52 protein-coding genes (1 of these 52 cut by a window edge) are annotated in these 56650 nt (G+C 69.7%); 31 read left to right on the plus strand and 21 right to left on the minus strand.

From position 1 onward, the window contains the following. On the minus strand, window positions 1–832 hold an 832-nt coding region (pgk, locus tag HFL01S_RS11715), incomplete at its 3' end, for a phosphoglycerate kinase (protein ID WP_066258599.1). Window positions 833–993: 161 nt separating this feature from the next. Here pgk and HFL01S_RS11720 point away from each other — a divergent pair. Further along, window positions 994–1308, plus strand: coding sequence for a PepSY domain-containing protein (locus HFL01S_RS11720; protein ID WP_066258602.1), 315 nt, complete (start codon window positions 994–996; stop codon window positions 1306–1308). Between the two features lie 7 nt (window positions 1309–1315). On the opposite strand, the gene HFL01S_RS11725 is transcribed toward HFL01S_RS11720, so the two are convergent. From HFL01S_RS11725 to HFL01S_RS11740, 4 genes are read right to left on the minus strand one after another with little or no spacing between them, the layout of a single operon-like run. Further along, the gene (locus tag HFL01S_RS11725; protein WP_066258604.1) at window positions 1316–1480 is read right to left on the minus strand and encodes a rubredoxin; all 165 of its coding nucleotides are present in this window, start codon (window positions 1478–1480) and stop codon (window positions 1316–1318) included. A 33-nt stretch (window positions 1481–1513) separates the two neighbouring features. After that, window positions 1514–2269: a cytochrome b/b6 domain-containing protein gene (locus HFL01S_RS11730; protein ID WP_066258606.1), complete on the minus strand. Its 756-nt coding sequence runs from the start codon at window positions 2267–2269 to the stop codon at window positions 1514–1516. Window positions 2270–2285: 16 nt separating this feature from the next. Next, window positions 2286–2804 (minus strand): diheme cytochrome c, encoded by a 519-nt coding sequence (locus HFL01S_RS11735; protein WP_066258608.1) that lies wholly within the window; start codon window positions 2802–2804, stop codon window positions 2286–2288. Between the two features lie 23 nt (window positions 2805–2827). Further along, on the minus strand, window positions 2828–3232 hold the full coding sequence (locus HFL01S_RS11740; RefSeq protein ID WP_066258610.1) for a DUF1924 domain-containing protein: 405 nt from the start codon (window positions 3230–3232) through the stop codon (window positions 2828–2830). A 111-nt stretch (window positions 3233–3343) separates the two neighbouring features. Here HFL01S_RS11740 and HFL01S_RS11745 point away from each other — a divergent pair, with 111 nt between their 5' ends. The 3 genes from HFL01S_RS11745 (at window position 3344) to HFL01S_RS11755 (ending at window position 5815) form a co-directional block, all read left to right on the plus strand. Further along, a complete protein-coding gene (locus tag HFL01S_RS11745) occupies window positions 3344–3697 on the plus strand; it encodes a PepSY domain-containing protein (RefSeq protein WP_066258611.1) in 354 nt (117 codons plus the stop codon). After that, a complete protein-coding gene (locus HFL01S_RS11750; protein ID WP_066258612.1) occupies window positions 3694–4356 on the plus strand; it encodes a response regulator transcription factor in 663 nt (220 codons plus the stop codon). Before HFL01S_RS11745 ends, HFL01S_RS11750 begins: the two co-directional genes overlap by 4 nt. A gap of 73 nt (window positions 4357–4429) precedes the next feature. Further along, window positions 4430–5815, plus strand: a complete 1386-nt coding sequence (locus HFL01S_RS11755) for a sensor histidine kinase (protein WP_066258613.1) — start codon at window positions 4430–4432, stop codon at window positions 5813–5815. Here the strand turns inward: HFL01S_RS11755 and HFL01S_RS11760 are convergent. The 3 genes from HFL01S_RS11760 to HFL01S_RS11770 all read right to left on the minus strand — a co-directional run bounded on the left by HFL01S_RS11760 (window position 5793) and on the right by HFL01S_RS11770 (window position 9706). Then, complete coding sequence (locus HFL01S_RS11760) at window positions 5793–7526, minus strand: phosphoethanolamine transferase (RefSeq protein WP_084383258.1); 1734 nt, start codon at window positions 7524–7526, stop codon at window positions 5793–5795. The two genes, HFL01S_RS11755 and HFL01S_RS11760, sit on opposite strands and share 23 nt — an antisense overlap. A 96-nt stretch (window positions 7527–7622) precedes the next feature. Further along, window positions 7623–8978 carry a sensor histidine kinase gene (locus HFL01S_RS11765; protein ID WP_066258614.1) on the minus strand — a complete coding sequence of 452 codons (1356 nt, stop codon included), beginning with the start codon at window positions 8976–8978 and terminating at the stop codon, window positions 7623–7625. Then, window positions 8975–9706 (minus strand): response regulator, encoded by a 732-nt coding sequence (locus HFL01S_RS11770; protein WP_066258827.1) that lies wholly within the window; start codon window positions 9704–9706, stop codon window positions 8975–8977. Before HFL01S_RS11770 ends, HFL01S_RS11765 begins: the two co-directional genes overlap by 4 nt. Window positions 9707–9804: 98 nt before the next feature. Between HFL01S_RS11770 and HFL01S_RS11775 the strand changes: the two genes are divergently transcribed. Further along, window positions 9805–10527: a phosphatase PAP2 family protein gene (locus tag HFL01S_RS11775; RefSeq protein ID WP_245644792.1), complete on the plus strand. Its 723-nt coding sequence runs from the start codon at window positions 9805–9807 to the stop codon at window positions 10525–10527. Here HFL01S_RS11775 and HFL01S_RS11780 read toward each other — a convergent pair. The 8 genes from HFL01S_RS11780 to def all read right to left on the minus strand — a co-directional run bounded on the left by HFL01S_RS11780 (window position 10506) and on the right by def (window position 17342). Beyond that, complete coding sequence (locus HFL01S_RS11780; protein WP_066258617.1) at window positions 10506–11516, minus strand: NAD-dependent epimerase/dehydratase family protein; 1011 nt, start codon at window positions 11514–11516, stop codon at window positions 10506–10508. The genes HFL01S_RS11775 and HFL01S_RS11780 overlap by 22 nt on opposite strands. Further along, window positions 11513–13234, minus strand: a complete 1722-nt coding sequence (locus HFL01S_RS11785; RefSeq protein WP_066258618.1) for an ArnT family glycosyltransferase — start codon at window positions 13232–13234, stop codon at window positions 11513–11515. The genes HFL01S_RS11780 and HFL01S_RS11785 overlap by 4 nt, the downstream gene beginning before the upstream one ends. Continuing rightward, window positions 13218–13901, minus strand: coding sequence for a TVP38/TMEM64 family protein (locus HFL01S_RS11790; protein WP_066258619.1), 684 nt, complete (start codon window positions 13899–13901; stop codon window positions 13218–13220). The genes HFL01S_RS11785 and HFL01S_RS11790 overlap by 17 nt, the downstream gene beginning before the upstream one ends. After that, window positions 13885–14676, minus strand: a complete 792-nt coding sequence (locus HFL01S_RS11795; RefSeq protein WP_218008624.1) for a glycosyltransferase family 2 protein — start codon at window positions 14674–14676, stop codon at window positions 13885–13887. Before HFL01S_RS11795 ends, HFL01S_RS11790 begins: the two co-directional genes overlap by 17 nt. A gap of 111 nt (window positions 14677–14787) precedes the next feature. After that, on the minus strand, window positions 14788–15123 hold the full coding sequence (locus HFL01S_RS11800; RefSeq protein ID WP_066258621.1) for an AzlD domain-containing protein: 336 nt from the start codon (window positions 15121–15123) through the stop codon (window positions 14788–14790). Then, window positions 15110–15847, minus strand: a complete 738-nt coding sequence (locus HFL01S_RS11805; protein ID WP_066258622.1) for an AzlC family ABC transporter permease — start codon at window positions 15845–15847, stop codon at window positions 15110–15112. Before HFL01S_RS11805 ends, HFL01S_RS11800 begins: the two co-directional genes overlap by 14 nt. Further along, window positions 15847–16815, minus strand: a complete 969-nt coding sequence (gene fmt, locus HFL01S_RS11810; protein ID WP_066258623.1) for a methionyl-tRNA formyltransferase — start codon at window positions 16813–16815, stop codon at window positions 15847–15849. The genes HFL01S_RS11805 and fmt overlap by 1 nt, the downstream gene beginning before the upstream one ends. Before the next feature lie 5 nt (window positions 16816–16820). Beyond that, on the minus strand, window positions 16821–17342 hold the full coding sequence (gene def, locus HFL01S_RS11815) for a peptide deformylase (RefSeq protein WP_066258625.1): 522 nt from the start codon (window positions 17340–17342) through the stop codon (window positions 16821–16823). Window positions 17343–17569: 227 nt separating this feature from the next. Between def and HFL01S_RS11820 the strand changes: the two genes are divergently transcribed. Continuing rightward, on the plus strand, window positions 17570–18907 hold the full coding sequence (locus HFL01S_RS11820; RefSeq protein ID WP_066258626.1) for a LysM peptidoglycan-binding domain-containing protein: 1338 nt from the start codon (window positions 17570–17572) through the stop codon (window positions 18905–18907). Window positions 18908–18916: 9 nt separating this feature from the next. After that, window positions 18917–20011, plus strand: coding sequence for a DNA-processing protein DprA (dprA, locus tag HFL01S_RS11825; RefSeq protein ID WP_066258627.1), 1095 nt, complete (start codon window positions 18917–18919; stop codon window positions 20009–20011). A gap of 1 nt (window position 20012) precedes the next feature. Here the strand turns inward: dprA and HFL01S_RS11830 are convergent, their stop codons facing one another. The 5 genes from HFL01S_RS11830 to HFL01S_RS11850 form a co-directional block, all read right to left on the minus strand. After that, window positions 20013–22424 (minus strand): DUF1631 family protein, encoded by a 2412-nt coding sequence (locus HFL01S_RS11830; protein WP_066258629.1) that lies wholly within the window; start codon window positions 22422–22424, stop codon window positions 20013–20015. Between the two features lie 92 nt (window positions 22425–22516). Next, window positions 22517–23473 carry a protein translocase subunit SecF gene (gene secF, locus HFL01S_RS11835; RefSeq protein ID WP_066258631.1) on the minus strand — a complete coding sequence of 319 codons (957 nt, stop codon included), beginning with the start codon at window positions 23471–23473 and terminating at the stop codon, window positions 22517–22519. Between the two features lie 14 nt (window positions 23474–23487). Beyond that, window positions 23488–25368 (minus strand): protein translocase subunit SecD, encoded by a 1881-nt coding sequence (secD, locus tag HFL01S_RS11840; RefSeq protein ID WP_066258633.1) that lies wholly within the window; start codon window positions 25366–25368, stop codon window positions 23488–23490. A gap of 24 nt (window positions 25369–25392) precedes the next feature. Then, complete coding sequence (gene yajC / locus HFL01S_RS11845; protein ID WP_066159282.1) at window positions 25393–25716, minus strand: preprotein translocase subunit YajC; 324 nt, start codon at window positions 25714–25716, stop codon at window positions 25393–25395. A 144-nt stretch (window positions 25717–25860) separates the two neighbouring features. Continuing rightward, on the minus strand, window positions 25861–29454 hold the full coding sequence (locus tag HFL01S_RS11850; RefSeq protein WP_066258635.1) for an indolepyruvate ferredoxin oxidoreductase family protein: 3594 nt from the start codon (window positions 29452–29454) through the stop codon (window positions 25861–25863). Window positions 29455–29634: 180 nt separating this feature from the next. Between HFL01S_RS11850 and HFL01S_RS11855 the strand changes: the two genes are divergently transcribed. The 24 genes from HFL01S_RS11855 to HFL01S_RS11970 all read left to right on the plus strand — a co-directional run. Beyond that, complete coding sequence (locus HFL01S_RS11855; protein WP_066258636.1) at window positions 29635–30144, plus strand: Lrp/AsnC family transcriptional regulator; 510 nt, start codon at window positions 29635–29637, stop codon at window positions 30142–30144. 200 nt (window positions 30145–30344) lie between these two features. Then, window positions 30345–30938, plus strand: a complete 594-nt coding sequence (locus HFL01S_RS11860; RefSeq protein ID WP_066258639.1) for a hypothetical protein — start codon at window positions 30345–30347, stop codon at window positions 30936–30938. A gap of 95 nt (window positions 30939–31033) precedes the next feature. Further along, window positions 31034–31666 (plus strand): hypothetical protein, encoded by a 633-nt coding sequence (locus HFL01S_RS11865; protein WP_157538852.1) that lies wholly within the window; start codon window positions 31034–31036, stop codon window positions 31664–31666. Continuing rightward, complete coding sequence (locus HFL01S_RS25400) at window positions 31663–32115, plus strand: hypothetical protein (protein ID WP_066258643.1); 453 nt, start codon at window positions 31663–31665, stop codon at window positions 32113–32115. The genes HFL01S_RS11865 and HFL01S_RS25400 overlap by 4 nt, the downstream gene beginning before the upstream one ends. A gap of 9 nt (window positions 32116–32124) precedes the next feature. After that, window positions 32125–32910 carry a COG1470 family protein gene (locus HFL01S_RS25405; protein ID WP_066258645.1) on the plus strand — a complete coding sequence of 262 codons (786 nt, stop codon included), beginning with the start codon at window positions 32125–32127 and terminating at the stop codon, window positions 32908–32910. Then, window positions 32907–34862, plus strand: a complete 1956-nt coding sequence (locus tag HFL01S_RS11880) for an SdrD B-like domain-containing protein (protein WP_066258647.1) — start codon at window positions 32907–32909, stop codon at window positions 34860–34862. The genes HFL01S_RS25405 and HFL01S_RS11880 overlap by 4 nt, the downstream gene beginning before the upstream one ends. 54 nt (window positions 34863–34916) lie before the next feature. Beyond that, the gene (locus HFL01S_RS11885) at window positions 34917–35396 is read left to right on the plus strand and encodes a hypothetical protein (RefSeq protein WP_066258651.1); all 480 of its coding nucleotides are present in this window, start codon (window positions 34917–34919) and stop codon (window positions 35394–35396) included. 262 nt (window positions 35397–35658) lie between these two features. After that, complete coding sequence (locus tag HFL01S_RS11890; RefSeq protein WP_066258653.1) at window positions 35659–36510, plus strand: polysaccharide biosynthesis/export family protein; 852 nt, start codon at window positions 35659–35661, stop codon at window positions 36508–36510. Window positions 36511–37059: 549 nt separating this feature from the next. Continuing rightward, a complete protein-coding gene (gene wbaP, locus HFL01S_RS11895; protein WP_369407731.1) occupies window positions 37060–38472 on the plus strand; it encodes an undecaprenyl-phosphate galactose phosphotransferase WbaP in 1413 nt (470 codons plus the stop codon). A gap of 64 nt (window positions 38473–38536) precedes the next feature. Continuing rightward, complete coding sequence (locus HFL01S_RS11900; RefSeq protein WP_066258658.1) at window positions 38537–40021, plus strand: mannose-1-phosphate guanylyltransferase/mannose-6-phosphate isomerase; 1485 nt, start codon at window positions 38537–38539, stop codon at window positions 40019–40021. Further along, a complete protein-coding gene (locus HFL01S_RS11905; RefSeq protein WP_066258660.1) occupies window positions 40018–41154 on the plus strand; it encodes a glycosyltransferase in 1137 nt (378 codons plus the stop codon). The genes HFL01S_RS11900 and HFL01S_RS11905 overlap by 4 nt, the downstream gene beginning before the upstream one ends. Before the next feature lie 3 nt (window positions 41155–41157). Next, window positions 41158–42576 (plus strand): hypothetical protein, encoded by a 1419-nt coding sequence (locus HFL01S_RS11910; RefSeq protein WP_066258662.1) that lies wholly within the window; start codon window positions 41158–41160, stop codon window positions 42574–42576. Next, complete coding sequence (locus tag HFL01S_RS11915) at window positions 42573–43838, plus strand: oligosaccharide flippase family protein (protein WP_066258664.1); 1266 nt, start codon at window positions 42573–42575, stop codon at window positions 43836–43838. The genes HFL01S_RS11910 and HFL01S_RS11915 overlap by 4 nt, the downstream gene beginning before the upstream one ends. Window positions 43839–43888: 50 nt before the next feature. Then, entirely contained in the window at window positions 43889–44803 is a 915-nt protein-coding gene (locus tag HFL01S_RS25085) for a glycosyltransferase family 2 protein (protein WP_066258665.1), read from the plus strand. A gap of 11 nt (window positions 44804–44814) precedes the next feature. Further along, window positions 44815–46065 (plus strand): glycosyltransferase family 4 protein, encoded by a 1251-nt coding sequence (locus HFL01S_RS11925; protein ID WP_066258830.1) that lies wholly within the window; start codon window positions 44815–44817, stop codon window positions 46063–46065. After that, window positions 46066–47310 (plus strand): polysaccharide pyruvyl transferase family protein, encoded by a 1245-nt coding sequence (locus tag HFL01S_RS11930; protein ID WP_066258668.1) that lies wholly within the window; start codon window positions 46066–46068, stop codon window positions 47308–47310. Continuing rightward, window positions 47285–47650: a VanZ family protein gene (locus HFL01S_RS11935; RefSeq protein ID WP_066258672.1), complete on the plus strand. Its 366-nt coding sequence runs from the start codon at window positions 47285–47287 to the stop codon at window positions 47648–47650. The genes HFL01S_RS11930 and HFL01S_RS11935 overlap by 26 nt, the downstream gene beginning before the upstream one ends. Next, window positions 47647–49242, plus strand: a complete 1596-nt coding sequence (locus tag HFL01S_RS11940) for a glycoside hydrolase family protein (protein ID WP_066258676.1) — start codon at window positions 47647–47649, stop codon at window positions 49240–49242. Before HFL01S_RS11935 ends, HFL01S_RS11940 begins: the two co-directional genes overlap by 4 nt. 5 nt (window positions 49243–49247) lie before the next feature. After that, window positions 49248–51578 (plus strand): GumC family protein, encoded by a 2331-nt coding sequence (locus HFL01S_RS11945; protein WP_066258680.1) that lies wholly within the window; start codon window positions 49248–49250, stop codon window positions 51576–51578. Between the two features lie 23 nt (window positions 51579–51601). After that, a complete protein-coding gene (locus HFL01S_RS11950; protein ID WP_066258682.1) occupies window positions 51602–52651 on the plus strand; it encodes a J domain-containing protein in 1050 nt (349 codons plus the stop codon). Beyond that, on the plus strand, window positions 52648–53799 hold the full coding sequence (locus HFL01S_RS11955) for an acyltransferase family protein (RefSeq protein WP_169802332.1): 1152 nt from the start codon (window positions 52648–52650) through the stop codon (window positions 53797–53799). The genes HFL01S_RS11950 and HFL01S_RS11955 overlap by 4 nt, the downstream gene beginning before the upstream one ends. Before the next feature lie 31 nt (window positions 53800–53830). After that, on the plus strand, window positions 53831–54817 hold the full coding sequence (gene galE, locus HFL01S_RS11960; RefSeq protein WP_066258685.1) for a UDP-glucose 4-epimerase GalE: 987 nt from the start codon (window positions 53831–53833) through the stop codon (window positions 54815–54817). A 4-nt stretch (window positions 54818–54821) separates the two neighbouring features. Beyond that, window positions 54822–56000 carry an aminotransferase class I/II-fold pyridoxal phosphate-dependent enzyme gene (locus tag HFL01S_RS11965; protein WP_066258686.1) on the plus strand — a complete coding sequence of 393 codons (1179 nt, stop codon included), beginning with the start codon at window positions 54822–54824 and terminating at the stop codon, window positions 55998–56000. Continuing rightward, window positions 55997–56650 carry the start of a GMC oxidoreductase gene (locus tag HFL01S_RS11970; RefSeq protein ID WP_066258687.1) on the plus strand. 1095 nt of this gene lie beyond the right edge of the window, so only the first 654 of its 1749 coding nucleotides appear in the window; its start codon is at window positions 55997–55999; its stop codon lies beyond the right edge, outside the window. The genes HFL01S_RS11965 and HFL01S_RS11970 overlap by 4 nt, the downstream gene beginning before the upstream one ends.

Here is a 56650-nt window from a genome sequence, read left to right on the forward strand (position 1 = left end):
CGTCCGCGGCGAAGGCCTTGGCGCAGACCACGTCCTCGGGGATCGGCACCTCGGCGCCACGGGCCTTCATGGCCGCGATCACGGCCGTGGCTTCGCCCAGCAGGTCGGGTTCGGCCAGGCTCTTGCCGATCTTCAGACCCGCGGCCAGCATGAAGGTGTTGGCGATGCCACCGCCGACGATCAGGCCGTCGACGTTTTTCGCGAGCGATTGCAGGATGGTCAGCTTGGTCGAGACCTTGGAGCCGGCGACGATGGCCACCAGCGGGCGCTTGGGCGCGGCCAGGGCCTTGCCAATCGCATCCATCTCAGCCGCCAGCAGCGGGCCGGCGCACGCAATCGGCGCGGTCTCGGCGATGCCGTAGGTCGTGCCTTCGGCGCGGTGCGCAGTGCCGAAGGCGTCGTGCACGAAGATGTCGCAGAGCTTGCCCAGCTTGGCGGCCAGCTCGGGCTTGTTCTTCTTCTCGCCCACGTTCAGACGGCAGTTCTCCAGCAGCACGACCTCACCAGGGGCGACCGAGAAGTCGCCGTCGACCCAGTCGGCCACCACGCGGATGCTGCGGTTCATCAGCTGGCCCATGCGCGCAGCCACGGGTGCCAGCGAGTCCTCGGGCTTGAACTCGCCTTCGGTGGGGCGGCCCAGGTGGGACGTGACCATGACGGCTGCACCGGCGTCCAGCGCCATCTGGATGGCGGGGATGGAGGCGCGGATGCGGGTGTCTTCGGTGATGTTGCCGGCGTCGTCCTGCGGCACGTTTAGGTCGGCGCGGATGAAGACGCGCTGGCCCTTGGCCTTGCCCTGGGCGCAGAGATCGGAAAAGCGGATGAATTGCATGATGAAGCCTCGGTCGGACAGCCGTGCTGCCGGATGCGGGAAGTCGCGGCGGGGCCGCGGGAAAAGGACCGGGGCAAATTGTAGGGAATGCGCCGCAAGCCTCTTTAAGCGGCAGACAAGCTTCGGGCCGGATCATGCCGGGCCGTTTCACAGGAACCCCCATGAAGTCCCACGCCCTCGTCGCCAGTGGCCTGCTGGCCCTCGCTTTCACCCAAGCCCAGGCCAGCTCGCCCACGGAAAAGGTGGTCTGCACCGACCAGCCGCGCGCCCAGTGGATGTCCGAGCAGCAGGCCCGTGCCCTGTTCAAGGCGCCCAGCTACCTGCTGGTCAAGTTCAAGGTGTCCAAGGGCCGATGCCACGAGTTCTATGCGGTCGAACACGATGGCACCGTGGTGGAGGCCTACCTGCACCCGGTGACCGGAGAAGTGATCCGCATGACGAGGGTGCCACCACAACCGGGTGCGAAAAAGCCCTGAGACGGGCTCACAGCTCCGCCATGACGAAGTCGGATTTGCCCACATTGCACTCGGGGCAGAGCCAGTCGGCCGGCACGTCGTCCCAGCGCGTGCCCGGCGCGATGCCGTGATCGGGGGCTCCAGCGGCTTCGTCGTAGACCCAGCCGCACACCACACACATCCAGACTTTCATGTCGGTCCTCGCTTTCTTGCGTTGCTGCGTTCGTCAGTCGTCATCGCCGTGGTCCTGGGTCGCCATCTGTCCCCACGCATTCGCCGGAATCAGACCTCTGGGCGACTGCTGCCATTCCCTGGCGCCGTAGGCCAGCACGGCCACCAGCATCAGGGCCGCCAGCCAGACCCGGTTGTGCGGCACCGGGTTCGGCCCGTGGCCTTCGAGGCGGCCGGTCAGCATGGGTGAGGCCATGTTCTTGCGCCGCAGCAGGCTCAAGGCCGCGATCAGCGCCAGGTGTGCCAGCACCACCATCAGCATGGTCTCGCCGAAGAACTCGTGCAGCTCGCCCAGCCAGTCTTCGCCGGGGAACACGCCCCATTCGTTGAAGGTGGCGTAGCCGGTCAGCGTCAGCGGCAGCACCAACACCATCAGGGCGACCACGGCCAGTGCCATCAGCAGGTTCTGCCCCTGGCGCCAGTTGATGGCCGACAGCGAGGCCGCCGCGCGCAGCGAGCGCAGCCAGGCGGGCGCGGCGGTCAGCTTGCGCCAGAGCAGACCCAGGCCGGCCTGGCGCGGACCGAAGAGGCCATAGAGCACCCGGAACACCAGCAGGCCCGCCATGGTGTAGCCCAGGGTGACGTGCAGCATGCGCCAGCGTTCGCCATCGGCCGTGAGGTAGGCGCCGAGAAAGCTCAGCGCGAACAGCCAGTGGAACATGCGCGTGGGCGCGTCGGTGATGCGCCGCACGGGGGCCGCGCTGTTCTGCGCCGCGCGGGCGCCGGGGTTCAGTGAGGTGGAGACGTTCATGGTGGGCTCCCGGTGTTCAGTCGTGCCAAAAGCGGCGCAGGCCCAGGCTCACGCCCGCCGGCAGCCGGATGTTGTCGTCGTCGAAGTCGCCGCGGTCGGCGCCGGTGTGGCAGGCGCCGCAGTTGGCGGGGCTCTTGATGGCCGCGTGCTTCCACACCGAGGGCGGGATGTCGTCGTGCTTGCGCGCGAACCAGGCCGAGCGGGTGAGACGGTCCTGCGGGGGCTCTTCGTTCACCCGCTTGTAGGTGCCGGCGTTGGCCTGCAGCCAGGTGGAGAGCTGCCGTACCGTGGCCTCGTCCAGCGAGGCGTCGGTGCCGTAGTGTTTGTCGAGGCCGGTCATGATGCGCTGCCACGAGCGCGCCGGCAGCAGACCGGGCGAATACGCGGTGTGGCAGGCCGCGCACTCGGCGGTGTAGGCCTGGGGCATGTCGCGCGGCATCATGCGGCCGCTGTCGGCGTGGGCGGCGCCCAGGGCGGCCAGGCCCAGCAGGGCGGCCAGACCAGGGCGGATCAGTCGGTGGGAGTGGGTGTACATGGCTTGTCCTTGGCGAGGGGGTGTCACTTCAGGCTGTTCAGGTAGGCCAGCACGTCGGCCTTCTCTGCGGCGCTGCATTCGCGCGTGAGCACGTCGTTGCAGTTGCGCTTGAACCACTTGTCGACCTTGGCGCTGTCGGTGAAGGCCTTGGCGTTGAAGGCCGGCGCCAGCGGCGCAATCACCTTGCCGGTGTTGGCGTGTTTGCCCTGCGCGGTGGGCGGCGTGCCGTGGCAGGACGCGCACGACCATTCGCCGCCGTGTTTGGCATTGAAGAAGGTCTGGCCCTTGGCCGCGTTGCCTGGGGCGCCGGCCTGGGCGCTCCAGTGCTGCAGCTGGGCGGCGGGCGTGGTCTCGGCGGCCAGGGCGGTGCCGACACACAGCAGCGACAACAGGGCGGCGGTAAGGATGGACAGCGGACGGATGTTCATGGGGGTCCTCGGTGGGTGGTGTTGTGTGGGGCGATGTTGTGTCCCGGCCCTTGAACCGACCCTGAACCCGGCGTTCATCGGGCGTTCAGTTCGGCGGCGCACAATCGGTCCATGGCCTCTTCGAACCACCGCTTTTCTCCGCTCTGCGCGACAGCGCTGGTGCTGGCCGCGACGCTGTCGGCGGGCGCCCAGGCGCGCGACCGCGGCGACCACGAACGGGCCCGCGAGGCCGTGGTGGCGGGCCAGATCCTGCCGCTGCGCACGGTGCTGGAGCGCCTGGAGCGCGAGCAGGCCGGCCAGGTGCTGGAGATCGAGCTGGAGCCCGAAGGCGGGCGCTGGATCTATGAGGTCAAGCTGCTGCAGCCGGGCGGCCAGCTGCTGAAGCTGGAGGTCGACGCCGGCACGGGCGAGGTGCTCGGGCGCCGCGTGCGTCCGCACGACCGGCGCACGGGAGACGCGCGGTGAGGCTGCTGCTGGTCGAAGACGAACCGACGCTGCGCACCCAGCTGCGCGAGGGCCTGACGGCCGCCGGTTATGTGGTGGACGAGGCCGACAACGGGCGCGACGCGCACTTCCTCGGCGACACCGAGACCTTCGACGCCGTCATCCTCGATCTGGGCCTGCCGGTGCTCGACGGGCTGACCGTGCTCAAGCGCTGGCGCGACGCGGGCCGGTCCATGCCGGTGCTGATCCTGACCGCGCGCGACCAGTGGAACGAGAAGGTGGCCGGCATCGACGCAGGCGCCGACGACTACCTGACCAAACCCTTCCACATGGAAGAGCTGCTGGCCCGCGTGCGCGCCCTGATCCGCCGCGCCAGCGGCCAGGCCTCGCCGGTGCTGCGCTGCGGCCCGCTGGCGCTGGACACGCGCAGCGGCCGCCTCACCTGCGACGGCCAGCCGGTCCCGCTCACCAGCCACGAGTACAAGGTGCTGGATTACCTGATGCACAGGCTGGGCGCGGTGGTCTCGCGCAGCGAACTGACCGAACACATCTACGCCCAGGACTTCGACCGCGACTCCAACACCATCGAGGTCTTCGTCGGCCGCCTGCGCAAGAAGCTGCCGCCTGAGCTGATCGAGACCGTGCGGGGCCTGGGCTACCGCATGGCGGCGCCCACATGAGCGCAGTGCCGGGCCGCTCCCAAGCAAGCTCGCACCGCAGCCCGCAGGGCGAAGGTGTTCCGATGAGGCTTTGATGCCCTGGCGCCGGGCGCTGTCACTTCGGGTGCGCTGGCTGGCGGCCACGCTGGCCGCGCTGGCCGTGGCGCTGGTGCTGGCCGGCGTGTTCCTGCACAGCCTGTTCCAGGACCACGTGCTGCGCCAGTTCCAGACCACGCTCACGCAGCAGCTGGACCAGCTCACCGCGCGGCTGGAGTTCGACGCCGCCGGCCAGGCCAGCATCGACCCGGCCCAGCTGTCCGACCCGCGCTGGCACCGCCCCTACTCGGGCCTGTACTGGCAGCTCGACGAAGTGGGCGCGCCCGCCGACGCGCAGGGCGCGCTGCGCTCGCGCTCGCTCTGGGACGACCGGCTGCGCCCCGAGCCCGACGTGCTGGCCGACGGCCAGTTGCACGTGCACCGGGGCACCGGCCCGCGCGATGCGCCGCTGCTGCTGGTGGAGCGCACGGTGTACCCGGCCGACGCGCCGCAGCGGCGCTGGCGGCTGGTGGTGGCGGGCGACCTGCAGGAGGCCACCGCCGCCTCGGACCGTTTCGCGCGCGTGCTGGCGCTCTCGCTGCTGGGCCTGGGTCTGCTGCTGGCGCTGGCGGCGCTGGCCCAGGTGGCCGTGGGCCTGGCGCCGCTGCGCGCGCTGCAGCGCGCACTGACCGCCCTGCGCGAAGGGCGCACGGCCCGGCTGCAGGGGCAGTTCCCGGCCGAGGTGCAGCCGCTGATCGACGACTTCAACCGCGTGCTGGACCGCAACGCCGAGGTGGTCGAGCGCGCCCGCACGCAGGCCGGCAACCTGGCCCATGCGCTCAAGACCCCGCTGGCGGTGCTGGACCAGGCCGCCAGCCGCGCCGACGGCCCGGACCCGGCGCCGCTGGCGGCCCTGGTGCGCGACCAGGTGGGCCTGGCCCGGCGCCACATCGACTGGCACCTGGCGCGCGCGCGTGTGGCGGCCTCGCAGCGCCTGCCCGGCCAGCGCACGCCGCTGGCGCCGGTGCTGGCCGGCCTGCTGCGCGTGATGGCCAAGGTGCACGCCGAGCGCGCACTGCGGCTGGACTGCACCGACATCCCGGCCGACTGGGCCTTTGCGGGTGAAGAGCAGGACCTGCAGGAGATGCTGGGCAACCTGCTGGACAACGCCTGCCTGTGGGCGCGCACGCGGGTGCGCGTCGAGGCCCGGCTGGACGGCGGGCAGCTGCAGGTGGTGGTGGAAGACGATGGCCCCGGCATCGCGCCGGAGCAGCGCCAGGCGGTGCTGGCGCGCGGTGTGCGGCTGGACGAGGCCACGCCCGGCAGCGGCCTGGGCCTGGCCATCGTGGCAGACCTGGTGGCGCTCTACGGCGGCACGCTGGCGCTGGAGGCCGGCAGCGCCGGCGGGTTGCTGGCGCGGATCAGCCTGCCCGCGGTCCGCTGACGGGTGCGGCGGCGGCCGGCAGCAGGCAGGGCTCGAACAGGTTCAGGCCCGGCCGACGCACCGCGGTCGAGACGTCCATCAACCCCAGCACCGAATGGAACAGGTGGTCGTGCGAGACCGCTTGCTCGGCGCGGTCGCGCAGGCAGTCGGTGCGCACGCCGCTGCGCTGCTGCATCCCCTCGGACAGCCAGGCCACCATGGGCACATGCGTCTGCTGCTCGGGCGCCAGCGCATAGGGCACACCGTGCAGGTAGAGGCCGTTCTCGCCCAGCGACTCGCCGTGATCGGAAACGTAGAACAGGCCGGTGTCGAAGCTGCCGGTGCTCGACTGGGCGCGCAGCCAGGACAGCGCGTGGTTGAGGAAACGGTCGGTGTAGGCGATGGAGTTGTCGTAGGCGTTGACCAGCTCGTCCTGCGAGCAGTCGGCCAGCGTGACGCTGCGGCACTCGGGCTTGAAGGGTTTGCGGTTGGCCGGCGAGCGCTTGTGGTACGCCGGTCCGTGGCTGCCCATCTGGTGCATCACCAGCACCACGCCGCGCGCGCGGCGCTGCGGGTCGAGCGCGGCGATGCGGGCGTCCAGCCCGTGCATCATGGCCTCGTCCAGACACTCGCCGCCTTCGCAGAGGCCGGGGATGGGGGCGTCCGCGATGCGCACCGTGGGCACGCGGTCGCACACGCCCTTGCAGCCGGCCTGGTTGTCGATCCACAGCACCGCCAGACCGGCGCGCTGCAGCACATCCAGCAGGTTCTCGCTGCGCGCGGTCTCGTCGCCACCTTCCTTGCGCGAGAGGGGCGAGAACATGCAGGGCACGGACACCTGGGTGCTGGTGCCGCAGGAACTGGCGCGGGGGAAGTTCACCAGACCACCGCGCGCGCGCCAGCCGGTCAATGACGGGTTGGTCGGGCGGCCGTAGCCGTTGAGGCTCCAGTTCTGCGCCCGCGCGGTCTCGCCCACCACCACCAGCAGCAGCGGCGGCCGGCTCTGCGCCGCATAGCTCGCCCCCAGCCGCGCATCCTCGCCCACCGGCAGCAGGGGCTGCGCCGCGTGCTGGCCACGCTCGGCCAGCAACGTGCCCGAAGCCGCCAGGGTGTTCATGGGGTTGATCATGTAGCGCAGGTCCTTGTGGCCGCGCATGAGCGAGGCCAGGCCCTGGTAGCCGGCCAGCAGGGCGACGGCGGCCACCGCCAGCGAGAGCGCCAGCAGACCGAGGTTGTGCCGCAGGCGCAGCAGCGCCACCTGCGGTGCGGGCGGCGCGCGCCAGATCCACCACAGCGCCGGGCCGGCGATGGCCAGCAGGGCCATCAGCAGCGGCAGGGACAGCAGGTCCCGCACCTCGTTGGCATTGGTCTGCGCCACGTTGGCCATCATGGTGCTGTCGATCACCACGCCGTACTGCCACATGAAGTGGCTGTTGAACGCGGTCGCCAGCACCAGCACCGAGGCCAGCGGACGGAACACGCGCGGCCAGTGGCACAGCGCCAGCAGGGCCAGGGTGCCGGCGACCAGCACCAGCCCCAGCGTGAGCATCAGCCCCAGGCGGTGGTCCGCGGTTTTGGTCAGGGCGGCCACGCGCTGCCACAGGGGCAGGTTGCCGGGCACGGCCAGCCACAGCGACAGCACCACCAGAAGGGTCAGTGGCCCGCGGGCGTCGCCGCGAATCAGCGACAGGCCGGGAACGCCCTGGCCGGAAACAGAAGAAGACAGCTGCATGGGAAACAGCGGGACCATCGCCCCGAATGTGGCACTGCCGGCAGTGTCTTTCGACGACGTTAAACGAACCTTATTGCGCGGCATCGCCCCGTCCCCTCAGGCCGGCCACCGCAGCGAGAAGCGCGTGGTCATCGGCGCCACCCCGTTGTCGCGCTCCAGCTGAGCGCCCAGCTCTTCGGCGATGCGCTCGACCAGGCGCAGGCCCAGCCCCAGGCCGGACGAGGCCTGCGCCGGAGGTGCGGTGACGCCGGTGCGCTGGCCATCGTCGCTCACCGACACGCCCTGGCCCCGGGCATCGCGCCACACCGACACCTCCACCTGGGTGCCCGGCGGCGTGTGGCGCAGTGCGTTCTCGATCAGGTTGCGCAGCGCCAGTTCCAGCAGCATGGGCTGGACCCGGACACGCACCTCGCCCTGCTCCTGCACCAGCGACATCTCGTGGTCGCTCTCGTAGGCCAGCTGGGCGTGGGCCGAGATCAGGTGGGCGGCCATCTCGCCCAGCGCGGTGTCCAGTACCGCATCGCCGGCCTGCGCCTGTTGCCCGGCGCGCTGGGCGCGCGCCAGGTCCAGCAGCTGGGTCAGGATGCGGCCGGCGCGCAGGGCCTCCTGCTCCAGCCGTGCCAGCCGCTGCGGCGAGGGGTCGGCCTGCGCGGCGCGGGCCTGCAGCGTGATCGCGGTCAGCGGCGTGCGCAGCTCGTGCGCCACGTCGGAGGCGAACTGGCGCTCGCGCTGGGCCTGCGCCTGCAGGCCGTCGACCATGGTGTTGATCGCCGTCACCGTGCTGGAGAACTCGTGGAAGCGGTGCTGCGTGTCCAGCCGCTGCCCGGCAAAACCGTCGAGCGCAGCCACCTCGTCGGACAGCTGGTCCAGCGGGCGCAGACCGCGGCGGATGGTCCACCACATCACCAGCGCCACCAGCGGCAGCAGGATCAGGGACGGCGAGGCCAGGTGCTCGGCGATGTCGCTGGCCAGCACATAGCGCTTCTTCAGGTCCAGCAGGGCGGCCACGCGGCGCTCGTGGCCCTCGCCGCGGTAGGTCTCGAAGTAGGCCCGCCAGTTGTGCGGTTCGCCGGCGGCGTCGCGGACCACCACCGTCACCAGCCCCTTCTCGGGCAGCGTCGACAGGTCCAGACCGGCGGCGAGCTGGTCGCTGTCCGTCACCAGGCGGCCGTTGTCCCAGACCAGGATCGCCACGTCCTGCGCGTACTCGTGCACGTCCTCGCGCGGCACGGGCAGGGGGGCCGACACTGGTCCCTGGTTCCAGGACGCCGAGCCCAGCCAGAGCTGCGCCACCGCGACCAGGTGGCCGTCGGTGAACTTGCGTGTCTCGCGCAGGCTGGTGCTCCAGCCCACCGCGACGATCACCACCCAGACCGCCAGCTGGGCCGCGAGGGTCCAGATCAGCAGGTGGCGCGACAGCGTGCGGCGCGTTGGGACCAGCGACAGCTTCACAGGCCTGCGGCGTTGTCAGCCGGTTTCGCCGCGGGCGGCTCCTGGGGTACGAAGTAGCCCACGCCGCGCACGGTCTTGATCAGCGATTCGCCCAGCTTGCGGCGCAGGTGGTGCACGTGGACCTCGATCGCATTGCTCTCCAGCCCTTCGCCGAAGCCGTACATCGCCGATTCCAGCCGCGCCTTGGACAGCACCTGCGGCTTGGCCTGCAGCAGGGTCAGCAGCAGCGCGAACTCCTTGCCACCCAGCGCCACCGGCAGGCCGGCGCGTTCGACCGAGCGTGTGGCCGGGTCGACCACGATGTCGCCGTATTCGATCACCGGCTTGCTGCGGCCGCTGGCGCGCCGCAGCATGGCGCGCAGGCGGGCCAGCAGTTCGTTGGGGTCGAAGGGCTTGACGATGTAGTCGTCGGCGCCCTCGTCCAGCCCGAAGATGCGGTCGCTCACGCCGTCGCGCGCGGTCATGATCAGCACCGGCAGGTCCCGCTGCGGCAGGGTGGACTGGCCCGGCCGGCGCTCGCTCTGGCGCCGCAGGCGGGTCAGCAGGTCCAGGCCGTCGCCGTCGGGCAGGCCCAGGTCCAGCAGCACCGCGTCGAAGGGTTCGACGCACAGGGCCGTCCACGCCGACTCCAGCGTGCCGCACACGTCCACCGCATAGCCGGCCTGCCGCAGCGACAGGCTCAGGCCGCTGGCAATACCGGGATCGTCTTCCACCACAAGTGCACGCATGTTCTTCAGGACGGCGCAGGGCCCATCGGTCAAAGAAACCGAATTATCCCGGCACCCCTTAAGGCCCTCTTAAAGTCCGACAACGAGCATGCGGCGCCATGTCTCCTGTCCGCCCTCCTGTTGTTTCCACCGCAAACGCCATCGCCCGCGCCTGGCTGGTGTTGCTGCTGCTGACGCTGGGCTGGGACGCCGCGGGCATGGACCTGCCGGTGATGAGCCAGATCGGGACCAGCGCCGGCTTTCCATGGCGCCACCACCCGCTGCTGGAAACCGTGCTGCACGACGGCGGGCGCCAGCTGGCCACGCTGGCCTATCTGATGCTGTGGGGCTGGGTGCTGTGGCCTGCGGCCAGCGGTCCTTCGCGGCGCGAGCGCGGGACCGTGCTGGTGCTGGTCACCCTGTCGATGCTGACGGTAAGCCTGCTCAAGCAGGCCAGCCGGGCCAGCTGCCCCTGGGAGTGGAGCGCCTTCGGCGGCACCGCCGTCTACACCTCGCACTGGAACCTGCTGACCGGCGACGGTGGCGCCGGCGGCTGTTTCCCAGGGGGGCACGCGTCGTCCGCCCTGTCGTTTCTCGCACTGTGCCTGCCCTGGCTGTGGTCGCCCGTGGCCGGGCGGCGGCGCGCCCCGGGCTGGCGCTGGCTGGCCGCCGTGCTGCTGGCCGGTGGCCTCGCGGGGGTGACGCAGACCCTGCGCGGCGCCCACCCACCCAGCCACACCCTCTGGACCCTGGTCATCTGCAGCGCAATCGCGCTGGCCGGGTGGCGGATGGCGCGGCCCTGGCTGCGCGCAGAGTCCGTTCAGCGCCCGGTCACGCTGTAGTAGTCGACGTACCAATCCACGAACCGCTGCACACCGAGCCGCAGCTCGGTGCCGGCGCGGACCCCGAACTGGCTCTCCAGCCGCGAGGTGTCGGCCCAGGTGTCGGGCACGTCGCCGGCCTGCATCGGCAGGAAGTTCTTGACCGCCTCGCGGCCGCAGGCTCGCTCCAGACAGGCGATGAATTCCATCAGCGGCACGGGACCGTTGTGGCCCACGTTCAGCACGCGGTGCGGCACCTGGCCCTCGCCGGCCTGCGGCGGCTGCGCGGCCACCGCAAGCACCGCATCCACCACGTCGTCGACGTAGGTGAAATCGCGCCGCAGGTTCCCGTGGTTGTAGACGTCGATGGGCCGGCCTTCGAAGATCGCGCGCACGAACTTGAAGATCGCCATGTCGGGCCGGCCCCAGGGTCCGTAGACGGTGAAGAAGCGCAGCGCCGAAGCCGGGATGCGGTAGAGGTGGCTGTAGCTGTGCGCCATCAGCTCGTTGGCCTTCTTGCTCGCAGCGTAGAGCGAGATCGGAGAGTCCGTGACCATGTCTTCGCGCAGCGGCATCTCGCGCGCGGCGCCGTAGATGGAGCTGGACGAGGCGTAGACCAGGTGCTTCACGCCGCTGTGGCGACAGCCTTCGAGCACGGTGAGCATGCCGGCCAGGTTGCTGTCCAGGTAGGCCATGGGCTGCTCGACCGAGTAGCGCACACCCGCCTGCGCCGCCAGGTGCAGCACGAGGTCGTAGCGGCCGCCGGCGAACAGGCGCGCCACGCCGTCGCGGTCGGCCAGGTCCATGCGGTGGAAACGGAACCCCGGCCGCGCCAGCAGGCGATCGAGCCGCGCCTGCTTGAGAGCCGGGTCGTAATAGGCGCTCATGTTGTCGACGCCGTCGACCTGCAGTCCGCGGTCCAGCAGGCGCTGGCTCAGGTGGTAACCGATGAAGCCCGCGGCACCAGTGACCAGCACACGCGAAGCAGGGGAAACGTCCAACAGGTTCATGGCAGCACACCCTCGGTCACGGGGCGGTAGACAAAACGGCGCGGGCGCAACGGCGGCTCACAGGTGGCGCGCATCGAGGCCGGTCCGTAGACCACCCATTCGCGGCGGTGCGCCTCGCCCAGGGAATCGGTCTTGGCCACATCGAAACAGGTCAGCTCGGCGTCGGTCGGGGCCAGCAGATGGCGGCCGGGTTGTTCCTTCATCCACTGCCAGGCGTTGCGCTCCTGCTCCGCCAGCGGCGCGAGGTAGCTGAAGTGGGTCAGCGGGCGGTGGCTGAACAGCAGGAACTGTTCCTTGAAATAGAGCAGGCCCAGCTCCGACGTCGGGGGCAGACGCTGCTCGATCTGCTCCATCATGGCCTGCGGCGTGCGGTACGGGTCGACCTTCGGCCAGACCAGCAGCGAGACGAACACCCAGATCACCAGACTGGTCGCGGCCAGCCGCTGCAGCAGGTCGCGACGGCGGATCAGAACCAGCAGTATCAGCAGCGCACAACCCATCGCCACCAGCGGCAGCGAAAGCGTGGTCACCGCATCCGCGTAGTCGGGCACCTTGCGCAGCAGCTTGTCCGGAGAGACCTTCAGCGCCACCCCCAGCCCCGCCAGCGCCACGGCGATCAGCAGCAGCAGGCCCTGGAAGAACCCGCTGGTGCGCGCGGCGGCCACGCTCCCACGCACCCGCACCCAGAGGGCCCCCACCACCAGCGCCAGCATGGGCAGCGCCGGAAACATGTAGACCTCGCGCTTGCCCGAGCTCAGCGAGAAGAACAGCAGCACCAGCCCCACCCAGGTCAGCAGCACGCGAGCAGGCCGGTCTTCTCGCAGCAGTGCCACCAGCGGCTTGAAGAACACCAGCAGCAGCAGCGGCAGCGGAAACCAGACCGTGGGAATCGCCTGGGTGAAGAAGTAGTGCCAGGGTTTGACGTGGTGCCAGGCATTGACGAAGCGCTCGCCGGTCTGGCGGAACAGCAGGTCGTTGCGGTAGGCGACCATGGTGTCGGTGCCGATGCTGTGCACCTGCCAGAGCATGGGACCGAGCCACAGCGCGATCACCGCGAGCATGACCGCCAGGCCCGAGGCCAGCTTCCAGCGCCAGACCCTCCCGCCCCCCGACTCCGGGTTTCTTACCCAGATCGCCAGGGGCAGCAGCATCAGCAGGGGCAGAAAGCCCACGCCCTTGCTCATGATGCCCAGCGCCATCGCGGCCCAGGCGGTGAAGTACCAGCCCCAGTGCGGGCCGCTGAAAAAGTGCCGCAGCAGGCCGTAGCAGCCCAGTGTGATCCAGAAGGTCACCACTGCATCGATCTGCGCCGCCTTGCCCTGCAGCAGGAACTGCGGCGTGCACACCAGCACCAGCAGCGCCGCCAGCGCCACCTCGCGGCCCCACAGCCGGCGGCCGATGTCGAGCACCAGCAGCAGCGTGCCGACCGAGGCCAGCGCGCTGGGCAGCAGAAACGAGAGCTTGAGGTTGCCCACGAGCGCGAACGCGAAGGCACTCAGCCACATGAACACCGGCGGCTTGTCCGGGTAGGGCTCGCCGCCGCGGGTGGGGAACAGCCACTGGCCGCTTTCGACCATCTCGCGCGCCACCTGGGCAAAGCGCGGCTCGTCCGCCGGCCAGGGGTAGCGCAGCCCGATGCCCAGCAACAGCACGATGGCGGTGGCGGCCAGCCAGAACAGCGTCTGGCGACGGATCAGGTCGTCAGTGTGCGGCGGCATGGGCGTGTTCTTTCTTGAAGCGCCGCAGGCGCTGCTTGAAGCCGTGGTGGTAGAGGTACAGGCCTAGGCCTGTGGAGATCACCAGCATCAACAGGCTCATCCACAGCTGCGAGCTGTCGTGCAGCGCGATGCCGGACCCGGCGTAGGCAAACAGCAGCATCTGCGGCAGGTAGCCCAGCAGGCTGCCGAAGAACACCGCCACCGGGCGCAGGTCCGACAGCGCCGCGGCGATGTTGGTGACCAGGTTGCTGCCGACCGGCAGCAGGCGGACCACGCAGACCCAGACCCAGGTGTCCTCGGCCAGCACGGCCTTGATCAGCTCGATCTTCTGCGCGTGCTTCTGCCGCACCCAGTCGAAACCGAGCCGGTGCACCGCGGCCATGGTGAGCATGGCGCCGAAGCCCGTGAGCAGGGTGCCGATCAGCCCACCCTGCCAGCCACCGAACAGGAAACCACAGGAAAACGCCAGCACCTGGCGCGGACCGCCCAGCGCGGTGTAGACCACAGAACCCAGGATGAAGACCGGCCAGGCAATGGTCCAGTGCTGCTGGAACAGCCGCTGCAGCAGCACCTCCTCGGTCACCGGCCCCCACCAGCCCAGGTGCAGGGACAGGAAGGCCAGCGTCAGGACCGCGGTCAGCAGCAGGGGCTTAGTGAGGCTTTTCATGCGCAGCGAGCGTGCGGACCTGCGCGATCACCGGGCGCTTGCCGCGCCGGGTCAGCCACACCACACCGGCCATGTCGACCAGGCCGACCCACAGCCGGTTCCAGGCGTTGTACTTGGAGACGCCGGCCTGGCGGGCGCGGTGGTTCACCGGTACCACGCGGATCGCGCCGCCCAGTCGCAGCACCAGCGCCGGCAGGTAGCGGTGCATGTGGTCGAAGTAAGGCAGCTGCAGCCAGGTGGCGCGCGGAATCAGCTTCAGGCCACAGCCGGTGTCGGGCACCTGGTCGTTGAGGATCTTCTGCCGCACCGCGTTGGCGATGCGCGACTGGAACTTCTTCCACTCGGTGTCCTGGCGGTTCTTGCGGTAGCCGGCGATGCAGAAATGCTCGCCCTGCGCCTCGGTCTCGCGCGCGCTGCGCAGCAGGGCCGGCATGTCGGCCGGGTCGTTCTGGCCGTCGCCATCGATGGTGATCAGGTAGCGGCCCCGCGCCTGGCGGGCCGCGCTCATCAGCGCCGTGCTCTGGCCCACACTCTTTTCGTGGCGGATCAGGCGGGCGGCCGAGCCCAGTTCGGCGCAGCGCTGCAGGAACTCGTCGCCGGTGCCGTCGTCGCTGCCGTCGTCGACCAGCACGATCTCGAAGCGGCATTCGGGTCGCAGTGCGGCGACCACCTCGGCCACCAGCGAGCCGATGTTGCCGGTCTCGTTTTTCGCAGGAATCAGCACCGACACCAGCGGCTCGGCGCCAGCGGCAGCGGCCGCAGCAAGTTCAGTCATGTCAGGAAATCCGTGGAGCGCAGCGGCCAAACCAAAGATGGTCGCGGAAGCGCCTTAAGCAGGCCTTAAGGTTGGTTTCAGCCGACGCTCCCGATTGTCCCACTCACCGCCTCACCAGCCCAGACCGATGTGCAGCGGCAGGTAGACCGCCATGCCGGAGACGATGGTGCCCAGCACGCCCTTGCGCCAGAAAAAATAGGCTGCGCCCACCACCGCGGCAAACAGCCGCGCATCCATCCAAGTCTGCACCAGCTGCCCCTGGCTCATCACGATTTCGGGCAGCACCACGGCCGAGAGCGCGGCAATCGGCGCGTACTGCAGGCCGCGCTGGGCCCAGTGGGGCAGGGTCCAGGGCCGGTCGGAGATGAGAAAGAAGCCGCGCGTGATCACCGTGACCACGCCCAGCGCAACGATGGTCAGCACGGTGTGCAGGTCAATGTCCGGCATGTCCAGTCTCCGATGCCCTCGTGTGTTCGATCACCAGGCAGATGGCCACCGCACTCGCGATCGCCACCAGGATGTTCAGCCGCAGCGGCAACGCCCAGGCAGCCACCGCCGCCGTCGCCGCCACGCCGGCCGAGACCACGCGCAGCCGGGACGTGGCCAGCGAACACAACACACCCAGCAGCGCCAGGATGCCGGCGAACCCCAGCCCCCAGGACAGCGGCACCATGTTGGCCAGCAGCACGCCGGCCACACTCGCCACCATCCAGGCCAGGTAGTTGACCGCGCAGTTGCCCATCAGGTAGGCCTGCTGCTGCGCCAGCTCCTCGGCACTGCGGCCAGGGTGCGGGTAGCGCTTGGCGAAAAACACGTAGCTCAGGTCGCCGGTCACGTAGCCACTGACCAGACGCTGCCAGCGCGGCAGGTGCATCAGGTAGGGTCGCAGGTGCGCGGAAAACACCACAAACCGCAGGTTCACGCAGAACGCCGCCGCCAGGATCACCCACATCGGCGCACCCGCACCGATCATCGGCACCGCAGCCAGCTGGGCGCTGCCAGCGTAGACGATCAGCGTCATCAGCAGCGCTTCCAGCGTCGACATGCCCGACTGCACCATGGCCACGCCCGTCATCAGGCCCCAGGCCGCAATGCCCATGGCCACCGAACCCTGGTCGGTGATGCCCTCGCGGAACTCCGGTCGGCGGCGGTGCTCGGCCAGGAAAAACATCAGGCGGTCTGCGCGCCGAAGACCTGTCCCGGGGCCAGCGCGAAGCCCTGCAGGAACTCCCGGGCCGGCAGGCGCTTGCCACCGGCGCGCTGCAGCTCCAGCAGGGTGAGCACGCCGTCGCCGGTAGCCACGCGGATGCCCTGCGCTCCGGCGGAAAGGATCTGGCCGGGCGCCAGGATGTCGCTTTCGGCGCTGTCCACCGCCACCCGCCACACCTTGACTGCCTCGCCGGCCAGCTCGGTGGCCAGCCCGGGCGCGGGCGAGAAGGCCCGGGCCCGGCGCTCGATCTCTGCCGCCGGCCGGCGCCAGTCGATCAGCGACTCCGCCTTGTCGATCTTGGCCGCGTAGGTCACACCCTCGGCCGGCTGCGGCATCGGCCGCAGGCCACCGCAGGCGGCCAGTTCCAGCGCCTCGACAATCATCCGGCCCCCGAGGTCGGCCAGACGGTCGTGCAGGCCGCCGGTGGTGTCGGCGGCGGCGATGGGCAGCGACTCGGCCAGCAGCATGGCACCAGTATCCAGCCCCGCATCCATCTGCATGATGGTCACGCCGGTCTCGGCATCGCCCGCCTCGATGGCCCGGTGGATCGGCGCCGCACCGCGCCAGCGCGGCAGCAGCGAAGCGTGGATGTTCAGGCAGCCCAGGCGTGGCAGATCCAGCACCCACTGCGGCAGGATCAGACCATAGGCAGCCACCACCATCACATCGGGCCGCGCGGCCAGCAGGACCTCGCGCGCTGCGGCGGCATCTTCGGGAAACTTGCCGTCCAGCCGCAGGCTGCGGGGCTGCGCCACCTCGATGCCATGCGCCAGGGCAAACTGCTTGACCGGCGAGGCCTGCAGCTTCATCCCACGGCCAGCGGGCCGGTCGGGCTGCGTCAGCACCAGCGGCACCGCGAAACCGGCCGCATGCAGCCGCTCGAGCGCCACGCGCGCAAATTCCGGCGTGCCGGCAAACACCACACGCATGGGTGTCATGGGCGCTGCGCTTCGCGCTGGGATTTCAGCAGCTTGCTCTTGATCCGGTTGCGCTTGAGCGGCGAGAGGTACTCCACAAACACCTTGCCCATGAGGTGGTCCATCTCGTGCTGGATGCAGACCGCCAGCATGCCCTCGGCCTCGATCGTCCGGCTTTTGCCGTGTTCGTCCAGCGCGCTGACGCGGATGGCCAGTGAACGCTCCACACCGTCGTAGATGCCGGGCACGGAAAGACAGCCCTCCTCGCCCTTGCGGATTTCAGGACTGGCCCACTCGATCACCGGGTTGATCAGCACCATCGGCTGGTCGCGCGATTCGCTGACGTCGATCACGATCAGGCGCTCGTGCACGTCCACCTGTGTCGCCGCCAGCCCGATGCCATGGGCTTCGTACATGGTGGCCAGCATGCGGTCGGCGAGTGCACGCACCCTGTCGTCCACATCCCCCACCGGTTTGGCCACGGTGTTCAGACGCGGGTCGGGATACCGCAGGATGGGGAGCAGTTCGGGTGCGTTCATTTCTATGCCATGGGCCGGCGGGCCAAATTCGCCGGGAAAGCAGCTCAGCGGCAATTCGCGCTGGGCCGTCGCTGGGTCAGGAGGTTTGTCGCTATTTTCGCCACTTTTGCATTCCCGGGTGGATGCCAGGACCTATTAATATTGCCTAATCAAGGGCTTGGGCGCAAAATCAAATGCGAATTGTCAAGTCCGACGCGCCAATTTTCGCCAGCCCCAGGGGCCCACACATGCGATTGAAATACCTTCCGACTGCCCTGCGCCTGACAGGCCCCGCCTCTGCTTGCCTGGTGGCCGTCGCCACCTTCGCCGGCGCCGCCTCGGCACAAAATCTCCCGGTCACCGCCGAACAGCGCGCCACTGCCAACCAGGTGGCCCAAACCGGCGTGCCCCTGTCGGAACTGGCCCCCAGTGCGCCAGACAGCCACACGGTCAAGCGTGGCGACACCCTTTGGGCCATCTCCAAGATCTTCCTCAAGAGCCCCTGGCGCTGGCCGGAGCTCTGGGGCATGAACATGGAGGAGATCAAGAACCCCCACCGCATCTATCCCGGCCAGGTCCTGTACCTGGACAAGAGCGGCGGCCGCGCCCGGCTGAGCACCCGCAAGCCTGGCGACGGCAGCGACATGCCCACCGTGCGTGTGTCACCGCGCGTGCGCAGCGAAAGCCTGTCCGAATCGGCCATCCCGCCGGTGAACATGCAGGCCATCGAGGCCTTCCTGACCGAGCCCCTGATCGTCGATGAGGCCACCTATACGCGCGCAGCGCGCATCGTGGCCACCCCCGAGAATCGCGTGCTGCTGAGCCTGGGCGACCGCGCCTACGCCCGGGGGCAGTACGGTGACGTCGGCAACCTCACCGAAGAGGCCCTGACCCTGGGGGCCGGCAAGTCCATCACCTACCGAGTCTTCCGCAACGCCGTGCCTCTGAAGGACCCGGGCACCGGCGAGGTGCTGGCCTACGAGGCGCAGTACGTGGGCAAGGCAGAGATCGTGCGCCCGGAAACCCGTCGCGATGTCGAGGAGCCGGCGTCGGCCAAGAAGCCGGAAGGAAAGGACACGTTCAAACCGCAGTACGAGAACACAACGCACAACTTCGCCCGCGTTCCGGTTGAAGAAAAGGCCCCGCTCAAGCCCGTGGCAACCGGCGAGATCGTCCCCGCCACGATCGACATCGTCAAGGCCAAAGAGGAAATCCGTGTGGGCGACCGGCTGCTTCCTGAGCCGCCGCGCGAGTTCCCCAACTACGTACCGCGCGCCCCAGGCAAGCCCACATCGGGCCAGATCGTGTCGGTGTACGGCAATGCGGTGCGCTACGCCGCCCAGAACCAGGTGGTCTCCATCAACCGCGGCCGCACCCATGGCGTCGAAGAAGGCCATGTGCTGGCCCTGATCCGCGACTCCAGCACCCGCATCGACAAGACCGACGAAAGCCGCCCCCAGATCCGTCTGCCCGGCGAGCCCAATGGGCTCATGTTGGTCTTCAAGACCTTCGACAAGGTGTCCTACGCCCTGGTGCTGGACATCGTCGACGGAGTCAAGGTCGGCGACCACTTCTCCAACCCCTGACGCCGGTCCATGGAGCGGGACGAATGGGCCGCCTGGCTCAGGCTGCTGCTCACTCCGGGCGTTGGCCGCGACACGGCGCGGCGGCTGCTGGCGGCATTCGGTCTGCCAGCCGACATCTGGAAGCACAGCCCCAGCGCCTGGGAGACGGTCACCAGCGCCCGCATTGCGCGTGCGCTGCAGTTGGAGCCCGCAGGACTCACCGAGGCGATCGACCGATTGCAGGCTTGGCTGGATGAGGACAGCGACCGGCATGTCATCACACTGGCCGATCCGCGCTATCCCACCAGCCTGCTGCAGACGGCCGATCCACCGCTGCTGCTGCATGTGCAAGGTCGGCTTGATGCCTTGAGCCATCCCCAGAAGCTGGCCGTCGTGGGCAGTCGCAACCCCACCCCTCAGGGGGAAGCCAATGCGCGCCAGTTCGCACGCAGCCTGGCGGAATCGGGACTGTGTGTCGTGTCGGGCCTGGCCCTGGGCGTCGATGGCGCCGCCCACACCGGTGCGCTGGAAGGCGGCGGCCTGACGCTCGCCGTGGTCGGCACCGGGCTGGACACGGTCTACCCCCAGCGGCACGCGGCACTGGCCCGTCGCATCGGGGCATCCGGCGCGCTCATCAGCGAATACCTGCTGGGCACACCGCCGCTGGGAGCCAATTTCCCGCAGCGCAACCGGATCATCGCCGGGCTGAGCCAGGGCACCCTTGTGGTCGAAGCCGCAGTGCGGTCCGGATCGCTGATCACCGCCCGATTGGCGGCGGAACAAGGCCGTGAGGTGTTTGCCATTCCCGGCTCGATCCATGCGCCGCAGTCGCGGGGCTGCCATGCCCTGATCCGGCAAGGTGCCAAACTGGTCGAATCGGCACAGGACATTCTTGAGGATCTGCACCTGTCAGAGCCATCTCGGCCGAACCAAGAGCCGGCATTGCCCACGGACGAAGACGGTCTGTTGCGCGCGATGGGCTTCGATCCCATCGGACTGGATGCGCTTCAGGCCCGAACCGGACTGGACACGGCTACCCTTCAGGCCCGCCTGCTGGAACTGGAACTGGACGGGCAGATCGGACGGCTGCAGGGCGGCCTGTTCCAGCGCACCGGCCAGGTGTGACTCAGCCGAGCAGTCGCTCGGGGTTGGCGTCGAGTTTGGCCAATGCGTCGCGGGTCGCACGCACGGTCAGCGCCTCGTCCTCGCTGGGCACCAGCAGGCCTGCCTGGAGGTAGGCGGCCACGCGCGTGGCCTGGATCAGGAAGCAGCGGCCCACGCTCGTCACGAACAGGTACAGCTGTCCCCGCTCGCTGCGCCAGGCAAACTGCACGCTGTTGAGCTTGCCGTTGTGATCGAGACCGAACCAGGAACCGATCTGCAGCTCCTGGGCCCAGGCCCTCATGGCCTCGGTGGGCTGACTGCCGCCCTGTCGGATCACTTCGATGTTGGCGGCGTCCACCCCTGTGATCATCTCGATGCTCTCGTTGTCCAGGTCGAGGTCGCCGACGCCGCTGTCGGGCAGGTAGTCCTCCAGATTCGTCAGGCGCTCCGACAACTTGTCCAGGCTTTCCTGCGAGATCGCCTCGGTGCGCGACATGAAGGCATCGGCCAGGGTGTCGCTCACGGACTTGATGTGCCCATCCTGCGTGCTGGGCGAATACCCCAGCAGGCTCATGCCTTGGCGCAGCCGCTGCAGCAAACCCGGCAACTGCTGGATGACGCGCGCCCGGTCATTGCGGTTGGGTTTGGCGCTGGCCGCCCAGAGCAGGTCGGATGCCACTCGCTTGAGCGAGGCGGTTTCTTCGTGCTTGACGCCGTACTTGACGCTGGCGACGGCCAGAACCTCAACCCAGACCTTGAACAGAAACTCGCGCACCTCTTCGCGCACGGTGATGTCATCCAGCAGCTTGCGCAGCTCGATGGTGTACTGCACCGACAGCGTCTCCTTCTGCTCGACCTGCTGTGCAACGCTGACAAAGCGGCTGGCGCCGCCCTGCTCGCTGAGGTACGTGGACAAGAACTTCTGGAACTCGTCCAGCACCAGCTGGAACACTCGGCGACCAGTCTCGGGGTACTGCTCGATGACCTGCACCACCCGCTTGATCTCCGCCTCCAGCGCCACGGAGCTGACATTGGACTCGAAGCCCAGCACGCAGGACCCCATCCGATCGATGAGTCGGCGAGCCGGGTGCTGCAGTGCACTGAAGAACTCGGGTTCGGCCAAGGCCACGCGCAACACGGGAATCTGCAAGCGCGCAAACCAGACCCGCACGCTGGGAGGAATCCGCTCCTCTGCCAGGATGCTCTGGAACATCAGGGCCACCACCTCGATGGTGGCTTTTTCGGAAGGTGTGGAAGCCGCCTGCTTGAGCTCGACCGTGCGCTGGCGCAGGACAGTTGCCGCCTGGGCCACATGCGAGTGGTCCATGGGAGGCATGGCCGACCGGATAGCACCAGAACCGGTGGTGACCACATCCGGGACCGGGATCGGGACCACGTCCATCATGGCCTGCTGCAGCCGCGGAGATGACGGCAGCAGCTGCGTGGCTTCGAAGTCACCGCCGATCTTGTCGGCCAGCAGGCGCCGCAGACGGCCCACAACACCCTGCGCCCTCATCCTGGCCCTCGCCAGCGGCGACGAATGGGTCATCATGCGGGTTTCGTCATGAACGCCCATGCCCGAGGGGGCACGACCCGTGGGAGGGGCTCCTGCAAAGGAACTGCCTCCAGAACCGCCGGTGCCGAGACCTCCGCCGGACTCGCCATGGGAAAACGCCCCAGCACCCACCGAGGCTTGCCCCGACGCCCGCCCCCAGCCCGTCCCGGCAGCAGGCGTCTCCGGCGCCATCTCACGGGCAGAGGGAGACACGGGTGACCGGCTGCCGGGCGCGCGCCTGACCAGCGCCTGCAGGTCGATCTCCTTCATCACACCGCTGGACACCAGAAACTCGTTGGCGGCCTTGTAGGCTTCCAGCATCGACTTCGCCAACACCGGCGATATGGCGTCCTGCACCAGTGTCCAGGCCTCACGGGTCATCTGCACATCCAGCCACTGGTCCACCAGAATGCGGCACACCACATCCGGCAGCAGCACGTCGCCTCTTGGCAACTCTTGTCGTTTTTCCAGGTGCTGAATGCGCAGCCGCAACTCGTTGAGTTCGGTGGACACCTGCTCCAGCACGCGCATGGCCAAGCGGGAGGCCAGGATCTGATCATCGATCGCCCCCTCGGCCAGCAACTCCAGGCGGCCGGTCAGAGGCGCAGGTCCGGAGTGCTGGGAGGTGGTGCGTGGCAGCAGGGTGCGCTGCAAGACCTTGCGACTCTGGTTGAGCCACATGCCCTGGGACTTCTGGAAAGCGGTCCACGCATCGCGGCGCTCCTGCATTTCCCGTACCGGGCCCGCCTGGTCCAGGATGGCCGTCAACCGGTTTTCGGCCGCCTTGACGAGTTCGGGCAAGGCCCGTCCCACATGAACCACGAAGAGTTCACGCGCCTGCTTGGCCAGAGACGAAACATGCTGATCGGGGGTTGCCACAGGAAGTCAGTATGACACGAAAGACAACACTCATATTTCTCTTCAACCCGGGCTTTTCGCCCGGATCAAGAGCACAGACCGACCCCTGAAGCTCAGACCACAGCGCCGCTGTTCGGATCGTCCGGATCGCCCGATGCGGGCTTGGTGGACGTCTTGATCAGGTCTTCGCGCTTGATGCCTAGCCACATGGCGATGGCCGCGGCCACGAACACGGAAGAATAGATGCCGAACAGGATGCCGATGGTCAGTGCCATGGCGAAGTAGTGCAGCGTGGGACCACCGAACAGCAGCATGGACATCACCATGATCTGCGTCGATCCGTGGGTGATGATGGTCCGGCTGATGGTCGAGGTGATCGCGCGGTCGATGATCTGGACCGTGGACATTTTTCGCTGGCGGCGGAATGTTTCACGGATGCGATCAAAAATAACAACAGATTCGTTGACCGAATAGCCCAGCACGGCCAGCACAGCCGCCAGCACCGCGAGCGAGAACTCCCACTGGAAGAAGGCGAAGAAGCCCAGGATGATGATCACGTCGTGCAGGTTGGCGATGATGGCCGACACCGCGTACTTCCACTCGAAGCGCACCGCCAGATAGATCATGATGCCCACGATCACCAGGCCCAGCGCCATCAGGCCGTGCTCGACCAGTTCCTGGCCGACCTGAGGACCGACAAACTCGGTGCGGCGCAACTGAACGGCGGGGTCCTGCGCTTTCAGGGCGGCCATGACCGCCTCGCTTTGCTGGCCGGAGCTGAGCCCCTCCCGGGCCGGCAGTCGCAGCAGCACGTCCTGCGAGGTGCCGAAGTTCTGAACCGGCACCTCGGCGTAGCCCAGTCCCTCGATCACTGAACGGACGGACTCCAGATCGGCAGGCTGCTGGTAGGCCACCTCCATCACGGTGCCACCGGTGAATTCCACCGAAAGGTTCAGGCCGCGCGAGACCAGAAAAAACACCGCCAGCACAAAGGTGATGGCCGAGACCGCGTTGAGCACCAGCGCGTGGCGCATGAACGGGATGTCGTTGCGGATGCGAAACAGTTCCATCTTCGTATTCCCGGTCAGTCGGCCTTGGCCACCGCGTTACCACCCTCGGGGCGCCACACCGTGCCGATGGACACGCTCTTGAGTTTCTTCTGCCGGCCATACCAGAGGTTGACCAGGCCACGCGAGAACACCACAGCCGAGAACATGCTGGTCAGGATGCCGATGCAGTGCACCACGGCGAAGCCGCGCACCGGACCTGAGCCAAAGATCAGCAGCGCGATGCCGGCGATCAACGACGTGACGTTGGAATCCAGGATGGTGCCCCAGGCGTGGTCGTAACCGATGTTGATCGCCGTCTGCGGCGACGCGCCGTTGCGCAGTTCTTCGCGTACCCGTTCGTTGATCAGCACGTTGGCGTCGATGGCCATACCCAGCGCCAGGGCCATGGCCGCAATGCCCGGCAGAGTCAGCGTGGCCTGCAGCATCGACAGCACCGCCACGAGCAGCACGAGGTTGAAGCCCAGTGCCAGACTGGAGAACACACCGAACAGCATGTAGTAGATGCACATGAAGATCACGATCACCACGAAGCCCCAGATCACGCTGTTAAAGCCCCGTTCGATGTTTTCCTTGCCCAGGCTCGGGCCGATCGTGCGCTCTTCGATGATTTCCATCGGCGCGGCCAGAGAGCCAGCGCGCAGCAGCAGCGCGGTGTCGTTGGCTTCGACCGTCGTCATGCTGCCGGAGATCTGCACGCGCCCGCCGCCGATCTCGGAGCGGATCACCGGAGCCGTCACCACCTCGCCCTTGCCCTTTTCGAACAGGATGATGGCCATGCGCTTGTTGATGTTCTCGCGTGTCACGTCGCGGAAGATGCGCGCGCCCTTGCCGTCAAGCGTCAGGTGAACCGCCGGCTGCTGCTGGTCGTCGAAACCGGCCTGCGCGTCGGTAAGGTTCTCGCCAGTGAGTAGCACATCGCGCTTGACGATCACCGGGCGACCGTTGCGCTCCAGGTATTTCTCAGAACCGAAGGGCACCATGCCGGAACCGCTCTCGGCCGCCAGACCTTCCGTGCTCTCGTCCACCAGGCGCAGCTCCAGGGTCGCCGTGCGGCCCAGGATGTCCTTGGCCTTGGCCGTGTCCTGCACGCCAGGCAGCTGCACCACGATGCGGTCGGCACCCTGCTGCTGGATCACCGGCTCGGCCACGCCGAGTTCGTTGATCCGGTTGTGCAGCGTGGTGATGTTCTGCTTGACCGCCTGTGACTGCACCGCCAGCGCGGCCTGCGGCTTGAGCGTGGCGGCGAGGCGGAATTCGGCGCCGTCGGGCGTGCGCACCACCTGCAGATCGGCGAACTGGTCGGCGATCAGGTTTTCGATGGCCGTGGCCGTCGCCTCGTCGCGGGCGCGCAGCTCGATGGTCGTCCCATTGCGCTGGATACCCCCGTGGCGCACGTTCTTCTCGCGCAGTGCGGTGCGCAGGTCGGTGGCCAGCACATCTGCCTTGCGCTGCAGCGCCGCCGGCATGTCGACCTGCAGCATGAAGTGCACACCACCGCGCAGGTCCAGGCCGAGGTACATCGGCGACGCGCCGATCCCGGCCAGCCAGGCCGGAGTGCGCGGCACCAGGTTCAGTGCCACCACAAAACCCGGGTTGGCCGGATCGGGGTTGAGCGTGCGCTCGATGGCGTCGCGGGCCTTGAGCTGGTTGTCGGTGGAATCGAAACGGGCCCTGACCGAACCGCCCTCCAGCTGGATCAGCGTGGGCGCGAGGCTGTCGCGCCCGAGTGCCTGCTCCACACGCGTCAGCGTGGTCTCGTCGACCTTGACGGAGGAGCGGGCGGCCGAGACCTGCACCGCCGGCGATTCGCCGAACAGGTTGGGCAGCGAATACAGCACCCCGATCACCAGCGTGACCGCGATGATCAGGTACTTCCAGAGCGGATAACGGTTCATGTCAGGGCCTTCGGCGCCGGCTGGTTACTTGATGGTTCCCTTGGGCAGCACCTGGACGACCGCGGTGCGCTGCATCTGGACTTCCATGCCGTCGGCGAGTTCCACGCCGATGTAGGTTTCGCCGATCTTGGACACCTTGCCCAGGAAACCGCCGGCGGTCACGATCTCGTCGCCCTTGGCCAGCGCTTCGATCATGGCCTTGTGCTCTTTCTGGCGCTTCATCTGGGGCCGAATCATCACGAAGTACAGCACCACGAACATCAGCACCAGGGGCAGCATGCTGATCAGGGTGCTCTGGGTGTCACCGGCGCCAGCGGCGGCCTGGGCGTAAGCAGAGGAAATGAACACGGAACGGTCTCCAACGAAAAGGTCAGGGGACAAACCGAAGGCCCGGAGGGCGCACCCAGCCGGGCCTTGCGGCGGAACCGGTCATTGTAAGTCGCGGCCTCCCCCGGCAGGCGACCGGGGGGATTGGCCGGACGGGGAGCAGTCTCAGGCGACCTGGCTGCGCGGCGCACCAGCAGCGCTGTCGCGCCACTGGGTCAGCAGCTGATCGCGCCGGGTCAGCACGGCCGCCAGGTGCCGGGCCTTGACGTGGCCGTAGCCGCGGATCTGCTCGGGCAGGCGCGCGACCTCCAGCAACAGGGCATGGGAGTCCGCATTGAGGCCGGCCAGAAGATCCTCGATGTCGGCGCGGTACTGCACGATCAGCCCGCGCTCGGTGCGGCGCTCCTCGGTGCGGCCGAAAACGTCCAGCGCCGTGCCGCGCAGGCCCTTGAGGCGGGCCAGCACCGCCATGGCCTTGAGCATCCAGGGACCATAGGTCTGCTTGATGAGCTCGCCCTTGTCGTTCGTCTTCGCGAACAGCGGTGGCGCCAGGTGCAGCTGCAGGCGGTAGTCGCCCTCGAACTGCTCGGCGATCTGCGCCCGGAAGGCCGGATCGGTGTGCAGGCGCGCCACCTCGTATTCGTCCTTGTAGGCCATCAGCTTGAACAGGTAGCGCGCCACGGCCTCGGTCAGCGAGGTCTTGCCCAGGCGGCTCTCGGCCTGGCGCACCTTCTCCACGAAGTCCTTGTAGGTCTTGGCGTAGGCGGCGTTCTGGTAAGCGGTCAGGAAGTCCACGCGGCGAGCCACCAACTCCTCGACGGTGTCGCGCTTCTTGAACTGGATCACCTGTGCCGGGGTGGCCGGCGCCAGCAGCGCGGCCATGGCCTGCGGGTCGTGGGCCGCGCGGCGGCCCCACTCGAAGGCCTGCTTGTTCTTCTCCACCTGCACCGCATTGAGCTCGATCGCGCGCATCAGCGACTCCTGGCCCAGCGGCACCCAGCCCTTCTGCCACGCGTAGCCCAGCATCATGGGGTTGGTGTAGATCGAGTCGCCCATCAGGCGCGTGGCGGCGGCTTCGGCGTCGAAACGGCCCACCGCAGCGTCGCCCAGCGCGGCGACCAGCGAATCCACGCAGGCCTGCGCGGGGTTCTGCCACTGCGGGTTCTTCACGAACGCGGCCGTGGGGGTGGCGCTGGTGTTCAGGGCCACGTGGCTGCGGCCGGCGCGCAGGCGCTGCAGCGACTCCTTGCTGGCGGCCACCAGAGGGTCGCAGCCGATCACCAGATCGGCCGAGGCCGTGCCCACGCGCGTCGTGCGGATGTGGTCCTGGCTGGCACCGATCAGCACATGGCTCCAGGTCGCACCGCCCTTCTGCGCCAGGCCCGCCGCGTCCTGCGTGACGATGCCTCTGCCTTCGATGTGGGCGGCCATGCCCAGCAGCTGGCCGATGGTGATGACGCCCGTGCCGCCCACGCCGGCCACCACGATGCCCCAGGCCTCCTCGGTCAGCTGGGGCAGGCGCGGCAGCGGCGGCTCGGCGCCGGACCAGGCCAGGGCTGCACCCTTCTTGTCCTTCTTGCGCAGCTGCCCGCCCTTGACGGTGACGAAGCTGGGGCAGAAGCCCTTGACGCAGGAGAAGTCCTTGTTGCAGCTGCTCTGGTTGATGCGGCGCTTGCGGCCGAACTCGGTCTCCAGCGGCTCCACCGAAAGGCAGTTGCTCTGCTCGCCGCAGTCGCCGCAACCCTCGCAGACCAGCTCGTTGATGACCACCCGCTTGTCGGGCTCGGCCATGGTGCCGCGCTTGCGGCGGCGGCGCTTTTCGGTGGCGCAGGTCTGGTCGTAGATGATGACCGTGGTGCCCTTGATCTCGCGGAACTCGCGCTGCACCGCGTCCAGCGTGTCGCGGTGCTGGATCGCGATGCCGCTGGGCAGTCCATGCACGGACGCGTACTTCTCCGGCTCGTCGGTGACGATGGTGATCTTCACTGCACCCTCGGCGCGCATGCTTTGCGCGATCTGCACGACCGAGTGGCCCTCGGGCCGCTCGCCCACCTGCTGGCCGCCGGTCATGGCGACCGCGTCGTTGTAGAGGATCTTGTAGGTGATGTTCACGCCCGCGGCGATGCTCTGGCGCACCGCCAGCAGGCCGCTGTGGAAGTAGGTGCCGTCGCCCAGATTGGCGAACATGTGCTGGTCGCTGCTGAAGGGCTGCTGGCCGACCCAGGGCACGCCCTCGCCGCCCATCTGGGTGAAGCCCACGGTGGCGCGGTCCATCCAGATGGTCATGAAGTGGCAGCCGATGCCGGCCATGGCGCGCGAGCCTTCTGGCACGCGGGTCGAGGTGTTGTGCGGGCAGCCCGAGCAGAACCAGGGCTGGCGGTTGGCGTCGGCCGAAGCCCCGGCCAGCAGGGTCTGGGTCGAGCGCTCCTGCGCGTCCAGGATGGCCAGCTGCGCGTCGATGCGGGCCTCGATGTCCGAGGGGATGCCCAGCTTCTTCAGGCGCCGCGCGATGGCGCGCGCGATGAGGGCCGGGTTCAGGTCGGCGTTGGCGCGCAGCAGCTGGTGGCCACTGGGGTTGGGCCGGCTCCATTCGCCGCCCGAGTAGTCGCCCTCAACCTCGTCGAACTTGCCCAGCACGTTGGGACGCACGTCCGGCCGCCAGTTGTAGAGCTCTTCCTTGAGCTGGTATTCGATGACCTGGCGCTTCTCTTCCACCACCAGGATCTCGCGCAGCCCGGTCGCGAACTCGCGCGTGATGCCCGCCTCCAGCGGCCACACCACGGCCACCTTGTGCAGGCGAATGCCCAGCTGACGGCAGGTGGCGTCGTCCAGGCCCAGGTCCAGCAGGGCCTGGCGCGTGTCGTTGAAGGCCTTGCCGCTGGCGATCAGGCCGAAGCGGTCGTGCGGGCCGGCGATCACGTTGTGGTTGAGCTTGTTGGCGCGCACATAGGCCAGCGCCGCGTACCACTTGTAGTCGAACAGCCGCGCCTCCTGGTCCAGCGCCGCGTCGGGCCAGCGGATGTGCACGCCACCCGGCGGCATGTCGAACTCGGGGATGACGATCTGCACCCGCTCGGGGTCGATCATGGCGGTGGCGCTGGACTCGACGATTTCCTGGATCGTCTTCATGCCGGTCCACACGCCGCTGAAGCGGCTCATGGCAAACGCGTGCAGGCCGAGGTCCAGGATCTCCTGCACTGTGGACGGGAAGAACACCGGGAGGCCGCAGGCCTTGAAGATGTGGTCGCTCTGGTGCGCGGCGGTGGAGCTCTTGGCCACATGGTCGTCACCGGCCACCGCGATCACGCCGCCCCAGGGCGTGGTGCCGGCCATGTTGGCGTGCTTGAACACGTCGGAGCAGCGGTCCACGCCCGGGCCCTTGCCGTACCAGATGCCGAACACGCCATCGAACTTGTTGCTGCCCTTGGGCGCGAAGCCCAGCTGCTGCGTGCCCCACACGGCCGTGGCCGCCAGCTCCTCGTTGACCCCGGGCTGGAACACCACGTTCTGCTGCTTCAGGTAGGGCGCGGCCTTCTGCAGCGCCTGGTCGTAGCCGCCCAGCGGCGAGCCCCGGTAGCCGCTGACGAAGCCGGCGGTGTTCTTGCCGACCATGGCATCGCGCTGGCGCTGCAGCATCGGCAGCTTCACCAGGGCCTGGACACCACTCATGAAGGCGGGGCCGTGGTCGAGGGCGTACTTGTCGTCCAGCGTGACGGTTTCGAGCGCGCGGCGGATGTGCTCGGGCAGTGGGGCGTTCATCTTGTTGTCTCCTGCAGGGGTGGAAATGCCCGCCTTGTGGGCGGATCGGTGACCAACAGACAGCCGGGTAGGCTGGTGCCAGCGTGCCGCACAGTGTATGGCCCGGCCGCCGACAGGTGTTTGCTTTTCGTGCCCAGTTTTGCGATATTCAAGAAAGAAACTTTCTCAAAATATGGATTCATGGAAACACTGGACAAGTTCGACCTGGCCATCCTGAACGAACTGCAGGCCGACGGCCGCCTGACCAACGCCGAACTGGCCAACCGGGTCGGGCTGTCGGCCGCGCCCTGCTGGCGCCGGGTGCGGGCGCTGGAGGAGGCGGGCTTCATCACCGGCTACCGGGCCGAGCTCAACCGCAACAAGATCGGCCTGGGCGTGCTGGCCTTCGTGCGGCTGGACGCCGAGCGCAACAGCGGCGACGCGCTGGGCCAGATGGAGAAGGCGATCCGGCAGATCCCGGAGATCGTCAGCTGCCACTACATCAGCGGCTCGGGCACCTTCGAGCTGCAGGTGGTCTGCCCCGACCTGGCCGAGTTCAGCCGCTTCGCGCGCGAAGTGCTGATCCACCTGCCCAACGTCAAAGATCTGCACACCAGCTTTTCGCTTGGCGAGGTCAAGGCCAGCAGCGCGCTGCCACTGGGGCACCTTGTGAACCAAAGTGTTGGCTCGGTGAACCGCAGCAAAACTTGAGCGTTTTTTGATACCGCTGGTCGCCGGTGTTCGACCGTTGGGTCGCCAATGGCCGCCAAGTCTTTGAAAAGCGTGACTTTTTCCCGCCTTGTCTCTTGGCCCCAGGGGGCCGGCTGCGTACAGTGCGGCCTGCTCGGCAGCGGGACGGTGGCATCAGAAAGTGTTCATCGGCGCTGCGCAACCCTGAAGAAGGAAACGTTGTGAACAAGTCTTCCCTGATCCTCAAGTCCGCCCTGGCCCTGGCCCTGGCCACCCCCCTGCTCGCTTCGGCCGAGTCGCAGCTCACCGTCGGCACGGGCTCGGCCAACGCCCGTCTGGATTTCCGCATCGTGGTCCCGCGCGTGCTGTTCCTCGGTGTGGGCACCGGCGCCGCCGGCCTGACCGCCAACTCCACCATCGACACGGTGACCTTCGACTACAGCAGCAACCCCTCGGCCATCGGCACGGGCGCCGCTGCGGGCGCCATCACCGGCAACGTGGTGCCGGTGCGCGTGGTGGGCAACAACGGCCAGATCACCCTGACCGCCAACACCACCGGCGCCCTGACCAACGGCACCGCCGACACCATTCCCTGGTCGCAGATCACGGCCACCTCCAGCCTGGCGGCCTTGCCCAGCCCGGCCATCCCGCTGACCGGCGCCGGCGTGGCCAGCAACGTCACCCTCTCGTCGGGCACCAAGATCACCGACCGCTCGGCCAACTGGACCTTCAGCTACGCCAACTCGGCCGTAGTCGCACCGGGCACCTACGGCACCACCAACGGCCGCGTGACCTACACCGCCGCCATGCCCTGACCCGGCGCCCGCGCCGACCGACCGCCGGCCGGCCTGCGCCGGTGGTCGAACGCCCCCCGGTTTCCACCGCGCCGGTGGCGGCCCACAATACCGCCATGAACACCGCCCCGACTCCCTCCCTGCTGCGCCTGATCGGCGCGGGTCTGGTGGTGAGCGCCGGGCTGCAGGCGCTGCCCGCGCAGGCCTGGTCCCTCACCTTGGCAGCGGCCTCGCGCCGGGTGTTCCTGCACGTCGGCAACGGCAATGCCGACGGCAACAACGGCACGGTCAACCTGGTCAGCGCCAACCTCACCGCCGCCCAGTTGCTGTCGGGTGCGCCACAGGCCATGACCAGCAACAGCACGCAGTCGACCAGTCTCTACGGGGACGGCTACAGCACCTGTCCGACACCGTCCACGCAGGTGATCATCGGCGCCTCCTACCGGCGCAGCAACGCCGGCAACGGCCCCGCCAGCGCCACGCTGCGCGTCACCTCGCCCGCCAGCCTGACCAACGCGGCGGGCGACACCATCCCGTTCAACCAGATCAGCTGGACGGTCTCGGCGGCGGGCAGCAGCGCCCCCAACGTGATCCCGGCCGGCACCTTCAACGGCGCCACCCAGACGCTGGCCACGGTCCCGGCCAATACCTATATAGAGAACTGCCACACGTTCAGCTACGCCAACAGCGCCATCCGCGCCGCCGGCACCTACAACGGCCGGGTGACCTACACCCTGAGCAGCCCATGAACGTGTTCAAGCTGCTGGCGCCGTTGGTAGTCCTGGCCTGCACCACCGCCAGCGCGGGCACCCACCGCCTGGAGGACTCGCTGAGCCACACCACGCCGCCCACCGCGCAGATGGAGTGGCTGCCCCAGACCCCGGGCGACCGCGACGGCGGCATGGAAACCTGGGTCCGCGTGCACCTGCACATCGACACCCGCGACTGGGTGGGCCGCAGCGGCCGCATCTACATGGTGCTGCCGCTCGACCAGGCCTCGTCCATCGAAGCCGTATGGACCACCAACGGTCCGCTGCGCTCGGGCCGGCTGGTCTCGGGGGAGCGCGCACTGGTCTGGGCCGGCACCATCGGCTCCGACAGCCTGCGCGACCAGATGCAGGTGCGCCTGCGCTCCGGTCCCGACTGGCAGAGCGCCAGCCGCCGCCTGAACTTCCATTTCGAGTTCGACACCGACTGACCCGCCGACATGCGCCGCCTCGTTCCCCTCTGCCTGCTCGTCCTGCTGCCCGCCATGGCCTGGGCCCAGGGCTTTGCCGCCTTCATCTCGCCGCCACGCTTCGAGGTCCGGACGGCGGCCGGCCAGCCGCTGCGCCAGGTGCTGGAAATCCAGCACGTCGGCCGCGCCGCCGGCAACTACCGCATCTACACCAACGACTGGACGCTCGATGCCGACCACCAGGTCGGGTTCACCAACGAGCTGGCCCCGGACAGCTGCCGCCCCTGGGTGGCGATCGAGCGGCGCGAGCTGACGCTGCAGCCCGGCGCCCGTTACCGCTACCGCTTCGAGATCGCACCGCCGGCCGGCACCCCGCCGCGCGAGTGCCGCTTCGCCATCATGGTCGAGGGCCTGGAGGCAGCCAAGGTCGAGGGCGCGGTCAGCTTCCCGGTGGGCGGGCGCATCGGCGTGATCGTCTACGCCGCCATCGGCGACGTGGCGCCGGCCCTGTCGATCGCCGGCACCGAAACCGGCCAGGTCAACGGCCAGCCCACCGCCATCGTGCAGGTGCGCAACACCGGCACCGCTACCGGCCGGCTCGAAGGCTTCCTGGACGCCACCGACGCCACGGGCCAGCGCGCCGAGATGTCGCCCGCCGACCTGCCCGTCCTGCCCGGCGAGACCCGCCGCATTGCCCTCACACCGGTGGCGGTAGACGGCAAGAGCGCCCCCACGCTGCGTTTTCCGGTCAAGGTCCGGGGCCAGCTGGAATCCGGCAAGAACAAGCTGCCGCTGGACGCGAGCTTCGCCCCATGACCCGGGGTGGGTGGCTGCTGGCAGGCGCCCTGGCGCTGGGCGCGGCCCCGGCGCTGGCGCAGACCGCAGCCAACACCCCCGCTGTGGCCCCCGCCCCCTACGAGGACCGGGTCATCGAGGGCCTGGCGCCGCTGGCCGACGAGAACGACGGACAGAACGACTACGACCGCGACGGCTGGCCGCGCTACCTGCGCCTGGAGACCCGGCTCGGCAACCAGGCCTTCGACACCTCGCGCCGCTCCCGCCTGGCCTACGCCCTGGAAGGCCTGATCGAAACACCCAACCACGGCATGCTGTCGATGGACGGCAGCGTCTCGCCCAGCCCGCACGAATACACCCTGACGCTGCGCCAGCGCACCCTGCCGCTGCCCGGCGGCTGGACCGGCGACCACGACCTGGGCGTGATCACCGCCCCCGCCACCGACCTCTCGCGCCTGCCCTCGCGCATCCTGCTGCCCAACACCCAGCTGCGCGGGCTCAGCGGCCAGTGGACCCACACCGGACAGGGGCTGCAGCTGCTGGCCGCCGGCGGTGAACCCGGCCAGCTCACCAGCCAGCCGGTGACCGGCTTCCAGGGCCTGGGCGGGCGGCGCCACCTGGCCGGCGCGCAGTGGCGCAGCCCCGGCGCGCGCGCCACCGAACCCGACGGCTGGACGCTCGCCCTGCAGCACGAACGCGCCACCGATGTGCTCACCAGCGCCACGCAGGACAACCCCTCGGGGCGCACCGACGCCGACGCCAGCCACCTGGCCCTGCGGCGGGACAGCGCCAGCCACCGCAGCCAGGCCCAGCTGGTGAGCAGCCGCACCGGCGCGGGCGGCGTGAGCGCGCAGGGGGCCTGGATCGACAGCGAATGGGACGAGGGGCCGCGCCAGCACGGCCTGAGCCTGTACCGGCTCGACCCCGGTCTGAGCTGGGCCGCACAGGCCATGCCGTCCGACGTGCAGGGCGCCACCCTGCGCAGCCAGTGGCGCACCCGGCAGTGGTCCGCAGAAGCCTCCTACGACTGGCTGCGCTCGGTCAGCGGCCGGGTGGGCAACGGCAGCTACGCCTCGGCCAGCGCGCGCTGGCGCATCGACCGGGACAACCAGTTCAGCGCCGGCGCCGCGCTGCGCCGCTTCGACGGCCAGGCCTGGAACAGCTTCGCCGACTGGCGCCGCGCCAACGACTGGGGCCAGAGCGGGTGGCGGCTCGAACTGGCCGGGGGCGCCGACCTGCAGGGCCCCGCGCGGGTGCTGAGCTACGACCAGGAATGGGACGTGCCGCTGGGCTGGACCCTCTCGTCCACCCTGGGCGTCGGCCGCTATGCCGCGGCCCAGGACCGCGACAACTTCTGGTCCGGGGCGCTGGCGCTGCAGGCCCCGCTGAGCAACGGCACCGACCTGCGCGGCCAGCTCGGCACCGAGCGGCGCGACAACGGCCAGCAGCGCCACAACCTGAACCTGGGCGCCCAGTGGCGCCTGAACCGCCACTGGAGCATCAGCGGGCAGTACACCCGCGCGATCGGCCAGGCGCCGGTGCGCCAGCCGCTGGACCCGCTGGCGCCGCTGCCCACGGCCACCACCGGCAACAGCGACCGCAGCTTCCTGCTGGTGCTGCGGTTCGAGGACGAGGCCGGCAGCCGCGATGTGCCGCTGGGCGGCCGGCCCCAGGAGGGCGGCGGCCGCATCGAAGGCGTCGTCTACTTCGACGCCAACGCCAGCGGCACGCAGGACGCCAACGAAACCGGGGTGCCCGGCGTCACCGTCGCGCTGGACAACCGGTACGCGGTGCGCACCGACGCCCAGGGCCGCTTCAGCTTCCCCTTCGTGGCCGCCGGCCCGCGCACGGTGAGCGTGCGCAACGACACCCTGCCCCTGCCCTGGAGCGTGGTCGACGACGGGCAGGTCACGATTGACCTGCGCCTGCGCGAGACCACCCGCCTGAGCCTGCCGGTGCAGCGGCCCCGCTGACGCCGCGCGTCAGGAAGCGGTCAAGTCCGCGGCCGCAGCGCCGATACAGCGGGCATGAAGCCCGCACACCGCCGCCTGTCCGCCCTGGCTGTCAGCCTGGGCCTGGTGCTGGCCCCCGCGGCCAGCCAGGGGGAGGCACAGATCACGACCCTGGCGCCCGCCACCAGCGGGGCCCTGGACTTCCGCATCGTCATCCCCCCGGTGATGCGCGTGCTGGAAAACAGCCACCCGCCGCAGCTCACCAGCGGCGCCGACGGCTCGCTCGGCGGCCAGCAGCGCCTGGTGGTGCTCTCCAACATGAAGCGGGGCTTCTGCGTCACCTTGCGGCTGCGCTCACCGGACGTCGAGCAGTGGCAGGTGCGGGCCGACCCCGAACCCGGCGTGACCCTGCAGCCGGCGGGCCAGGCCTACCGCCTGTGCAGCGACCGCCCCGGGCGCTACACCATGGTGCTGCAACACCAGTTCGGCGCGCCGGCCCATGCCCCCGGCGCCGCCCAGGTCTGGCCGGTGCAGACCGACATCACGGCCATCTGAGTCGGCGCAGGCCCGCCGCGGCGGGCGATGGAGTGCCGGGCCACCGGCCACTCCACGCAACTCTTGTTTGCAATCGAAACAGCGCCACCCGCACGCAAAGTCGGTGTGCCATGATCGCGCGCAGTCAAAAGACCACAGCGCCGTTTCTTGGCCTTGGTCTTGCTTCTCCTGCCGTGCCCGCTGCGCACGGGCCTCGACACACGGACGCGCCCGCACGTCCACAACCGGCTGGCGCGCAGGAGCTCAGGGAAACCAGGAACACATGGACATCAACCACACCCCCCCTTGCGCCACCGCAACCCCGGCCCACCCGCGGCACCGCAGACCTTCTGCCCGGCTGTGGGCGCTGCTGGGCCCGGTCGTCGTGGGCACGGCCTTCGCCCAGGCCCCCCAGCAACCGCCGCTGCAGGAACCGCTGCAGACCCCGGTGGACAGCAGCCGGCAGCCGTCCCAGTCCGTGGCCCCCGAGAGCGCGCCGGCCATCGGCGCCACGACGGACACGAAGCCCGCCCCCGCACCGGGCGAGATGGCGCCGCTGAACTCGCTGGCCGGCGTCACCCCGGACTACCGCATCGGCGCCAACGACCTGCTGGAATTCGACGTGTTCGGCGTGCCCGACATGAAGCGCTCGGTGCGGGTGAACGCCACCGGCGCGGTGTCGCTGCCGCTGATCGGCTCGGTGCAGCTGGCCGGGCTGACGGCCCAGCAAGCCGAGGCCCTGCTGGCCAGCAAGTACCGCGAGAACTACCTCCAGAACCCGCAGGTCTCGCTGTTCATCAAGGAGTTCACCACCCAGCGCATCACCATCGAGGGGGCGGTGGCCAAGCCGGGCATCTACCCTGTGACGGGGTCGCTCACGCTGCTGCGCGCCCTCGCGCTGGCCGGTGGTGGTGCGCAGTACGCCGAGCTCAATGAGATCATGCTGTTCCGCAACACCCGGGGCCAGCCGTCCGAGCCGGCGGTGTTCGACCTGGACAAGATCCGCTCCGGCGAGGTGCCCGACCCCGCCATCCAGTCCGACGACGTGATCGTGGTCAAGCGCAACGCCAAGCGCACCGCGCTGCGGGACTCGCTGTTCCGCGACATCCTCGACACCCTGAACCCGTTCAAGTGACGCGGCCCGGGCACCACGCCGTGCCCGCTGCCCGCCCTCGCCCCCGCCGACGCACCAATTGACGGAGCGGCGCCCGCAATGGGGGCCAAAACGTGTTTTTTTGCACGGTTTTTGGGTGACACAGACCCGCTGCCAGCCGGCGGGTCTGGTGCATTTCCGACCGTTTGTCGGCTCGCAGACCGGGCCCGACCAGCACTCCAGCGCCAAAGCCCATCGTTTTCCCTGTCAGAACGATGTGTTACTCAAGTTGCATGCTGCATTGCAGCAAATTGAGCCTTATTCACCAATACTGCTATCACTCCGGCAGCAAACTGGCCTGAAGCTTGCTGTTTCCTGGAGGTCCTCCCCCCCGCCCACTGGTCCGCTGGACAACGAGGTGCCATGAACGCCCTTCCATCGCCTTTGCCGCAGGTTTCGCCAGCCCACAAACCCTCCACCGAGGGCGCCGGCGACACCGTTGTCTCGATGTACAACGAGCACGACCTGGCGCGCAGCCTTGCGCCCTGGGCCAAGCTCGGCCAGCGCCAGCGCTGGGTCGGCGCCCGGCTGATGCTCACAGACCTCGGCGTGCTGTGGTGCTGCTTCGTCGCGGGCCGCCTGCCGGCCTGGCTGCGCGGCGAGGCCACTCTGCCGCAGGCCCTGAACGTCTGGTGGGCGGACAACGGCCAGCTGCGCCTCACCCTGTTCATGGTGATCGCGCTGGCCATGATCGGCTGGATGGGCGCCGTCCAGGGCCACTACTCCGCCCACCGCCGCAAGCCCTGGTGGGGCGAGGCGCGCCAGATCATCCAGGTGGTGATGTGCGCCGCGCTGATCGACGCCATGATCATCTACACCGCCCAGTGGCCGCTGTCGCGCCTCTGGACTGGCGCCACCTGGGCGCTCATTCTGGTGAGCCTGCCGCTGGCGCGCCTGGCCATCCGCCAGCGCCTGCTGCGCGCCGGCCTGCTGACCCAGCCCTATGTGCTCATCGGCCACCCCGACGACGTCGAGAAGGCCGCCACCGCCCTCGCCAGCGAACCCCTGCTGGGCTACCACCCCGTGGCGGTGGTATGCCCCCACCCGGGCGAGCGCCTGGTGGCGTTCAAGAACGGGCAGGTGGTGGCGCCCACCGCGCTCACGCCAGCCGTCCGGGAGTTCCTGGCCCGGCCCGGTGACTACCAGCTGGTCGGCGTGCTCGGCATCCGCGACAACAACTGGCTGCGCGAGCTCTCGCAGGAGCTCATGCACACCCGCGACGACCTCGTGATGGTGCCGGCCCTGGGCGACCTGCCGATGTACGGCATGGAGGTGTCCCACCTCTTCAGCCACGACGTGCTGTTCCTGCGCGCCCGCAACAACCTGCACCGCCGGGGGCCGCAGTTCCTCAAGCGGACCATGGACATCGTCGGTTCGGCCTCGCTGCTGCTTGCGCTCTCGCCCCTGTTCGCGTATTTCGCCTGGAAGATCTCCCGCGACGGCGGCAGCCCCTTCTTCGGCCATGTGCGCGTCGGGCAGCACGGCAAGCCGTTCAAGTGCTACAAGTTCCGCTCCATGGTGGTCAACGCCCAGGAGGAGCTGAAGAAGCTGCTGGCGAGCGACCCGGCCGCCCGCGCCGAGTGGGAGCGGGACTTCAAGCTCCGCAACGACCCGCGCATCAGCAAGATCGGCGCCTTTCTGCGCCGCACCAGCCTGGACGAACTGCCCCAGCTCTGGAACGTGCTGGTCGGCGAGATGAGCCTGGTGGGCCCGCGCCCCCTCATCCACGACGAGCTGGCGCGCTACGGCAAGGACGTCGTCTATTACCTGACCTCCCGCCCCGGCATGACCGGCCTCTGGCAGGTGAGCGGGCGCAGCGACACCACCTACGGCTCCCGCATCCGCTTCGACGCCTGGTACGTGCGCAACTGGTCGCTCTGGTACGACCTCGTGATCATGCTGCGCACCGTGCGGGTGGTGCTCAAGCAGGAGGGCGCCGTCTGAACCCGCACCCGCGCCCGGCCCCGCCCGCGACACCGCTTTCATCCACCCTGACCTGCACCGCACCATGATCACTCCCGTCATCCTCTGCGGCGGCTCCGGCACCCGCCTGTGGCCGCTGAGCCGCAAAAGTTTTCCCAAGCAGTTCGTGCCGCTGATCGAGGGCCAGAGCCTGCTGCAGCTCACCCTGCAGCGGGTGGCCGGCCTCGGGCCGCAGCTCATGGTGGTGGCGTCCGAGGGCCACCGCTTCATGGTCGCCGACGCGCTGCGCGGGGTACCGGCGGGCACCCAGGCCATCCTTGAGCCATCCAGCCGCAACACGGCGGCGGCCATGGCCCTGGCCGCGCTGCAGGCCACCGACAACGGCCAGCCCGAGGCGCTGCTGCTGTTCTGCCCGGCCGACCAGCACATCCCCGACAGCGCGGCCTTCGCGCGCACGGTGAACGACGGCGTGGCCGCGGCCGAAAGCGGCGCCATCGTCACCTTCGGTATCGTGCCCAGCTTCCCCAGCACCGCCTACGGCTACATCCGCCAAGGCCTGCAGCGCCCGGACGGCGCGCTGCAGGTGCAGCGCTTCATCGAGAAGCCGCAGGCCGAGGCCGCGCAGGCGCTGCTGCTGGGCGGTGGCGTGCTCTGGAACGCCGGCATCTTTCTCTGCCGCGCCAGCGTGCTCCTGCAGGCGCTGGAGCGCCATGCCCCCGACATCCTGGCCAGCTGCCGCAAGGCCCTGCCCGCGCCGCCCGCCGCGATGACGCCGCCGGCGCCGGGTACGGCGCCGCAGTGGATCACCCCCAGCGCCCCCGAGTTCGCGGCCTGCCGTTCGCAGAGCATCGACTACGCGGTCATGGAACACCACGACGACGTGGCCGTGGTGCCCTACCCGGGCGCCTGGAGCGACGTGGGCAGCTGGAACGCCGTGGCCGACCTGACCCCCGCCGACGCCGACGGTAACCGCGTGCAGGGCCAGGGCCTGACCCACCTGGCGCACGACACCTTCATCCACGCGCCCCACCGGCCGGTGGTCGCGCTGGGCACCCGGGACCTGCTGATCATCGACACGCCCGACGCGCTGCTGGTGGCCCACAAGGACTGCGTCGAACAGGTCAAGGACATCGTCGCGAAGCTGCAGGACCTGCAGCGCACCGAGGCCCTGACCCACCGCAAGGTGGCCCGCCCCTGGGGCTGGTACGACAGCATCGACCTGGGCGAGCGCTTCCAGGTCAAGCGCATCGGCGTCAAGCCCGGCGCCAGCCTGAGCCTGCAGATGCACCACCACCGCGCCGAACACTGGATCGTGGTCAAGGGCACGGCCGAGGTCACGCGCGGCCAGGACACCTTCCTGCTGTCGGAGAACCAGTCCACCTACATCCCGGTGGGCGAGCTGCACCGCCTGCACAACCCCGGCAAGATGGAACTCGAGATAATCGAGGTGCAGTCGGGCAGCTACCTGGGCGAAGACGACATCGTGCGCTTCGAAGACAGCTACGGACGCGCCACCGCGCCCCGGGCCACACCGCCCGACACGCCGCTGCGGGCCGTTGCCAGCCGATGAAGGTCGCCATCGTCCACTACTGGTGGCTCAGCAACCGCGGCGGCGAGGCCGTGGTGGCCGCCATCGCCGAGCTCTACCCCGAGGCCGACCTGTTCGTGCACGTCTGCGACGAGGCCCTGGTGCGCCAGACCCTGGGCCCGGGCTTCAAGGGCCAGGTGCACACCACCTTCATCGCCCGCCTGCCGGGCGCCGCGCGGCACTACCAGAAGTACCTGCCCCTGATGCCCACGGCGCTGGAGCAGCTGAACCTGACCCGCTACGACCTGGTGATCAGCAGCGAGTCGGGCCCCGCCAAGGGCGTGGTCACGCGGCCGGACGCGCTGCACGTCTGCTACTGCCACTCGCCCATGCGCTACGTGTGGGACATGTACCCCGCCTACCTGCAGGGCGCGGGCCGGCTCGTGCGCGCGCTGTTCCCCTGGGTGGCCCACTGGCTGCGCGTGTGGGACCGGGCCTCGGCCGATCGCGTGGACCACTTCGTGGCCAACTCCAGCTTCGTCGCCTCGCGCATCCGCAAGTTCTACCGGCGAGAGGCCGAGGTGGTGTTTCCGCCGGTCAACGTGACGGCCTTCGACCACCGCCGCGAGCGCGGCGACTTCTACCTCTGCCTGGGCCAGCTGGTGCCCTACAAGCGGGCCGACATGGTGGTGGAGGTGTTCAACCGCCTGGGCCTGCCCCTGGTGGTGATCGGCGAGGGCGAGCTGTTCGAGCGCCTCAAGGCCATCGCCGGCCCCAACGTGCAGCTGATGGGGCGCCAGCCCTTCGGCGTGGTCAAGGACAAGCTCGAAACCTGCAAGGCCCTGGTGTTCCCCGGCCTGGAGGACTTCGGCATCGTGCCGGTGGAGGCCATGGCCAGCGGTGCCCCGGTGATCGCCTACGGCAAGGGCGGCGCGCTCGACACCATCGTGCACGGCCAGACCGGCGTGCTGTTCGACGAGCAGAGCAACGAGGCCCTGGAACGCGCCGTGCGCGCCTGCGAGGCCGGCGAGCACCGCTTCGACGTGGAGGCGCTGCGCGAGCACGCCAGCGGCTTCGACAAGCGCATCTTCCAGCGCCGCTTCCTGCAGGCCGTGGCGCGCGCGCTCGATGCGCAGAACACACCGCCCCTGCGGCTCGCCGAGGAAGGGGCCTGAGCCATGGAGATGGTGGTGATCGGGCTGTTCTGGGTGCTGGCGCTGCGGGTGCTGATCGGCAAGCCGCGCACGGGGCTGAGCATCTTCTTCGCGTCGATCCCGTTCGGTGCGCTGGCGGTCATTCCCACCAACCTGACCGGCGGCCTCACCCTGACGCCGACGCCGATCATCGCCCTGCTCATCGGCGCCCGGCTGCTGCTGAACCCGCAGGACCGCCAGGCGCTGGCGGGCATCGCCCTGTCCAAGAACGGCACCGTGTACCTCGCGGCGTTCTGGCTGGTCGCCTGCGCGGCCACGCTGCTGATGCCGCGCATCTTCGAGGGCCAGGTGACCATCTTCCCGGTGCGCTCGGCCGAGATGATCGTCGAGGAGCTGCTGCACCCGACCACGCAGAACTTCTCCCAGCTGACCTACCTCTCGATCTCGGTGTTCGCGGTGTTCTGCTTCATCCGGCTGACCCACAAGCACTACCAGCTCGCCGACCTGCTGGGGCCGATCCGGGTCGGCGCGCTGGTCACGGTGGCCACCGGGGCCATCGACTACGCCAGCAACTTCGTCAACCTCAGCGCGGCCCTCGACCCGTTCCGGACCGCCTCGTACGCCCTGCTCACCACCAACGAGGTGTTCGGCAACAAGCGCACCGTGGGTCTGATGCCCGAGGCCTCGTCCTACGGCTCGGTGTGCGTCTTCTTCCTGTCGCTGCTCTACTTCCTGCGCCTGGCCGTGCACAAGGACCGGCTCGGTTACGCCAAGAACATGGCGCTGGTGTTCGCCCTGCTGCTGATGGCGCTGCTGTCCACCTCGTCGGCCGCCATCGTCTGTGTGGGCGTGTTCCTGGTGCTGGTGGTGGTGGACTGGCTCTGGAGCGATGTGCACCTGCACAAGGCCCCGCTCACCAGAAGCGCGCTGCTGTGGGCCTGCGTGCTCTCGGTGGCGGTGCTGTACCTGTCGTTCCAGCCCCGCCTGCTCGATGAGCTGACGGAGATCTTCAACCACATGGTGGTCTACAAGAAGGAATCGCAGTCGTACGAGGAGCGCACGCTGTGGACCACGGTGAGCTTGCAGGCGCTGCAGGACACCTACGGCCTGGGCGTGGGCGTGGGGGGCACGCGCACCTCCAGCTTCCTGGCCGCGCTGTTCAGCAACACCGGTGTGCTGGGCGGGCTGCTGTTCATGGCCTTCCTGCTCAAGGCCCTGCTGGGCCGCAGCCACCACGACCGCTCGACCATGCTGCGCTCGGTGCAGCGCGGGCTGTTCTTCGCCTTCCTGCCACCCTTCGCCAACCTGCTGATGGTGGGCACCTCGACCGACTTCGGGCTGGCCCTGGCCTACCTGCTGGGCATCAAGCTGGGCCTGATGGCCCGGCACCCGGCACGCGCCAGCGGGCCGGTGCCGGCACCGCTGCTGCAGGGGGCCCGATGAGCGCCAACCCCACCGCCACCCGCTCGTCGCTGGACTTCGCGTTCGTCTATGCGGCCTACTGCCTGCGCTACGTCTACCTGCTGGTGCTGATCCCGTTCTATGGCCGGGTCCTGGGCATGGAGGGCTACGCCGTGGTGCTGTCGGCGCTGTCGCTGATGAACCTGGTCTGGATCTTCAACAACTGGGGCCTGGCGCCGGCCGGCACCCGCGCCATCGCCACCGCGTCGGCCCCTGGTCAGCAGTCGGACATCTTCGGTGCGCAGTTCAGCGCCCGGCTGCTGCTGACGCTGCTCGTCGTGCCGGGCGCCCTGGTCGCCATCCAGCTCTCGCCCCTGCTGGCGGCCAACCGCTGGGCCGCCTGGGCGGCCATGGCCCTAGGCGTGGTCTCGGCCTTCAACCTGGGCTGGTACTACACCGGCACCCACCGCCCGCGCACCACGGTGCGGCTGGAAGTGATCGGCTTCGTGATCAACCTGTCGCTCATCCTGGCGCTGGTGCGTTCGCCGTCGGACGCCGATCTCGCGGTGTTCCTGATGCTGCTGTCGGCGCTGACCGTGTCGGTCATCGCCTACTGGTCGTGCCGGGGCGAGTTCCGCCTCGACCGGCTCATCCAGTGGCGCGCGGGCCTGCAGCTGATCCGCTCGTCGGGCTACCTGTTCCTCTACATCAGCAACGCGATCTTCGTCGGCGCGGCGCTGACCTACCTGCTGGGCCTGTACGCCAGCGCGGACATGGTGGGCGCCTACGGCGCCGCCGACCGGCTGGTGGCGGCGGGCATCAGCATCATGACGCCCATGGGCCACATCTTCATCCCGAAGATCACCGCCCTGTTCGCCACCCACCGCGACGGCGCCTACCGGCTCTCGCGCCGGGTCGGGGCCCTGCTGCTGCTGGTGGCCACGCTGGGTGCCGCGGTCAGCCACTGGTTCGCGCAGCCCATCGTCTCGCTGATCTTCGGCCCCGGCTTCGAGCAGACCGCCGCGCTGCTGCAGGTGATGTCGGTGGTGTTCCCGATCAACGCCGCCATCATCGTGCTGGGCGCCTACCTGTTCATCCCGCAGCACCAGGAACGCACGCTGGCCGCCGTGGTCATCACCGGCTCGGCCATCGGCATCGGCGCCCTGGTGCTCATGGGCAACACCTACCAGGCCATGGGCGCGGCCTACGCCCGGATCACCGGCGACGCGATCACCCTCGCACTGCTGCTCGCGTTCGCCTGGAAGAACGGCATCCTGCAGCAGTTGCTGTCCCCGCGCCGATGAACCCGATGCCCGGCCCGTTTTCACATGAACCACAGACCTCCAGGAACCGCATGAAGGCCTATGTCGTCGTTGCCACCAAGGGAAGAGCGTCCGTCGCAGGCTGTGTCCTGCGCGCGCTGCAGCAGCAGACCTGCCCCGCCCAGCACATCGTCTTCGTGGGCAGCGAGCCCGCTGACGTGGCCGGACTCGATAGCCACCCGCTGCACAGCGCCGGCACGGTGTCGGTGCTGCTGTCCGAAGCGGGCCTGACCCGCCAGCGCAACGCCGGGCTGGAGCGCCTGGCCACCCTGACCCGCGGCGAGGACCCGGCCCAGTGGTTCGTGGTGTTCTTCGACGACGACTTCCGGCCCGCGCCCGACTGGCTGGCCCACTGCCGCGCGGCCTTGCTGGACGACCCGCAACTGGTCGGCGTGGGCGGCACGGTGCTGGCGGACGGCATCACCGGCACCCCGATCACCGAGTCGCAGGCGCAGGACTTCATCGAATCCCGCTGCCCGCCGATGAAGCACACCTGGTCCGGCCCGCGCCGCGACGTGCCCGACCTCTACGGCTGCAACATGGCCTACCGCGGCACCGTGGCCAGCCACGAACGTTTCGACCCGGCGCTGCCCTTCTACGGCTGGCTGGAAGACGTCGACTACTCGGTCAAGGCCAGCCGCCTGGGCGCGCTGCGGCACATCCCCGAATGCCGCGGCGTGCACATGGGCAGTTCGTCGGGCCGCACCAGCGGCGTGCGCTTCGGCTACTCGCAGATCGCCAACCCGCTGTACCTGATCCGCAAGAAGACGATGCCCCTGCCCAAGGGCGGCCTGACCCTGCTGCGCAACATGCTCTCCAACAGCGCGAACACGCTGCTGCGCAACCAGTCGCGCGACTACACCGGGCGGCTGCGGGGCAACCTCATGGCCATCCGGGACCTGTTCCGCGGCCACTGCCACCCGACCCGGGTCACGGGCATCCAGTGAGCGCCGACACCATGCAACACCCCTTCCGCCTCGTCGTGCTCAACGACTTCGCATCGGCCAACGGTGGCGCCTCGTCGCTGGCCATCGCGAACGCCAACCTCATGGCGTCCACCGGCATCGACGTCACCTACCTGTGCGGCGAACACAGCCCCGCCGACGGCACCCTGAACGCCCGCGTCTCGCGCCTGGGCCTCAATGGCGCGGCCCTCGACCCGGCGCGGCCGCTGAACAACGCCATCAGCGGGCTCTACAACCCGGCCACCCCGCGCTTCCTGGCCGACTGGATCGGCGCGCACGACACGCCCAACACGGTCTACCACCTGCACGGCTGGAGCAAGATTTTTTCGCCCTCGGTCTTCAAGGCACTGGCGCAGGTCGCCAGCCGCACCCTGGTGCACGCCCACGACTACTTTCCCGCCTGCCCCAACGGCGCGTTCATCAACTACCCGCAAATGAAAGAGTGCGACCTGCTGCCCACCCAGATGGGCTGCCTGTTCTCCAACTGCGACCAGCGCAGCTACCCCCAGAAGCTGTGGCGGCTGGCGCGGCACGAAATCAAGAACCGCTGGTTCGACCTGAAAGACTCGGCCTTCCGCATCGTGCTGCCGCACGAGGCGATGCGCCCCTACTTCACCCGCAGCGGCTGCATGGACGATACGGTGTTCACCGTGCCCAATCCGGTGGTGCCGTTCACCGACACCCGGATTCGCGCCGAGACCAACGACGAGTTCCTGTTCATCGGCCGGCTGGTGCCCGAAAAGGGCGTCGACACCTTCCTGGCCGCCGCCCGGCACGCCCGGGTGAAGGCCAAGGTGATCGGCGCGGGACCGCTGCTGGGGCCGCTGAAGGCGCAGTACCCGGACGCCGAGTTCACCGGCTGGCAGGACCGCGACACCATCGGCACGCACCTGCGCAACGCGCGCGCGGTCATCATGCCGTCCAAGCTGCGCGAGACCTTCGGTCTGGTGGCGATCGAGTCCATCGCCAGCGGCATCCCGGTGGTGGTCTCCACCAGCTCGGCCGTGGCGGCGGACCTGGTGCGCATGAACGCCGGCCTGACGGTGGCGCCGGACGACGTGGCCGCGCTCGTGCCGGTGATGACCCGCCTGGCCCGCTCCGACGAGCTGGTGCGGACCATGAGCGACAACGGCCATGCCCACTGGCGGCAGGTGGCCAACACCACCGACAGCTGGGCCGATTCGCTGCGGTCCATGTACGGCACGCTGGCGGCCGGGGCCGACCACCACGAAAGGGTGCACTGAATGGCCCCGCTCAAGGTCGGCATCGTGAACGTGGCCTACAGCCCCAACCTGGGCGACGGCCTGATCGCGGAGTGCCTGCGGCACGGGCTGGCGTCGTCGCCAGCCCAGCTCGAACCGCATTTCATCGATCTGGCGGGGCGCGAGAGCTTCTCGCAGGGCCTGCAGGCCAAGAAGCGCCTGAACCTCCTGCGGGCCCTGCTGCCGGGCTTCGCCCGGGGTGCGGCCTCCCGGGTCTACCTGGAACTGCTGGTGCGCTTTCGCCTGCGGCCGTTCTACCGCCGCAAGATGGCCGGGCTGGACGCCATCGTGCTGGGCGGCGGCAACCTGCTGGCCGACCAGGACCTGAACTTCCCCAAGAAGGTCCACGGCGCCCTGATGGAGGCGGCCCGGCGCCGCCTGCCGGTGTACCTCTACGGCGTGGGGGTCTCCGACGACTGGTCGCCCACCGGCCGCCGCCTGTTCCTGGAGGCGCTGGGCGCCTGCGACCTGCGCCTGCTGTCGGTGCGCGACGCGCGCTCGGCCACGCTGCTGGCGCGCGCGCTGGGCGCGGCCGAGCAGGACATCGCCACCGTGCTCGACCCCGGCGTGTTCGCCGCGCTCGCGGTGCCGCCGGCACCGCTGGAGCCGCCGCCGTCCGAAGGGGTGGCCCGCATCGGCGTGGGCGTGATGAGCCCGGCCGAGCTGCGTTACCACGGCCTGGCGTCGATGGACGACCAGGTGCTGCTGGGTTTCTACCGGACCCTGCTGGCCAACCTGGCCGCGCGGGGCGCCCAGATCCGGGTCTTCACCAACGGCAGCCCCGAAGACCGCGCCTTCGCGCAGCGCGTGACCCGCGGGTTCAGCGAGGGCGGTCCGGTGTGCTCGCGCCTGATCGACGTGACCGAACGCATCCAGACGCCGGCCGACCTGTGCCGGGTCATCGCCGGCTGCACCGGCATCGTGGCCTTCCGCCTGCACGCCGTCATCGCCGCGCTGGCCTACGACAAGCCCTTCGTGGCGCTGGCCTGGGACAAGAAGGTCGCCGCCTTCCTCAGCGAGGTGCAGCGCCCGCACGCCCTGGCCGACGTGGCCCGCACCTCGCCCTCGTCCATCGTCGACCGCCTGCTGTCCCCGCCGTCGTCACCCGCGCCCCTGCCGTCGCAGGTGTGCGCCCAGCGCGCCCTGCGCTCGGTGCACCGGCTGGCCGAACTGATCGCCGTCGCCCCCGCAAGAGAAGCCCATGAGCCCCAAGAAGCCACCACTTGAGAAAGCCTGGCTGGCCACCCCGCTGTGGGCCGCCGGCATGGCGGCGGCCGTGGTGGCGGTGGCGCAGGTGGACCTGCTGCGGCCCTTCTATGCGCAATGGGACAAGGGCGCACACGCGCTCTGTTTCCTGGTCACCTGGTGGGTGTTCCACCGGGTGCTGGGCATGGGCCGGGTGCTGGCGCTGGTGCTGGCGGCAGCGCTCGGCGCGTTCATCGAGGTGCACCAGATCGGCGTGCCCGGCTTCAATGCGTCGTGGTCCGACTTTGCCGCCGACCTGGCCGGCATCGCTGCGGCCTGGGCCCTGGCGGCGGCGTTCCCGGCGCGGAAGGACTCGCCATGAGCGCGTGGCGACCGGCCCTGCTGGTGGGTGCCGCGGCGCTGTGGCCGCTGCTGGCGCAGGCCGCCGACAACCCCTTCGGCGTCGCGCCCTCGGCCTCGTCCTCCCGCAGCCTGTCCCGCTGGGTCGGGCCGATGGCCGAGGCCGGCGTGGGCTGGGTGCGCGGCTTCAGCCCCACGCTCGACCCGGCGCAGACGGCGCGCAGTCTGCCCGCGTCCATCGGCTTCAGCGGCGTCCTGGAATACCGCGACCCGGCCGACCCGGCGGCCTGGCAGCAGTACGTGCGCGACCGGGTGCGGACCTTCCGGCCCCTGACGCGCCACTGGGAGGTCTGGAACGAGCCGCCCAACTTCACTCCGAACACGCCGCCCGAGGTCTACGGACAGATGGTGGCCCTGGCCTACGACGCGGCCAAAGCCGTGGACCCGTCGGTGCAGTTGGGCCTGGCCGCGCAGAGCGTGAACCTCAACTACTTGGACCGCGCCCTGCTGGCCGGCGCCAGGGACAAGTTCGACTTCGTCACCGTGCACCCCTACGAAACGGCCGGCCTGATCCCCCGCGGCTTCGAGGCCCAGTTCATGGCCATCGTGCCGACCATCCGCAAGATGCTGCGCGCGCGCAGCCCCGAACGCGCCGACGTGCCGGTGTACTTCACCGAGGTGGGGCAGCCGGTCGACGCCCGCAACGACGAGACGGCGCAGGCCAGCCAGCTGATCAAGATCTACACCATGGGCCTGGCCCAGGGCGCCGCCCGCATCCACTGGTTCGAGCCGCTGGATGGCGACTCCGGCCCCTTCGGCCTGATCGGCCCCCAGGGCCGGCCGCGCCCCGCCCACACCGCCTTGCGCACGCTGACCACCCACCTGGGCCCGCAGCCGCGCGCACTCGGCTGGCTGCTGCTGGCCGGGCAGCACCACGGCTTCCTGTTCGATGGCCCGCAGGGCCTGGTGCTGGTGGCCTGGAGCCGGCCCGACAGCACCGCGGTGGTGACCCTGCCGGCCGGCAGCCGCGTGGTCGACCCGCTCTCGGGCGCGGCGCGGGCCGCCAACTCGCTGGCGCTGAGCCCGCAGCCGGCCCTGGCCCTGCTGCCCCGGGAGGCGGGCGACTGGGTGCGGCAGGCCAGCGCCAACCAGGCCCGCCCCTACCCCTGGCACGGCGACCACAGCGGCGCCGGGCGCATCGAATTCACCGCCCCCGGCGGCCCGGCCGGCGCACGCGGCCTGCACCTGACGCAGGCGCCCACGTGGCGCGCGCTGGGCACCGAGCAGGTGCTGGACGCGGCGCCGCGCGCCACCACCTCGTTCACGGTGGACCCCAACTTCCTGTCCTACAGCCCGCAGCCACTGCGCATCACCGCCGTGGTGCGGCGCAACTCGGCGCAGGCGGCCGGGTTCAACCTGAAGTACGAAAGCCGCAGCGGCACTTCCAGCCTGGGCTGGAACACCGTGCCGGCCCAGGACGAATGGACCACCCTGAGCTGGTTCATCGCAGACGCCCAGTTCGTGGGCAAGTTCGGCTACCACTTTTCTTTTGATTCGGATTCCACCCGGCACAGCGGCTACAGCATCCGCAGCGTGTCGGTGAGCAAGGAGTGACCCCCATGTTGCCCAACACCTTCCCCCCCCGTGGCCCATTCCCCTCGTCGGCGCTGACCCTGCCGCAGGCGCGCATGCTGCACACCGTCCAGCAGGCGCGCGAAGAGGCCGATGCGGTGCCCCGCGACGACATCGACCTCAAGGAAATCTTCCGCGCCATCGCCCGCCACAAATGGATGATCGCGGGCACCACGCTGCTGTGCGTGGGGGCCGCGGCCTTCTACACCCTGCGCATCACGCCGCTGTACCAGGCCACCACGCTGATCCAGATCGACCGCAGCGCGCAGAAGGTGGTGGGGTTCAACACCGAGGTGGAACTCGACCAGGGCACCGCGTCCGACCAGCTGCAGCTGCGCACGCAGATCGAGCTGCTCAAGAGCCGCTCGCTGGCCCTGCGCGTGATCGACGAGATGGGCCTGTACCGGCCGGACGAGGGCGGCGCGCCACCGGCCCCGGTGGCGCCCGCCGCGGCGCCCGACGCCGACGCCGGCTTCGTCGCCACGCTGCGCGAACACTTCAACCGCCTGGTCTCGCCACCCGAGGACGGCAGCGAACGCCTCAGCCGCAACGAAACCATCCGCGCCTTCAACGAGTCGGTGAGCATCGAGCCGCGGCGCAGCTCGCGACTGGTGGAGGTGCAGGTGGTGAACAAGGACGGCGAGCTGGCGGCGCGCATCGCCAACCAGATCGCGCAGACCTTCATCGCGATGAACCTGGAGCGCAAGCTGGAGAGCTCGGTCTATGCGCGGCAGTTCCTCGAAGAGCAGATCCAGGTGACCAAGGCCAAGCTGGAGCAGAGCGAGCGGGTCATCAACCAGTACGCCAAGCGCAACGAGATCCTCAACCTGGGCGACAAGACCAGCGCCACCACCCAGAACTACGTCGACTTCTCCGCCGCGCTGGCCAAGGCCGAGCAGGACCGCATCAAGGCCGAGGCGCAGTACGAGGAGGTGCGCGCGCGGCCCGAGAGCGCGCCCAGCGTGCTGGACAACCTGGCGATCCAGACCTACAAGGAGCAGCGCGCCCGGCTGGAGGCCGAGTACGCCAAGAACCTGGCGGTGTTCAAGCCGAACTACCCGGCCATGGTGCAGACCAAGTCGCAGATCGACGAGCTGCAGCGGCGCATCGACGCCGAGGTGGGCACCATCCTGGCCTCGATCAAGGGCCAGTACGAGGCCGCCAAGAAACAGGAGTCGCTGCTGCGCGCCCGCGTGGGCGCCTCGCGCGACGAGGTGCTGATGGTGCAGGACCGCAGCGTGGACCTGAACCTGCTCAAGCGCGAGCTCGACACCAACCGGCAGGTCTACGACAGCCTGCTGCAGCGGCTCAAGGAGGTCAGCGTCACGGCCGGCCTGAACACCAACAACATCTCGGTGGTGGACCCGGCCGAGCCCGGGCTCAACCCGGTGCAGCCCCGCCCTGCGATCAACCTGGCGGTGGGGCTGATGCTGGGCCTGCTGGCCGGCGTGCTGGTGGCCATCCTGCGCGAGCAGATGGACGATTCCGTCAAGCACGAGGACGAGGTGGAGCGCGTGTTCGCGCTGCCCCTGCTGGGCTGGATACCGGAGACCCGCAAGCCGCGCGGCATGTCCGTCGAGGCGCTGGGCCTGCTCGCCCACGCGGAGCCGCGCAGCAGCTTCTCGGAGGCCTACCGCTCCATGCGCACCGCGCTGCAGTTCTCCACCACCGGGGGTGCGCCGCGCCACATCATGGTCACCAGCTGTGGCAAGAACGAGGGCAAGACCACCTCGGCCCTGGCCCTGGCCATCAACTTCGCGCAGCTGGGCCAGCAGGTGCTGCTGATCGACGCCGACATGCGCCTGGCCTCGGTCCACAAGGCGCTGGGCCTGCCCAACGACCGGGGCCTGTCCACCCTGCTGATGGGCGAAGGCACCACCAAGGACCTGATCCTCAAGACCATGGTGCCCAACCTGGGCGTGCTGCTGGCCGGCCCCACGCCGCCCGACCCGGTGGAGCTGCTGATGGGCCCGGGCCTGCGCACGCTGCTCGACCAGGCCCAGGCGCTGGGCTTCACGCAGGTGATCATCGACGGCCCACCGCTGCTGGGCATCGCGGACGCCATCGTGCTGGGCAACCAGGTGCAGCACATCGTGTTCGCCGTGCGGGCCGACAGCACGCGCAAGAAGAGCATCAAGGACGCGCTGCGCCGCCTGCGCAACGCCGGGCTGGCGCCGATGGGGGTGGTGCTGACCCACGCCCGCACCGAGCACACCAACAACGACGCCTTCGACGCGTACTACGGCTACGGCCACCCGCCCGGTCAGACGGTGCCGGGTCTGCTGGGCGCGGCGGGCGGTGCGCGCGCGGCGTCCTGAACCCCGCGCCCTGACCACCCGCCATGCCGCCCACCCCGCAACCCCCTGTGGCGAACCCGCGCGCCGCCGGCGTGCTGGCGGCGCTGCTGGATTTCGAGCAGGCGCCCGGCCGCTACCCGGTCGCCCGGCGCGAGCCCGCCCTGCTGTTCGACCAGCTGGGCACGGTGCTGCGCCTGGCCTCGAACCGGGCGGTCGAGGGAGGCACCGCCTCGGCGCCGCGCGCGCGGCGGGCGGCGCGGTTCTTCGTGCGCACCGTGATGCTGCGGCCCGGCGCCGACCACTACGCCGTGCTGGGCCTGACACCGGCGGCCACCCCTGAGCTGCTGCGCGAGCACTACCGGATGATGATCCGGCTGGTGCACCCCGACTTCGTGCGCGAGGAAGAAGCCTGGCCGGCCGACGCGGCGGCCCGCATCAACATCGCCCACGACGTGCTGTCCTCGCCCGAGCGGCGCCAGCGCTACGACGCCACCCTGGCGCCGGCGCGCGCCCAGCCCAAGCCCGCGCCGGTGGCCGCGCCACGCCCGCGCGGCCACCGGGCGCCACCGATGCGCCTGCCGGCCCGGCGCGTGGTGCAGGCGGGGGTCGCCACGGCCCTGCTGCTGGCGGGCCTGGGCTGGTGGGTCGGCGGCCCGCGTCGGCCGGGCGTCTCGCTCATGGCCCAGGCGCCGCGGCCCGACGCGTTGGTACCGCCCGCTGGTCCGGCCACGGCACCACCCGCGCTGCGGCTGGAGGACGTGCGCCCCACGCTGGACCAGGTGGTGGGCGCGCTGCGCTCGGGCCGGGGCGAGACGGTGCTGCAGGTGCTGAACCAGGAATGGCGCAGCCACCCGGAGACCACGCGCTTCGTGGGCGACTTCAACCAGCGGCTGGCGGGGCGCACCGTGCGCGGGCTGGACGAGGTGAAGAACCAGCTCTCCCGTGCCGCCGACGGCTTCGTGGTGGACAGCGCGCTCGACTTCCGGCTGCAGAACGCCCAGCAGCAGGACGAGACCCTGCGGCTGAACCTGCAGAGCGTGTTCCAGGTGCAGCAGGGATCGCCCGTGCTGACCCGACTGGTGGCCCAGCCATGACAACGCCCTCCACCGGCCATGTGCACGGCATCGACCTGCTGCGCTTCCTCGCGGCCCTGTCGGTGGTGCTGTTCCACTTCAGCCTGTTCGGCGCGGCGGCACCGACCTATGGCGCCACCGGGGCGGACGCCGCGTTCGCCTTCCTGCCCGGCGCGGTGTCGGCCGGCTGGATCGGCGTGCAGTTCTTCTTCGTGCTGTCCGGCTACGTCATCGCCCAGTCGGCCCTCGGCGTGTCCTGGCAGGGCTTTGCCATGAAGCGGGCGGTGCGCATTCTTCCGGCGCTCTGGATCTGCGCGACCCTGTCGCTGCTGGTGCGGGTGGCCGCCGGCGAGCCCCTGCCCGAGCGGCTGCTGGACTGGCTGCGCACCGTGCTGCTCTCACCCAAGGGCCCCTACATCGACGGCGTGGTCTGGACGCTGGTGGTCGAGGCGGTCTTTTACGCGCTGGTCTGTGCGGCGCTCGCGCTCCAGCAGCGCCTGGGCGGCACCCCGGGCGACGGGCTGCAGCGCCTGGCCCTGCTGCTCGGCGGCGTGAGCGGCCTGTTCCTGATCGTCCACAGCGCCACCGTGGCCCTGGGCCTGCAGCCGTCCCCGCCGCTGAACTGGTTTGGCTTCAAGGTTCTGCTGCTGCACCACGGCGTCTACTTCGCCCTGGGCATGACCCTCTGCGCCATCACCCGCAGCGGCCCCTCCGCCAGGAGGCTGGCGGTCGCCGTGCTGCTGGTCCTGCTGTGCCTGCTGGAAATCCGCCTCAAGGCGGACACCCGCGGCGAGCTGGTGGTGGCCGTGACCGTGTGGCTGGCCATGCTGGCCGCGCTGATGCTGTTCACCAGCGGGCGCGGGCCGCGGGTGGCGCAGCCCCGCGCCAGGGCCCTGCTGACCACCCTGGGCCGGGTCTCGTACCCGCTGTACCTGGGGCATCTGGTGCTGGGCATGTACCTCGTGCCGTGGCTGGCGGTGTCCATCGAACACCGGGGGCTGCTGCTGGCGGTCTGCCTGCTGGTCATCGGGGCCCTGGCCCTGTGGATCGCCCTGGGCCCCGAGCCCTGGGGCCAGCAGAGGCTCAAGCGCCTGCTGCAGCGCCTGGCGTCCGCCCACCCGTCGGCCCACCCGGCCACCCCGGCGGGGCTCAAGCGCTCCGTCCACTGAACACATTAACAAGCAACCCATGGGAGAACACATGAACATCCTGGTCGTCGGCGGTGCCGGCTACATCGGCTCGCACATGGTCAAGCACCTGGCCCTGGCGGGCTGCGAGGTGACCACCCTGGACAACCTGGTCGGGGGCTTTCGCGACGCGGTGCTGCACGGCCGCTTCGTCGAAGGCGACATCGCCGACCGCGCGCTGCTGGACCGGCTGCTGCGCGAGCGGCGCTTCGACGCCGTGATGCACTTCGCCTCGCACATCCAGGTCGGCGAATCGGTGCAGGACCCGGGCAAGTACTACCAGAACAATGTGGTGAACACGCTGAACCTGCTGGACGCGATGCGGCAGGCGGGGGTGATGCGCTTCATCTTCTCGTCGACCGCAGCGATCTTCGGCGAGCCCCAGACCACCCGCATCGCCGAGGACCACCGCCAGCAGCCGATCAACCCCTACGGCCGCAGCAAGCTGATGGTGGAGCAGGCGCTGGCCGACTACGACCGCGCCTACGGTCTGCGCTCGGTGTGCCTGCGCTACTTCAACGCCGCCGGGGCCGACCCCGAAGGCCAGCTGGGCGAACGGCACGAGCCCGAGACGCACCTGATTCCGCTGGTGCTGCAGGCCGCCTCGGGCCGGCGCCCCCACATCTCGGTATTCGGGCAGGACTACGACACGCCTGACGGCACCTGCATCCGCGACTACGTGCACATCCACGACCTGTGCCAGGCGCACGGCCTGGCCCTGCAGAGCCTGATGGCCGGTGACCCCAGCCAGGCCTACAACCTGGGCAACGGCCACGGCTTCTCGGTGAACGAGGTCATCGAGGCCGCGCGGCGGGTGACCGGGCGCGACATCGCCGTGCAGTACGCGCCGCGCCGCCCGGGCGACCCGGCCCGCCTGGTGGCCGACTCGACCCTGGCCCAGCGGCGCCTGGACTGGCGGCCCCAGTACGCCGCGCTGGACACGCTGGTGGAACACGCCTGGCGCTGGGAGTGCCGGGCCCTGCAGCCGGTGGAGGCCTGAGACCATGTGGCGTGCCGTGGGCCTGCGGGAACTGCTGAACCTGGGCGTGGTGATCGCCAGGGGCGACCTGCAGCGCTATGCGCGCGGCCAGGACGGGTTCACCGCGCGCTTCGAGCAGCGGCTGGCCCGGCTGGTCGGCGTGCGGCACGCGCTCACGGTCAACAGCGGCTCCAACGCGCTCATCGCCGCGCTGGCGGCGGCGGGCATCGGGCCTGGCGACGAGGTGCTGGTGCCCGCCTACACCTGGGTCTCCACCGCGCTGGCGCCGCTGGCCGTGGGCGCCGTGCCGGTGCTGGTCAACATCGACGAGTCGCTGACCATCGACCCGCAGGACATCGAACGCAAGATCACGCCTTTCACCCGCGCCATCGTGCCGGTCCACATGCAGAACGCGGTGTGCAACATGGACGCGGTCATGGCGATCGCGCGCCGCCACCGGCTGCTGGTGATCGAGGACGCCTGCCAGGCCGTGGGCGTGCGGTACAAGGACCGCCGCGTCGGTGGCATCGGCGACCTGGGCGTGTTCAGCTTCAACCAGCACAAGAACATGAGCGCCGGCGAAGGCGGGGCCGTGCTGACCAACGACGACCGCTGGTTCGAGCGCGCCCGGATGTTCCACGACCCGGGCGCCTTCATCCGCGGCCACGCCCCGACCGACGAGCCCCTGTTCTCGGCCCTGAACTGCCGCGTGTCCGAACTGACCGGCGCGGTGCTGCACGCGCAGCTGGGCCGGCTGGAGCCGATGCTGAACACCCTGCGCGCGCGCTATCCCGGTGTCGCGAAACTCTTTGCCGGTCAGCCCCATTGCCGCCCCTCGCCGCACAACGACCCGGAGAACGCGGTGGCGCTGAGCGTGCTCTTCGACGACCCGCAGGAGGCGAAGGCCTTCGGACAGACGCGGGGCGCGGGGCGGCTGATCGACACCGGCCGCCATGTGTTCACCAACTGGGAGGCGGTGCTGTCCAAGCGCTGGTTCCACGACCGCATGAACCCGCACCGCTGGGCCCCGCGCGAGGTCCACTACCGGGCCGAGGACTACCAGACCACGCTGGACATCCTCGCCCGCACCTGCCGGGTGTCCCTGGGCGCGCGCTACCCGGCGCCCGTCATGCTGCTGCAGAAGGAAACGCTGCGCGCGGCCATCGCCCGCCGGTCCGCCCAGCGCGAGGGGGCGCTGGCGTGATCCAGGACCTCGCCGATCTGGGCGATGCCCCCATCGGGCCCTGCGACGTGCTGATCGTCGGCGGTGGCCCGGCGGGCCTGACCGTCGCCCGCGGGCTGGCGGCGGCGGGCCGCAGCACCCTGGTGCTGGAGAGCGGCGGGCTGCAGGAGCAGGAGAGCACCGAAGCGCTCAACGAGACGCTGGGCGAAGCGGGCCTCTGGACGCCGCACCAGGCCGACCGGCGCCAGCGCTTCCACGCCCACCAGACGCGCATGTGGGCCCACGGCCGCCAGGGCTTCGGCGTGCGCTGCCGCGCGCTGGGCGGCTCGACGGTGGCCTGGGCCGGCAAATCGGCCGCGTTCGCCGAGCTGGACTACACCGCGCGCCCCTGGGTGCCCGACAGCGGCTGGCCGGTGACGGCGGCCGACCTCGCGCCCCACGTGGACCGGGCGGCCGAGGCGCTCAACCTCGGCCTCAACTGCTACGACGGCCGCCTGTGGGAGCACCTGCGCCGCGCGCCGCCGGCGCACCGCCCGGACCCCGCCGTGCTGGACTCCTTCTTCTGGCAGTTCGCGCGTTCCACGCTGGACCCAACCGACGTGCTGCACGCCGGCACCGAGTTCCTGCACGCCGCGCCGAAGGGCTGCCGCGTGCTCACCGGCGCCACCGTG

The sequence above is a fragment of the Hydrogenophaga flava NBRC 102514 genome, assembly GCF_001571145.1.
Classification (GTDB): domain Bacteria; phylum Pseudomonadota; class Gammaproteobacteria; order Burkholderiales; family Burkholderiaceae_C; genus Hydrogenophaga; species Hydrogenophaga flava.

Excerpts from the sequence above, each read along its gene's own strand:
- HFL01S_RS11720 (WP_066258602.1), top strand. The coding sequence starts at position 994 with ATGAAGTCCCACGCCCTCGTCGCCAGTGGCCTGCTGGCCCTCGCTTTC.
- HFL01S_RS11725 (WP_066258604.1), bottom strand. The coding sequence starts at position 1,480 with ATGAAAGTCTGGATGTGTGTGGTGTGCGGCTGGGTCTACGACGAAGCC.
- HFL01S_RS11730 (WP_066258606.1), bottom strand. The coding sequence starts at position 2,269 with ATGAACGTCTCCACCTCACTGAACCCCGGCGCCCGCGCGGCGCAGAAC.
- HFL01S_RS11735 (WP_066258608.1), bottom strand. The coding sequence starts at position 2,804 with ATGTACACCCACTCCCACCGACTGATCCGCCCTGGTCTGGCCGCCCTG.
- HFL01S_RS11740 (WP_066258610.1), bottom strand. The coding sequence starts at position 3,232 with ATGAACATCCGTCCGCTGTCCATCCTTACCGCCGCCCTGTTGTCGCTG.
- HFL01S_RS11745 (WP_066258611.1), top strand. The coding sequence starts at position 3,344 with ATGGCCTCTTCGAACCACCGCTTTTCTCCGCTCTGCGCGACAGCGCTG.
- HFL01S_RS11755 (WP_066258613.1), top strand. The coding sequence starts at position 4,430 with ATGCCCTGGCGCCGGGCGCTGTCACTTCGGGTGCGCTGGCTGGCGGCC.
- HFL01S_RS11760 (WP_084383258.1), bottom strand. The coding sequence starts at position 7,526 with ATGCAGCTGTCTTCTTCTGTTTCCGGCCAGGGCGTTCCCGGCCTGTCG.
- HFL01S_RS11770 (WP_066258827.1), bottom strand. The coding sequence starts at position 9,706 with ATGCGTGCACTTGTGGTGGAAGACGATCCCGGTATTGCCAGCGGCCTG.
- HFL01S_RS11775 (WP_245644792.1), top strand. The coding sequence starts at position 9,805 with ATGTCTCCTGTCCGCCCTCCTGTTGTTTCCACCGCAAACGCCATCGCC.
- HFL01S_RS11780 (WP_066258617.1), bottom strand. The coding sequence starts at position 11,516 with ATGAACCTGTTGGACGTTTCCCCTGCTTCGCGTGTGCTGGTCACTGGT.
- HFL01S_RS11785 (WP_066258618.1), bottom strand. The coding sequence starts at position 13,234 with ATGCCGCCGCACACTGACGACCTGATCCGTCGCCAGACGCTGTTCTGG.
- HFL01S_RS11790 (WP_066258619.1), bottom strand. The coding sequence starts at position 13,901 with ATGAAAAGCCTCACTAAGCCCCTGCTGCTGACCGCGGTCCTGACGCTG.
- HFL01S_RS11795 (WP_218008624.1), bottom strand. The coding sequence starts at position 14,676 with ATGACTGAACTTGCTGCGGCCGCTGCCGCTGGCGCCGAGCCGCTGGTG.
- HFL01S_RS11800 (WP_066258621.1), bottom strand. The coding sequence starts at position 15,123 with ATGCCGGACATTGACCTGCACACCGTGCTGACCATCGTTGCGCTGGGC.
- HFL01S_RS11805 (WP_066258622.1), bottom strand. The coding sequence starts at position 15,847 with ATGTTTTTCCTGGCCGAGCACCGCCGCCGACCGGAGTTCCGCGAGGGC.
- fmt (WP_066258623.1), bottom strand. The coding sequence starts at position 16,815 with ATGCGTGTGGTGTTTGCCGGCACGCCGGAATTTGCGCGCGTGGCGCTC.
- def (WP_066258625.1), bottom strand. The coding sequence starts at position 17,342 with ATGAACGCACCCGAACTGCTCCCCATCCTGCGGTATCCCGACCCGCGT.
- HFL01S_RS11820 (WP_066258626.1), top strand. The coding sequence starts at position 17,570 with ATGCGATTGAAATACCTTCCGACTGCCCTGCGCCTGACAGGCCCCGCC.
- dprA (WP_066258627.1), top strand. The coding sequence starts at position 18,917 with ATGGAGCGGGACGAATGGGCCGCCTGGCTCAGGCTGCTGCTCACTCCG.
- secF (WP_066258631.1), bottom strand. The coding sequence starts at position 23,473 with ATGGAACTGTTTCGCATCCGCAACGACATCCCGTTCATGCGCCACGCG.
- secD (WP_066258633.1), bottom strand. The coding sequence starts at position 25,368 with ATGAACCGTTATCCGCTCTGGAAGTACCTGATCATCGCGGTCACGCTG.
- HFL01S_RS11850 (WP_066258635.1), bottom strand. The coding sequence starts at position 29,454 with ATGAACGCCCCACTGCCCGAGCACATCCGCCGCGCGCTCGAAACCGTC.
- HFL01S_RS11855 (WP_066258636.1), top strand. The coding sequence starts at position 29,635 with ATGGAAACACTGGACAAGTTCGACCTGGCCATCCTGAACGAACTGCAG.
- HFL01S_RS11865 (WP_157538852.1), top strand. The coding sequence starts at position 31,034 with ATGAACACCGCCCCGACTCCCTCCCTGCTGCGCCTGATCGGCGCGGGT.
- HFL01S_RS25400 (WP_066258643.1), top strand. The coding sequence starts at position 31,663 with ATGAACGTGTTCAAGCTGCTGGCGCCGTTGGTAGTCCTGGCCTGCACC.
- HFL01S_RS25405 (WP_066258645.1), top strand. The coding sequence starts at position 32,125 with ATGCGCCGCCTCGTTCCCCTCTGCCTGCTCGTCCTGCTGCCCGCCATG.
- HFL01S_RS11880 (WP_066258647.1), top strand. The coding sequence starts at position 32,907 with ATGACCCGGGGTGGGTGGCTGCTGGCAGGCGCCCTGGCGCTGGGCGCG.
- HFL01S_RS11885 (WP_066258651.1), top strand. The coding sequence starts at position 34,917 with ATGAAGCCCGCACACCGCCGCCTGTCCGCCCTGGCTGTCAGCCTGGGC.
- HFL01S_RS11890 (WP_066258653.1), top strand. The coding sequence starts at position 35,659 with ATGGACATCAACCACACCCCCCCTTGCGCCACCGCAACCCCGGCCCAC.
- wbaP (WP_369407731.1), top strand. The coding sequence starts at position 37,060 with ATGCTCACAGACCTCGGCGTGCTGTGGTGCTGCTTCGTCGCGGGCCGC.
- HFL01S_RS11900 (WP_066258658.1), top strand. The coding sequence starts at position 38,537 with ATGATCACTCCCGTCATCCTCTGCGGCGGCTCCGGCACCCGCCTGTGG.
- HFL01S_RS11905 (WP_066258660.1), top strand. The coding sequence starts at position 40,018 with ATGAAGGTCGCCATCGTCCACTACTGGTGGCTCAGCAACCGCGGCGGC.
- HFL01S_RS11910 (WP_066258662.1), top strand. The coding sequence starts at position 41,158 with ATGGAGATGGTGGTGATCGGGCTGTTCTGGGTGCTGGCGCTGCGGGTG.
- HFL01S_RS11915 (WP_066258664.1), top strand. The coding sequence starts at position 42,573 with ATGAGCGCCAACCCCACCGCCACCCGCTCGTCGCTGGACTTCGCGTTC.
- HFL01S_RS25085 (WP_066258665.1), top strand. The coding sequence starts at position 43,889 with ATGAAGGCCTATGTCGTCGTTGCCACCAAGGGAAGAGCGTCCGTCGCA.
- HFL01S_RS11925 (WP_066258830.1), top strand. The coding sequence starts at position 44,815 with ATGCAACACCCCTTCCGCCTCGTCGTGCTCAACGACTTCGCATCGGCC.
- HFL01S_RS11930 (WP_066258668.1), top strand. The coding sequence starts at position 46,066 with ATGGCCCCGCTCAAGGTCGGCATCGTGAACGTGGCCTACAGCCCCAAC.
- HFL01S_RS11935 (WP_066258672.1), top strand. The coding sequence starts at position 47,285 with ATGAGCCCCAAGAAGCCACCACTTGAGAAAGCCTGGCTGGCCACCCCG.
- HFL01S_RS11940 (WP_066258676.1), top strand. The coding sequence starts at position 47,647 with ATGAGCGCGTGGCGACCGGCCCTGCTGGTGGGTGCCGCGGCGCTGTGG.
- HFL01S_RS11945 (WP_066258680.1), top strand. The coding sequence starts at position 49,248 with ATGTTGCCCAACACCTTCCCCCCCCGTGGCCCATTCCCCTCGTCGGCG.
- HFL01S_RS11950 (WP_066258682.1), top strand. The coding sequence starts at position 51,602 with ATGCCGCCCACCCCGCAACCCCCTGTGGCGAACCCGCGCGCCGCCGGC.
- HFL01S_RS11955 (WP_169802332.1), top strand. The coding sequence starts at position 52,648 with ATGACAACGCCCTCCACCGGCCATGTGCACGGCATCGACCTGCTGCGC.
- galE (WP_066258685.1), top strand. The coding sequence starts at position 53,831 with ATGAACATCCTGGTCGTCGGCGGTGCCGGCTACATCGGCTCGCACATG.
- HFL01S_RS11965 (WP_066258686.1), top strand. The coding sequence starts at position 54,822 with ATGTGGCGTGCCGTGGGCCTGCGGGAACTGCTGAACCTGGGCGTGGTG.